This is a genomic window from Bradyrhizobium sp. BR2003, from assembly GCF_009720285.1.
GTDB lineage: Bacteria > Pseudomonadota > Alphaproteobacteria > Rhizobiales > Xanthobacteraceae > Bradyrhizobium > Bradyrhizobium elkanii.
The window spans coordinates 1-56,550 of the sequence record NZ_SMYJ01000032.1 but is presented as its reverse complement, the minus strand read 5'-3'; the positions used below and the strand labels follow the sequence as shown (position 1 = coordinate 56,550).

General features: G+C 64.7%; 52 protein-coding genes, 1 tRNA gene, 1 pseudogene and 1 riboswitch (1 of these 55 only partly in view). Of the genes and pseudogenes, 22 read left to right on the top strand and 32 right to left on the bottom strand.

Annotated features, from left to right (window positions below; genetic code table 11):
• The 3 genes from E2I15_RS26880 to E2I15_RS26870 all read left to right on the top strand — a co-directional run.
• Positions 1–615, top strand: the 3' portion of a protein-coding gene (locus tag E2I15_RS26880; protein WP_137481068.1) for an SDR family NAD(P)-dependent oxidoreductase. It extends 147 nt beyond the left edge of the window; 615 of the gene's 762 nt are visible here — the last part of the coding sequence; its start codon lies beyond the left edge, outside the window; it ends in the stop codon at positions 613–615.
• Positions 616–678: 63 nt separating this feature from the next.
• Entirely contained in the window at positions 679–1,098 is a 420-nt protein-coding gene (locus E2I15_RS26875) for an acyl-CoA thioesterase (protein WP_137481069.1), read from the top strand.
• 143 nt (positions 1,099–1,241) lie between these two features.
• A complete protein-coding gene (locus E2I15_RS26870) occupies positions 1,242–2,393 on the top strand; it encodes an ABC transporter substrate-binding protein (RefSeq protein WP_137481070.1) in 1,152 nt (383 codons plus the stop codon).
• Positions 2,394–2,609: 216 nt separating this feature from the next.
• Here E2I15_RS26870 and E2I15_RS26865 read toward each other — a convergent pair whose 3' ends face one another.
• From E2I15_RS26865 to E2I15_RS26850, 4 genes are all read right to left on the bottom strand, one after another.
• The gene (locus tag E2I15_RS26865; protein ID WP_502707198.1) at positions 2,610–2,900 is read right to left on the bottom strand and encodes a DUF559 domain-containing protein; all 291 of its coding nucleotides are present in this window, start codon (positions 2,898–2,900) and stop codon (positions 2,610–2,612) included.
• 215 nt (positions 2,901–3,115) lie between these two features.
• Entirely contained in the window at positions 3,116–3,847 is a 732-nt protein-coding gene (locus E2I15_RS26860) for an ABC transporter ATP-binding protein (RefSeq protein WP_137481071.1), read from the bottom strand.
• Positions 3,844–5,613, bottom strand: coding sequence for a branched-chain amino acid ABC transporter ATP-binding protein/permease (locus tag E2I15_RS26855; RefSeq protein ID WP_137481072.1), 1,770 nt, complete (start codon positions 5,611–5,613; stop codon positions 3,844–3,846). Before E2I15_RS26855 ends, E2I15_RS26860 begins: the two co-directional genes overlap by 4 nt.
• A 4-nt stretch (positions 5,614–5,617) precedes the next feature.
• Positions 5,618–6,658 carry a branched-chain amino acid ABC transporter permease gene (locus E2I15_RS26850; protein ID WP_170991658.1) on the bottom strand — a complete coding sequence of 347 codons (1,041 nt, stop codon included), beginning with the start codon at positions 6,656–6,658 and terminating at the stop codon, positions 5,618–5,620.
• A gap of 180 nt (positions 6,659–6,838) precedes the next feature.
• Here E2I15_RS26850 and E2I15_RS26845 point away from each other — a divergent pair, with 180 nt between their 5' ends.
• A complete protein-coding gene (locus tag E2I15_RS26845; protein WP_016840940.1) occupies positions 6,839–7,357 on the top strand; it encodes a MarR family winged helix-turn-helix transcriptional regulator in 519 nt (172 codons plus the stop codon).
• 89 nt (positions 7,358–7,446) lie between these two features.
• Here E2I15_RS26845 and E2I15_RS26840 read toward each other — a convergent pair whose 3' ends face one another.
• Positions 7,447–7,932, bottom strand: a complete 486-nt coding sequence (locus tag E2I15_RS26840; protein WP_137481073.1) for an adenosine-specific kinase — start codon at positions 7,930–7,932, stop codon at positions 7,447–7,449.
• Positions 7,933–8,254: 322 nt separating this feature from the next.
• Between E2I15_RS26840 and E2I15_RS26835 the strand changes: the two genes are divergently transcribed.
• Positions 8,255–9,424 (top strand): saccharopine dehydrogenase family protein, encoded by a 1,170-nt coding sequence (locus E2I15_RS26835; RefSeq protein WP_137481074.1) that lies wholly within the window; start codon positions 8,255–8,257, stop codon positions 9,422–9,424.
• Between the two features lie 150 nt (positions 9,425–9,574).
• Here E2I15_RS26835 and E2I15_RS26830 read toward each other — a convergent pair whose 3' ends face one another.
• Entirely contained in the window at positions 9,575–10,288 is a 714-nt protein-coding gene (locus E2I15_RS26830) for a phosphorylase family protein (protein WP_246668218.1), read from the bottom strand.
• Positions 10,289–10,514: 226 nt separating this feature from the next.
• Here E2I15_RS26830 and E2I15_RS26825 point away from each other — a divergent pair, with 226 nt between their 5' ends.
• Complete coding sequence (locus tag E2I15_RS26825) at positions 10,515–11,744, top strand: GNAT family N-acetyltransferase (protein WP_137481148.1); 1,230 nt, start codon at positions 10,515–10,517, stop codon at positions 11,742–11,744.
• Here E2I15_RS26825 and E2I15_RS26820 read toward each other — a convergent pair.
• The 11 genes from E2I15_RS26820 to E2I15_RS26770 form a co-directional block, all read right to left on the bottom strand.
• Complete coding sequence (locus E2I15_RS26820; RefSeq protein ID WP_137481075.1) at positions 11,741–13,024, bottom strand: glycerate kinase type-2 family protein; 1,284 nt, start codon at positions 13,022–13,024, stop codon at positions 11,741–11,743. The two genes, E2I15_RS26825 and E2I15_RS26820, sit on opposite strands and share 4 nt — an antisense overlap.
• Positions 13,025–13,045: 21 nt before the next feature.
• Entirely contained in the window at positions 13,046–14,272 is a 1,227-nt protein-coding gene (locus E2I15_RS26815) for an ABC transporter substrate-binding protein (RefSeq protein ID WP_502707197.1), read from the bottom strand.
• Between the two features lie 271 nt (positions 14,273–14,543).
• Positions 14,544–15,770 (bottom strand): ABC transporter substrate-binding protein, encoded by a 1,227-nt coding sequence (locus tag E2I15_RS26810; RefSeq protein ID WP_137481077.1) that lies wholly within the window; start codon positions 15,768–15,770, stop codon positions 14,544–14,546.
• Between the two features lie 162 nt (positions 15,771–15,932).
• Positions 15,933–17,159, bottom strand: a complete 1,227-nt coding sequence (locus tag E2I15_RS26805) for an ABC transporter substrate-binding protein (RefSeq protein ID WP_137481078.1) — start codon at positions 17,157–17,159, stop codon at positions 15,933–15,935.
• Between the two features lie 278 nt (positions 17,160–17,437).
• On the bottom strand, positions 17,438–18,664 hold the full coding sequence (locus tag E2I15_RS26800; RefSeq protein ID WP_137481079.1) for an ABC transporter substrate-binding protein: 1,227 nt from the start codon (positions 18,662–18,664) through the stop codon (positions 17,438–17,440).
• Positions 18,665–18,782: 118 nt separating this feature from the next.
• Positions 18,783–20,012: an ABC transporter substrate-binding protein gene (locus E2I15_RS26795; RefSeq protein WP_137481080.1), complete on the bottom strand. Its 1,230-nt coding sequence runs from the start codon at positions 20,010–20,012 to the stop codon at positions 18,783–18,785.
• A gap of 29 nt (positions 20,013–20,041) precedes the next feature.
• Entirely contained in the window at positions 20,042–21,064 is a 1,023-nt protein-coding gene (locus tag E2I15_RS26790; RefSeq protein WP_137481081.1) for a branched-chain amino acid ABC transporter permease, read from the bottom strand.
• Positions 21,065–21,066: 2 nt separating this feature from the next.
• Positions 21,067–21,945, bottom strand: a complete 879-nt coding sequence (locus E2I15_RS26785; RefSeq protein ID WP_137481082.1) for a branched-chain amino acid ABC transporter permease — start codon at positions 21,943–21,945, stop codon at positions 21,067–21,069.
• A gap of 13 nt (positions 21,946–21,958) precedes the next feature.
• Complete coding sequence (locus tag E2I15_RS26780; protein ID WP_137481083.1) at positions 21,959–22,672, bottom strand: ABC transporter ATP-binding protein; 714 nt, start codon at positions 22,670–22,672, stop codon at positions 21,959–21,961.
• Positions 22,669–23,466: an ABC transporter ATP-binding protein gene (locus E2I15_RS26775; protein WP_137481084.1), complete on the bottom strand. Its 798-nt coding sequence runs from the start codon at positions 23,464–23,466 to the stop codon at positions 22,669–22,671. The genes E2I15_RS26780 and E2I15_RS26775 overlap by 4 nt, the downstream gene beginning before the upstream one ends.
• Positions 23,467–23,535: 69 nt before the next feature.
• Complete coding sequence (locus E2I15_RS26770) at positions 23,536–24,402, bottom strand: IclR family transcriptional regulator (protein ID WP_137481085.1); 867 nt, start codon at positions 24,400–24,402, stop codon at positions 23,536–23,538.
• 180 nt (positions 24,403–24,582) lie between these two features.
• Between E2I15_RS26770 and E2I15_RS26765 the strand changes: the two genes are divergently transcribed.
• From E2I15_RS26765 to E2I15_RS26740, 6 genes are all read left to right on the top strand, one after another.
• Positions 24,583–26,679, top strand: coding sequence for a 3-hydroxyacyl-CoA dehydrogenase NAD-binding domain-containing protein (locus E2I15_RS26765; protein ID WP_137481086.1), 2,097 nt, complete (start codon positions 24,583–24,585; stop codon positions 26,677–26,679).
• 156 nt (positions 26,680–26,835) lie between these two features.
• A complete protein-coding gene (pimA, locus tag E2I15_RS26760) occupies positions 26,836–28,521 on the top strand; it encodes a dicarboxylate--CoA ligase PimA (protein WP_137481087.1) in 1,686 nt (561 codons plus the stop codon).
• Positions 28,518–29,705: an acetyl-CoA C-acyltransferase gene (locus E2I15_RS26755; protein WP_137481088.1), complete on the top strand. Its 1,188-nt coding sequence runs from the start codon at positions 28,518–28,520 to the stop codon at positions 29,703–29,705. The genes pimA and E2I15_RS26755 overlap by 4 nt, the downstream gene beginning before the upstream one ends.
• A 177-nt stretch (positions 29,706–29,882) precedes the next feature.
• Positions 29,883–31,073: a pimeloyl-CoA dehydrogenase large subunit gene (gene pimC / locus E2I15_RS26750; protein ID WP_057016017.1), complete on the top strand. Its 1,191-nt coding sequence runs from the start codon at positions 29,883–29,885 to the stop codon at positions 31,071–31,073.
• A 186-nt stretch (positions 31,074–31,259) separates the two neighbouring features.
• Entirely contained in the window at positions 31,260–32,405 is a 1,146-nt protein-coding gene (pimD, locus tag E2I15_RS26745) for a pimeloyl-CoA dehydrogenase small subunit (protein ID WP_137481089.1), read from the top strand.
• A 105-nt stretch (positions 32,406–32,510) separates the two neighbouring features.
• Entirely contained in the window at positions 32,511–33,284 is a 774-nt protein-coding gene (locus E2I15_RS26740) for an SDR family NAD(P)-dependent oxidoreductase (RefSeq protein WP_038376643.1), read from the top strand.
• Positions 33,285–33,474: 190 nt separating this feature from the next.
• Here the strand turns inward: E2I15_RS26740 and E2I15_RS26735 are convergent, their stop codons facing one another.
• Positions 33,475–34,668 (bottom strand): O-succinylhomoserine sulfhydrylase, encoded by a 1,194-nt coding sequence (locus E2I15_RS26735; RefSeq protein ID WP_137481090.1) that lies wholly within the window; start codon positions 34,666–34,668, stop codon positions 33,475–33,477.
• A gap of 76 nt (positions 34,669–34,744) precedes the next feature.
• Positions 34,745–34,824, bottom strand: a riboswitch (SAM riboswitch).
• Positions 34,825–34,958: 134 nt separating this feature from the next.
• Between E2I15_RS26735 and E2I15_RS26730 the strand changes: the two genes are divergently transcribed.
• The 3 genes from E2I15_RS26730 to E2I15_RS26720 all read left to right on the top strand — a co-directional run bounded on the left by E2I15_RS26730 (position 34,959) and on the right by E2I15_RS26720 (position 38,846).
• On the top strand, positions 34,959–36,065 hold the full coding sequence (locus E2I15_RS26730) for a 2'-deoxycytidine 5'-triphosphate deaminase (protein WP_137481091.1): 1,107 nt from the start codon (positions 34,959–34,961) through the stop codon (positions 36,063–36,065).
• 161 nt (positions 36,066–36,226) lie between these two features.
• Positions 36,227–37,276 carry a hypothetical protein gene (locus E2I15_RS26725; RefSeq protein WP_137481092.1) on the top strand — a complete coding sequence of 350 codons (1,050 nt, stop codon included), beginning with the start codon at positions 36,227–36,229 and terminating at the stop codon, positions 37,274–37,276.
• 130 nt (positions 37,277–37,406) lie between these two features.
• Positions 37,407–38,846 carry an MATE family efflux transporter gene (locus E2I15_RS26720; RefSeq protein WP_137481093.1) on the top strand — a complete coding sequence of 480 codons (1,440 nt, stop codon included), beginning with the start codon at positions 37,407–37,409 and terminating at the stop codon, positions 38,844–38,846.
• 284 nt (positions 38,847–39,130) lie between these two features.
• Here E2I15_RS26720 and E2I15_RS26715 read toward each other — a convergent pair whose 3' ends face one another.
• The 4 genes from E2I15_RS26715 to E2I15_RS26700 form a co-directional block, all read right to left on the bottom strand.
• On the bottom strand, positions 39,131–39,541 hold the full coding sequence (locus E2I15_RS26715) for an SRPBCC family protein (RefSeq protein WP_137481094.1): 411 nt from the start codon (positions 39,539–39,541) through the stop codon (positions 39,131–39,133).
• A 196-nt stretch (positions 39,542–39,737) separates the two neighbouring features.
• On the bottom strand, positions 39,738–40,097 hold the full coding sequence (locus E2I15_RS26710) for a VOC family protein (protein ID WP_069280342.1): 360 nt from the start codon (positions 40,095–40,097) through the stop codon (positions 39,738–39,740).
• A 56-nt stretch (positions 40,098–40,153) separates the two neighbouring features.
• Positions 40,154–40,993 (bottom strand): helix-turn-helix transcriptional regulator, encoded by an 840-nt coding sequence (locus tag E2I15_RS26705; RefSeq protein ID WP_137481095.1) that lies wholly within the window; start codon positions 40,991–40,993, stop codon positions 40,154–40,156.
• A gap of 9 nt (positions 40,994–41,002) precedes the next feature.
• Entirely contained in the window at positions 41,003–41,581 is a 579-nt protein-coding gene (locus tag E2I15_RS26700) for a methylated-DNA--[protein]-cysteine S-methyltransferase (RefSeq protein ID WP_137481096.1), read from the bottom strand.
• Between the two features lie 157 nt (positions 41,582–41,738).
• Here E2I15_RS26700 and E2I15_RS26695 point away from each other — a divergent pair, with 157 nt between their 5' ends.
• The 3 genes from E2I15_RS26695 to E2I15_RS26685 all read left to right on the top strand — a co-directional run bounded on the left by E2I15_RS26695 (position 41,739) and on the right by E2I15_RS26685 (position 43,809).
• Positions 41,739–43,286: a glycosyltransferase family protein gene (locus E2I15_RS26695; RefSeq protein ID WP_137481097.1), complete on the top strand. Its 1,548-nt coding sequence runs from the start codon at positions 41,739–41,741 to the stop codon at positions 43,284–43,286.
• Between the two features lie 109 nt (positions 43,287–43,395).
• Positions 43,396–43,469: transfer RNA gene (locus E2I15_RS26690), tRNA-Gly, on the top strand.
• 88 nt (positions 43,470–43,557) lie between these two features.
• The gene (locus E2I15_RS26685; RefSeq protein WP_276486894.1) at positions 43,558–43,809 is read left to right on the top strand and encodes a DUF3551 domain-containing protein; all 252 of its coding nucleotides are present in this window, start codon (positions 43,558–43,560) and stop codon (positions 43,807–43,809) included.
• Between the two features lie 509 nt (positions 43,810–44,318).
• Here E2I15_RS26685 and E2I15_RS26680 read toward each other — a convergent pair.
• Positions 44,319–45,338, bottom strand: a complete 1,020-nt coding sequence (locus tag E2I15_RS26680) for an LLM class flavin-dependent oxidoreductase (protein WP_137481098.1) — start codon at positions 45,336–45,338, stop codon at positions 44,319–44,321.
• Between the two features lie 247 nt (positions 45,339–45,585).
• Between E2I15_RS26680 and E2I15_RS26675 the strand changes: the two genes are divergently transcribed.
• Together E2I15_RS26675 and E2I15_RS26670 are read left to right on the top strand one after the other, a co-directional pair.
• Positions 45,586–46,752, top strand: coding sequence for an NADH:flavin oxidoreductase/NADH oxidase (locus E2I15_RS26675; RefSeq protein WP_137481099.1), 1,167 nt, complete (start codon positions 45,586–45,588; stop codon positions 46,750–46,752).
• A gap of 36 nt (positions 46,753–46,788) precedes the next feature.
• Positions 46,789–47,718 carry a dihydrodipicolinate synthase family protein gene (locus tag E2I15_RS26670; RefSeq protein ID WP_137481100.1) on the top strand — a complete coding sequence of 310 codons (930 nt, stop codon included), beginning with the start codon at positions 46,789–46,791 and terminating at the stop codon, positions 47,716–47,718.
• 6 nt (positions 47,719–47,724) lie between these two features.
• Here the strand turns inward: E2I15_RS26670 and E2I15_RS26665 are convergent, their stop codons facing one another.
• The 7 genes from E2I15_RS26665 to E2I15_RS26635 all read right to left on the bottom strand — a co-directional run bounded on the left by E2I15_RS26665 (position 47,725) and on the right by E2I15_RS26635 (position 53,069).
• Positions 47,725–48,894, bottom strand: a complete 1,170-nt coding sequence (locus tag E2I15_RS26665) for a cytochrome P450 (protein ID WP_137481101.1) — start codon at positions 48,892–48,894, stop codon at positions 47,725–47,727.
• Between the two features lie 109 nt (positions 48,895–49,003).
• Positions 49,004–49,801: a helix-turn-helix transcriptional regulator gene (locus tag E2I15_RS26660; protein ID WP_137481102.1), complete on the bottom strand. Its 798-nt coding sequence runs from the start codon at positions 49,799–49,801 to the stop codon at positions 49,004–49,006.
• Positions 49,802–49,971: 170 nt separating this feature from the next.
• Positions 49,972–50,334: a nuclear transport factor 2 family protein gene (locus E2I15_RS26655; RefSeq protein ID WP_137481103.1), complete on the bottom strand. Its 363-nt coding sequence runs from the start codon at positions 50,332–50,334 to the stop codon at positions 49,972–49,974.
• A 94-nt stretch (positions 50,335–50,428) separates the two neighbouring features.
• Entirely contained in the window at positions 50,429–50,749 is a 321-nt protein-coding gene (locus tag E2I15_RS26650) for a cupredoxin domain-containing protein (protein WP_170991659.1), read from the bottom strand.
• An 11-nt stretch (positions 50,750–50,760) separates the two neighbouring features.
• Positions 50,761–51,282, bottom strand: a complete 522-nt coding sequence (locus tag E2I15_RS26645) for a DUF4142 domain-containing protein (RefSeq protein ID WP_137481104.1) — start codon at positions 51,280–51,282, stop codon at positions 50,761–50,763.
• Between the two features lie 95 nt (positions 51,283–51,377).
• Entirely contained in the window at positions 51,378–52,067 is a 690-nt protein-coding gene (locus tag E2I15_RS26640; protein WP_137481105.1) for an RNA polymerase sigma factor, read from the bottom strand.
• A gap of 93 nt (positions 52,068–52,160) precedes the next feature.
• Positions 52,161–53,069 (bottom strand): LysR family transcriptional regulator, encoded by a 909-nt coding sequence (locus E2I15_RS26635; protein ID WP_137481106.1) that lies wholly within the window; start codon positions 53,067–53,069, stop codon positions 52,161–52,163.
• Between the two features lie 105 nt (positions 53,070–53,174).
• Between E2I15_RS26635 and E2I15_RS26630 the strand changes: the two genes are divergently transcribed.
• Positions 53,175–54,239 (top strand): aromatic ring-hydroxylating dioxygenase subunit alpha, encoded by a 1,065-nt coding sequence (locus tag E2I15_RS26630; protein ID WP_137481107.1) that lies wholly within the window; start codon positions 53,175–53,177, stop codon positions 54,237–54,239.
• A 480-nt stretch (positions 54,240–54,719) separates the two neighbouring features.
• Positions 54,720–55,715, top strand: a complete 996-nt coding sequence (locus E2I15_RS26625; protein ID WP_137481155.1) for an alpha/beta fold hydrolase — start codon at positions 54,720–54,722, stop codon at positions 55,713–55,715.
• Positions 55,716–55,790: 75 nt separating this feature from the next.
• Here E2I15_RS26625 and E2I15_RS26620 read toward each other — a convergent pair whose 3' ends face one another.
• Together E2I15_RS26620 and E2I15_RS38880 are read right to left on the bottom strand one after the other, a co-directional pair.
• Entirely contained in the window at positions 55,791–56,141 is a 351-nt protein-coding gene (locus tag E2I15_RS26620; RefSeq protein WP_028339041.1) for a RidA family protein, read from the bottom strand.
• A gap of 221 nt (positions 56,142–56,362) precedes the next feature.
• Positions 56,363–56,550: pseudogene (locus E2I15_RS38880) on the bottom strand (CDGSH iron-sulfur domain-containing protein); the annotation flags it as partial.

Below are 56,550 nucleotides of genomic sequence, written 5' to 3'. Positions count from 1 at the left end.
GGCGGCATTCCGGTGGTCTGCGACGTCGCCGATGCTGCGGCGGCCGAAGCTGCCGTCGCGGCCGCCGCCAAGGCGCACGGCCCGGCGCGCGTGCTGGTGAACTGCGCCGGCATCGGGGTGGCAAAACGCGTGATCGGCCGCGAAGGGCCGATGGCCCTGGCCGACTTCGACAAGGTGATCAAGGTCAATCTGATCGGCTCGTTCAACATGCTGCGGCTTGCCACCGCTGACATGGCCAAGCTCGAGCCGCTCGCAACCGGCGAGCGCGGCGTCGTGATCTCGACTGCGTCGGTCGCGGCCTATGACGGTCAGATCGGGCAGGCGGCCTATTCGGCATCGAAGGGCGGCATCGTCGCGATGACGCTACCGATCGCGCGTGAGCTCGCGCAATTCGGCATCCGCGTACTGACCATCGCGCCCGGCCTGTTCATGACGCCCTTGCTGGCCGGCCTGCCGCAGGAAGCGCAGGATTCGCTCGCCGCCGCGATCCCGTTCCCGCGCCGGCTCGGCCAGGCCGACGAGTTCGCCTCGCTGGCGCTGCACATGATCGACAACCCCTATCTGAATGGCGAAGTGGTGCGGCTCGATGCCGCGCTCCGGATGGCGCCGCGCTGAAGCATGATCCGGAAGAGCATGAACCGCCCTTCCGGATCGCTCATGCTCGATCGAGGGTAAGCCATGTTCGTCAATCGGCGTGACGTGCAGATCCAGTGGGGCGATTGCGACCCCGCCAACATCGTCTACTACCCGCGCTACTTCGCGATGTTCGACGACTCGACCTCGATCATGTTCGAAGCCGCCGGCTATTCGAAGCAGGATCTCGTCCACAAATACGGCCTGGTCGGCATTCCCATGGTCGACACGCGGGCGAAATTCCACATCCCGTCGACCCATGGCGACTGGATTACCATCGAGAGCCGGGTCGAGAGCATCAAGCGCTCGAGCTTCGAGGTGGTGCATCGCGTGTTCAAGGGCGAGGCGTTGGCGATCGAGGCGTTCGAGACAAGGGTGCTGGTCGGCCGCCACCCGGACGATCCCGCCAGGCTGAAATCGGCGCCGTTTCCGCAGGAGATCATTGACCGCTTCATGAAAGGCTGACTCGCCCCCCATGACACGACTTTCGGAGCATGATCCTTTCGGAAAACCGGTTTCCACTTTTCCGGATCATGCTCTAAAGAAGGGGCTGAATTGGCCCGCAAAACCGGTTTAAACCCAAAAAACTTAACTGCAGGGAGGAATGAATGAGGAAGGCCACTCTCGCCGCCGCGGCGCTCGCAGCAGCCATCGCGCTGCCGGGCGCGTCCGCACTGGCGCAGACCAATGAGATCACCATCGGCATCACGATCTCGACCACGGGGCCCGCCGCGGCGCTCGGCATTCCCGAGCGCAACGCGCTCGATTTCGTGCCGAAGGAGATCGGCGGGGTGCCGCTGAAGCTGATCGTGCTCGACGACGGCGGCGACCCGACGGCTGCGACCACCAATACCCGGCGCTTCGTCACGGAGTCCAAGGCCGACATCATCATGGGCTCCTGCATCACGCCGACGACGATCGCGGTGTCGACGGTCGCCAACGAGGCCGGCATCCCGCATCTCGGCCTCGCGCCGTTCCCGATCAACGACGCCCGCGCGAAGTGGTCGGTCGACCTGCCGCAGTCGATTCCGATCATGGGCAAGGTGCTCTACGAGCACATGAAGGCGCACAACATCAAGACCGTCGGCTATATCGGCTATTCGGATTCCTACGGCGACCTCTGGGTCAATGACTTCAAGGCGCAGGCCGTGCCGATGGGCTTGACCATGACCGACGAGGAGCGCTTCGCGCGTCCGGATACGTCGGTCGCGGGACAGGTGCTGAAGCTCGTCGCCGCCAATCCCGACGCCATCCTGGTCGGCGCCTCCGGCACCGCGGCGGCGCTGCCGCAGACCTCGCTGCGCGAGCGCGGCTACAAGGGCCTGATCTACCAGACCCACGGTGCCGCCACCATGGACTTCATCCGCATCGCGGGCGCGTCCGCGGAAGGCGTCATCATGTCGGCCGGTCCGATCATGTCGCCGGAAACCCAGCCCGACAGTGCGCTGACCAAGAAGCCCGGTCTTGCGCTGAACGCGGCCTATGAAGCCAAGTACGGCGCCAACAGCCGCAGCCAGTTCGCCGGCCACTCCTACGACGCCTTCGAGGTGCTGAAGCGCATCATCCCGACCGCGCTGAAGACCGCCAAGCCCGGCACGCCGGAATTCCGCGAGGCGATCCGCCAGGCGTTCGTCTCCGAGAAGGAGATCGTCGCGAGCCAGGGCGTCTACAACTGGACCGAGAAGGACCGCTACGGCCTCGACGACCGCTCGCGTATCCTGCTGACGGTCAAGGGCGGGAAATACGTCCCGGCGATGTAAGCCGCCAATCTCCGGTTTGGAAAAGAACAAGCCGGCCTTCGAAAGGGGGCCGGCTATTCTTCACCCTCCCCTGGAGGGGGAAGGTCGCTTCGCATCGCGTCAGCGATGTGAAGCGGGGTGGGATGACGGTCTATCGTCGCCGGCGGTGCTTCAGCGGCACAGCTTCCGCTTCACGAGCGCCATAGAGTTCGACATAGATCCGTTCGAGCACGGCATTCAAATCCTCACTGACCTCCGAATTCCAGAACCTGACGACGCGATATCCTTCCCGCTCGAGCCACTCTTGTCGCGCACGATCGCGCTTCGCCGCTTCATCGTCGTTGTGGTGTCCACCGTCCAGCTCGACGATGAGTCGCTTGGCCGGGTAGAAGAAATCGACGACGGCCTTCGAAAATGCGTTCCGTCAGTTGGCTGCTCTCTCAGCGCGCGCCACAGGATTCGTTCATGCGGTGTCGTGTTGGTGCGCAGCTTCTTCGCGGCGGCTCTGCGGATTGGTGTTGAGACCATTTGTGTGGCTTCACCCCACCCCGATTGCACCCGCGATCGACCCTCCCCCTCCAGGGGAGGGTAAAGTGGAGCGCAATCTTCGCGCGAATGCAAGCGTGGCAGAAAGTTCATCCGAGACGCACCCGCCTTCATCCTCCCCTGGAGGGGGAGGATCGACGCGCATGTAATGCGCGGCGAGGTGGGGTGCCGGTCTCTCCGCGGAGGAGCTGCGCGTTCTAAATCGCGCTCTCGCCTTCGTGCTGGAAGCCGAGATAGCTCGCTGCGACGCCCTTGTTGGCGGCGATCTCCGTCGCGGGGCCAGCGAGCACGAACTCGCCGAGCTCCATGACATAGGCGCGGTCGGCGATCTGCAAAGCGGCCTGCGCATTCTGCTCGACCAGCAGCACCGAGACGCCGGCGGCGCGGAGCTCGCCGACGATGCGGAAGATGTCGGCGACGATGATCGGGGCGAGGCCGAGGCTCGGCTCGTCCAGCATCAAGAGCTTCGGCGCGCCCATCAGCGCGCGGCCCATCGCCAGCATCTGCTGCTCGCCGCCGGACAGCGTGCCGGCAAGCTGCTTGCGCCGCTCCTTGAGCCGCGGGAACAGCGTGTAGACCCGCTCCAGCGAGGCCGCCGCGACAGCCTTCGCAATCCGGAACGCGCCGAGCTCGAGATTGTCCTCGACATTCATGGTGCCGAACAGTTCGCGATGCTCGGGCACCAGGCTGAGGCCGTTGGCGACGCGATCCTCGATGTCGAGCGGCGCCATGTCGACGCCGGCGAACGTGGTGCGGCCCTTCAGCGGCAGCACGCCCATGATGGCGTTGAGCAGCGTGGTCTTGCCGGCGCCGTTGGCACCGATGATGGTGACGATCTCGTTCTGGGCGACGTCGAGCGAGACGCCGCGCACCGCCTCGACCTTGCCGTAGGATATGTGGACGTCGCTCACCGATAGCAGCGCACTCATGCGGCGGCTCCGAGATAGGCCTTGATCACGTCGGGGTTGCGCTTGATCGCGGCCGGCGTGCCCTCGGCGATCTTGGTGCCGAAATCCAGCACCACGATGCGGTCGGCGAGATCCATCACGAACCCCATGTCGTGTTCGACCAGGAGCACCGACATGCCGCCGTCGCGCAATTGCCGGAGCAGCGCGGCCAGCCGCTGCTTCTCCATGTGGCGCAGGCCGGCGGCCGGCTCGTCGAGCAGCAGCAGCATCGGATCGACGCACAGTGCGCGGGCGATCTCGACGATGCGTTGCTGTCCGAGCGACAGCGAGCCCGCGAGCTGGTCGATCTGGTCGGACAGGCCGACGCGCGCGATCTGACGCGCGGCTTCCGCCAGCAGCTTCGCCTCGTCAGCGCGGTCGAGCCGCAGCATGCTGGAGATCGCGCCGGAATTGCCACGCAGATGCGCGCCGATCGCGACGTTCTCCAGCACGGTCATGTCGGGCACCAGCTTGACGTGCTGGAAAGTCCTGGAAACGCCGAGCTTGACCACCTCCTGCGGCGGGGCGTTCTCGACTTCCTTGCCGAGCACGGAAATCTTGCCGCTGGTTGCGGTCAGGACGCCGGTGATCAAATTGAAGGTGGTGCTCTTGCCGGCGCCGTTCGGGCCGATCAGCGCGACGATCTCGCGGGCGTTGACGTCGAACGAGACGTCGTTGACCGCGAGCACGCCGCCGAACTGCTTGCGCGCCTTGTCGATGTGCAGAAGGATCGGCGACGTTCCGGGCGCCCGTTCGCGGTGCTCCAGCTTCACGGACGTGTCCGGAATCTTGCGGGCGGGCTTGAACGGCAGCCGCGACGTCAGCCAGGGCCAGACGCCCTGAGGCGCGAGCTGCAACAGCAGCACCAGCATGATGCCGAACACGATGGTCTCGAGCTGACTCTGGCCGCCGAAGATGTAGGGCAGGTAGCTCTGCAGCACCTCCTTGAGGATCACGACGATGCCGGCGCCGAGCACGCCGCCCCAGACGTAGCCGGCGCCGCCGACCACGGCGATGAACAGATACTCGATGCCGGCCTGCGCGCCGAACGGCGTCGGGTTGGCGGCGCGCTGGAAATGGGCATAGAGCCAGCCGGACAGGCCGGCCAGCACCGCGGCATAGATGAACACCAACAGCTTCGCGCGCGGCGTCTCCACGCCGAACGCTTCGGCCGCGACATGGCCGCGCCGCAAGGCGCGGATCGCGCGCCCGGTGCGGGAGTCCAGGAGGTTCATGGTGAGCAGCGCGGAGAGCAGTACCGCGACCCAGATCGCGTAGTAGATCGCATCCGGGCTCAGCATCCTGAACGAGCCGATCGACAGCGGCGGAATGCCGGAGATGCCGTCGTTGCGGCCGAGGAATTCGAGCTTGCTGAACAGATAGAACAGCCCGATGCCCCAGGCGATGGTGCCGAGCGGCAGATAATGACCCGACAACCGCACCGTGACGATGCCGAGCAGCACGGCCGCGATGCCGCTGACCAGGAGCGAAGCCGGCAGCGTCAGCCAGGGCGAAACGTCGTAGGCGGTGGTCAGCACCGCCGTGGTGTAGGCGCCGAAGCCGCAGAACGCGGCCTGGCCGAACGAGGTCAGGCCGCCGACGCCGGTGAGCAGCACGAGGCCCATCGCGACCAGCGCGGCGAGGCCGATATTGTCGAGCAGCACGATCCAGAACGGCGGGATGCCCGGGACAAGCGGAATCACCGCCATCACGAGCGCGAAGATGATGAGGGGGAGGCGCTGTGTCACGCGCTCAATCCTTCTCTTCTTCGACCTCTGGCGCCGCGAGCGAGCGCAACACGAGCACGGGGAGGATCAGCGTGAACACGATGACTTCCTTGAAATTGCTGGCGTAGAACGACGAGAAGGCCTCGACGATGCCAACCACGATGGCGGCGACCGCGGTCAGGGGATAGCTGACCAGGCCGCCGATGATGGCGGCGATGAAACCCTTCAGGCCGATCAGGAAGCCGGTGTCGTAATAGAGCGTGGTGATCGGCACGATCAGGATGCCGGAGATCGCGCCGATGACGGAGGCGAGCAGGAACGCGATCTGGCCGGACAGCGTGGTGCGGATGCCGACCAAGCGGGCGCCGAGGCGGTTGACCGCGGTGGCGCGCAGTGCCTTGCCGGTCTTGGTGTAGCCGAAGAACAGCCACAGGGCGACGATGAAGCCGATCGTCAGGCCGTAGACCGCAAGGCTCTGCCCGGTGAAGCGCAGCGGGCCGGCGGTCACCGCGGCATTCGATAGCGCAGGCGCGCGCAGGCCTTCGGCGCCGAAGAACACCAGGCCGAGGCCCTGCAGTGCCAGATGGCAGCCGACCGAGGCGATCAGCAACACCAGCACGGAGGTGTGCGCGATCGGCTGGAACGCGATGCGGTAGAGGAACAACCCGATCGCCGCCACGATCAGGAGCGCGAGCGCGATGTTGACGGCGATCGGCGTGCCGGGACCGACCAGCGCGTAAACCAGACCGAGCAGCGCGACGGGAAAGGCGATGTTGAGCGCGACCGAGCGGATCACCAGCCGCGCATGCAGCGCGTTGCGGGCGAAAAACAGGTCGAGGGCGAAGGCGACGAGGCCCATCGCGACGGCAAGGCGCGCCGTGCCGGGCACCTGGCCGGTCGCCAGCATGGCGTAGCTCAGCGCGCCGTAGGTGACGAATTCGCCCTGCGGGATCAGGATCACCCGCGTGACCGCGAACACCAGCACCAGGGCCAGCCCGAGCAGTGCGTAGATCGCGCCATTGGTGATGCCGTCCTGCAGCAGGAACAGCATGATCGTTGTGTTCAAGGCCGAGCGCTCCCCCTCAAGCGTCGGACCGTCGCAACCGGCTGTGCCGGTCAGGTCGGCCGATATCGGCTGTTGAAAGCTGCCGATATTTGATATAGTCCATAACAATTATCGGATATAATCTCAAGGTCCCCGCGCGTCGTGCGGGGATTCTTGTACCGGGATTGCGAGCCTGGAGCGATGACTGTTTCCAAGACCGCCACCGATGCCCTCCGTTCGTCGCGGGCCCTGCGCAGGGAACCGGCCGATCCTGCCGGGGACGACGGCATGCTGCAACTGGGCGAACTGTCCGGATTGCTCGGCTATTCGCTGAAGCGCGCGCAGCTCAGGGTATTCGAGGACTTCCTGCGCTGCGTCGCGCCGCTGCAGCTGACGCCGGCGCAGTTCTCGGTGCTGCTTCTGCTCGACAAGAATCCGGGCCGCAACCAGACCGAGATCGCCAACACGCTCGGCATCCTCAGGCCGAATTTCGTCGCGATGCTCGACGCGCTGGAGAGCCGCGACCTTTGCGCGCGGATGCGCTCCACCAACGACCGCCGTTCCCACATCCTGGTCTTGACCGACAAGGGCCGCGCCGTGCTGGCGCGCGCCAAGAAGCTGGTCGCCAACAAGCACGAGGCGCGGCTGATCGAGGTGCTCGGCCCCGCCAACCACGCCGCGCTGCTGGAGATGTTGGCGAAGCTCGCGCAGGAGTTTTGAGGCGGCGCGACGGCCCCTCCGCTCGCAATGACGCGTTGGGTTGATACATGTCCGGCATGCGGCGCCGCCAGGCGGCGAACCATCGCGGTCTAAAGCTTGTAGCCGATGTTCCGCAGCAGATCCTTCCGCCACGCAATGTCGGCGTCGGTTTCGACACCCAGCGGCGAGGCGCCATCCACCACGCCGAGCACGCCGCGCCCGAGCTCCGTCTGCGCGACGATCACCTGTGTTGGGTTGGCCGTCGAGCAATAGATGCGGCAGACCTCCGGCACTGCGCGCACCGCCGGCAGCACGTTGACGGGGAAGAACCCGTCGCCGAGGAAAATCAGGAAGGTGTGACCGGCGCCGATCGCCAATGCGTTGTCGCGTGCCAGGGCGAGCGAGGCGTCGTCGTTACCGGAGCAGCGCACCAACCGCTTGCCGGAGGCCTCGCAGAAAGCCACCCCGAAGCGGATGCGCGGAACCGCGCCCACCAGCGCTTCGTGAAGGTCTTCCACGGTCTTGATGAAATGCGACTGGCCGAAGATGAAGTTGGTCTCATCCGGCTTGACGATGGGCACCACGGTGAGTTCCATGGCTTCGCTCCTGCACGCGAACTCCCCAATCCATGGTAGGCCGTCGGAGGGCGTTTGCAAGCGGCCACAGGCGCTCAAATGTGCCGGCTGTCTGCTTCGGCTCACGCCGACCAGACCCAGCGTCTGTACTCACGACGGCTCTCAAGGGGGGACCGGAAATCGCCGGGAGCTTGCGCGCCGAAGGGCGGGCAATTGTGGTATCCTCCGTCAAGCGCGATGGCCCGTATGTTGCACGGCCCCTCGCAAAAGGCCGCGAAGCGTACCGAGCGTTGCTAACGAATCTGAAGGGAGCGCTTCCGGGGGCTCGAGGAGGATCAACGCCGTGAAGCGGGACTTCGACCTCATCGTCTATGGCGCGACGGGTTACACCGGGGGTCTCATCGCCGAATATTTGGCGACATCCTATCGCGGCGACGATGCTCCGTCCTGGGCAATTGCGGGACGCTCGACCGACAAACTCCAGAAAGTGCGTGCCGACATCGGCGCACCGGACGATTTGCCGTTGGTGAAGGCGGATGCCGCCGAGCCGGCCAGCCTGCGTTCGATGTGCGAGCGCGCGGCCGTGGTCGTCACCACGGTCGGGCCCTATCAGCTTCACGGTTCCGAGCTAGTGGCGGCATGCGCGGCCACCGGCACGGCCTATGTTGATCTTTGCGGCGAACCGGGCTGGATGCGGGGTATGATCGACGCCCATCACGAAGAGGCAAAACGGACCGGCGCGCGCATCGTCTTCTCCTGTGGCTTCGATTCCATCCCGTTCGATCTCGGTGTGCTCACGTTGCAGGAGAAGGCGCGCGAGAAATTCGGACGCCCGGCGCGGCGGGTGAAGGCCCGTCTACGCAAGGTGAGGGGTGGCATGTCTGGCGGCACCGCGGCGAGCGCTCAGGCGACGCTGGCGGCCGCGGCGCGCGACCCGGCCCTGATCCGGCTGCTGACCGATCCCTTCGCGTTGACGCCGGGCTTCACTGGGCCGTCTCAGCCGTCGGGCCTCGTCCCCGAATATGACACGAGCATGCACGCGTGGCTCGTGCCGTTCCCGATGGCGCCGATCAACACCAAGAACGTGCACCGCACGAACTTCCTGTTGGGCCATCCCTACGGCAGGGACTTCGTTTATGACGAGATGATGGTGGCGCCGGGACTTGGGGACATCGCGAGCGTGACGACGGAGACGTTCGCCACGGTGGTGTCCTTGTTCGGGACCGGCGGTCTCAAACGCGGCGCAGGCCCGACCCGGGAAGCGCGCGAGAGGGGCTTCTACGACATCTTCTTTCTGGGCGAGGTGCCGGATGGCGGACGGGTCGAAGCCGTTGTCACCGGCGACCGTGATCCGGGCTATGGCTCGACCAGCAAGATGATCGCCGAAAGCGCTCTCTGCGTCGTGCGCGACGTGCAGGGCGAGGGCGGCATCTGGACGCCGGGCGCGCTGATGGGGCCGGCCTTGCGCAACCGTCTAAAGGAGCGCGCCGGCCTCACCTTCAGTGCGCGTTGAGGTCGCGCAGTCGGCAGGTATAGCAGCCCGTTCGGCTAAAGAAGCGACTAGAGCATTTTCGGTTCTGATTGAATCAGAACCGAAGCTCTAGATTCTTGTTTTGACGCGTTTTCTTCACGCGAACCGGTGCCCACTTCGCTCGAAAACGCTCTAGACGGCGATCATACGATCTTCCGCTACGATACTTGAGCTTGGCTCCGGTTCATCTGCTTGCAAGGAAGGCAGCCCTAACCCAGGGCCAAGCAATTGACGGCAGCGAAGCAGCGCCGCAAATCCGAACAGTGCGTCGAGACCGGTCCGAAGCAGCATCGGTAACTCGCCCGGCTGTTTCATTGTCGCGCGGACCAGCGCGGCGAGATCGATCGTCCCGTTTGCACGCACTGCGGCCAGGGCGGCGGCAGGAAGCTGCCGACCGGCCGGATCCATGATCACGCGGACGGCAGTCATAGGGAGGCCGCGCGCTGCAGCGACACTCGCCGCCACATGGGATTCGTTATCGACCGCCAGCGCGCCTGTACTCATATGCAGCGAGCGCTTCGCTTCTGGATGCATGGCGACGGTGGTCACACCAGCAATAGGGCCATAAATCGAACCGGGGATGAGTCGAAGCAAGGCTTGCGACCAGTCCCGATCAGTGAAGAGCTGAATCGTTTCCGAAACGATCGTCGATGCTACGACGCATGCGCCTGCCGGGAGGTCGGGCGAAAGGCCGCCCGCGACGCCAAAGCTGATGAGACCGTAGCAATCCTCAGCAATTGCCGACGCGAGAGACTCCGCGAGCGTACTGCCATCGCCACTGCAGATCGCCTGCGTATGCAGGTCTGCAGCGATCCGCGCCTCAAATACAAGTCCCCGTGGCTCCAATCACCGCTGCCATGAGTCCGCTCCCCGGATGCCGCGCTGGACGGCGGGTGTCCGCACATGCGGGTCGTATCAGGAGTGTTCTGCTCCAACGCCAAATCGCAAATGACTAGCGAGTTAGTTTCTGACGGATATGTTAGCTGCTTTGTTTGGGCGCCGTGATAAATGCTGCCCTAGGGCCGGGATCCGTGGCGGGCGTGAGATCGTGCCGGAAGCTGCAACAGCGCACTTGACGAGCCAACTCGGCGACCTCACGGGACGCGAGCCGATGCAATGTCCGCCGCATCTCCAAGTCATTGTGCGGAGCGATTTGCAGCATTGTCCGCGCTGGCAGTTCGCCTTCGCGAGCGAGCGCAAGGATCATCGATACTATGAGTTGGTCGAGGATACCCTGCATCCCGAGTTCGATTACCGGTATTTCCTCATCAAGGATGCGGTTGACCAGGTTTGTGCTGTACAGCCATTCTTCCTGATGGACCTGGATTTGCTGGCCGGAGCGAGCCCGCGGTTTGGCGTACTCATCGACGCCATTCGCCGGATGTGGCCAGGTTTGATGCGCGCCCGTGCGCTCATGGTGGGGTGCGTCGCCGGGGAAGGTCATCTTGACGGGAACGAGGCCTGCCATCGGGGCTGCGCGGAACTGCTAGCCTCTACGATTGCAATACATGCTCGCAGGCTCGGGGCGCGGTGGATCGTGCTCAAGGAGTTTCCGGCGCGATACCGACCAATCCTCGACTGCCTGATCGCTCACGGCTTCACTCGCATCCCCAGCCTGCCCATGACCAGGCTTTGCATCGATTACGCCAATTTCGATGACTATACGAATCATGCGCTCAACAGCGCAACCCGTAAGAAACTTCGCAAGAAGTTTGAGGCGACGGCGCGGGCCTCCCCATCCGTCGAGATGAACGTCGTCAACGACGCGACGCCGGTGATCGCGCAGATCTATCCATTGTATTTCCAAGTCTATCAGCGTTCGAAACTGCACTTCGAGAGGCTGACGGAACAATACTTCTGCGACTTGGGGCGGCGGATGGGGGACAAGGTCCGCTTCTTCCTCTGGCGTCAGAACGAGCGGAGCGTCGCGTTTGCCGCATGCATGGTATACGGTGACGCGATTTATGCGGAGTACATAGGTCTCGACTACGATGTCGCCTTAGACCTGCACCTCTATCATTATGTGTTTCGCGACATGGTGAGCTGGGCAATCGCCAACGGGTGCAAATGGTTTCGCAGCAGCGGGCTGAACTATGATCCAAAGCTGCACCTGAGGCACTTGCTTGATCCGATCGACTTATACGTTCGGCACACCTCCGCGCCGATCAACTTAGTGTTGAAGCGCATTTTGCCGGTGCTCGAGCCGACGCGATATGACGAGACGCTTGCGAAGTTTCGTAACTATCAGGAGCTTTGGGCGCAGCCCGAGACTGGCCTTGGGTTCGTCGAGGACACGGCCTAATCCACCAGAATCACCCGCACGTCATTGACGTTGGTCAGTGTCGGCCCGGTCAGCAGCAAGTCCCCGGTCTGCGCGAAGAACCCTGTCGCATCGTTGTTCTCGAGATAGGCCTTCGGATCGAGGCCGATCGATTTCATCTTCGCGAATGTCGCCTGGTCGATCACGGCGCCGGCCGGGTCGGTGGCGCTGCCGGCGCCGCCGTCGGCACCGTCGGTATCGGCGGCCAGCGCCGAGACGTCGGGCGTATCCTTCAGCAGGCCGGCCAGCGCCAGCGCGTATTCCTGGTTGGGGCCGCCGCGACCATTGCCGCGCACCGTCACCGTGAGCTCGCCGCCGGAGATGATCGCAACCCGCTTGCCTTCGCTGCGCGCCTTCAGCGCAAGCCGCGCATGCTCGGCCGCGATCTCGCGGGCCTCGCCTTCGAGATCGGCGCCGAGCGCGATGGTCTCGTAGCCGGCGTCCTGCGCGACCTTCACGGCGGCGTCGATCGAGGCCTTCGGCTTTGCCAGCAGTTCGAATGTCGCCCGCGCGAAGGCGGCATCGCCGGGCTTGCAGCTTTCGTTCGCGGGGTCGTCGAGCGCGCGACGGACCGCGTCGTCGATCGAGAGATTGTATCTGGCGACCAGCGCGCGGGCATCCGCCAGCGTGGTCGGATCCGGCACCGTCGGCCCCGAGGCGATCGCGGATGGATCGTCATGCGGCACGTCCGATATCGCCAGCGTCACGATCTCGGCGGCGTGCTGGCCCGCGCGCGCCAGCCGTCCGCCCTTGATGCGCGAGAGATGCTTGCGCACGGTATTCATTTCGCCGATCGGCGCGCCGGAGCGCAGCAGCGCGCGGTTGACCTGCTGCTTCTGCGCGAAGGTCACGCCCTCGACCGGCGCGATCCAGTTCGCCGAACCGCCGCCGGTCAGCAGCACCAGCAGGAGATCGTCCGGGGTCGCTGTCGCGGCGAGCTGCAGCGTGTCGTCCGCCGCCCTGAGCCCGGCCTCGTCGGGCACGGGATGACCGGCCTCGACGACCTTGATGCGGCGGGTCGGCACGCCGTGGCCGTGGCGGGTGGTGGCGATGCCGACCAGCCGCGCCGGATCAAGCTCCAACGCGTCGAGATAATGCCGCTCGGCCGCCGCGGCCATCGCCGCGGCGCCCTTGCCTGCGCAGAGGCAGATCACGCGGCCCTTCGGCACCGGCCGCAGCCGCGACGCCAGCACGACGTCGGGATGCGCAGCCGCCACCGCGGCATCGAAGATCGAACGCAGGAAGGGACGACGGTCGGTCATGGCTGTGCCTTTGTAAGACGGTTAGTGTCCGCCGACTTCGCCGCTGATGACGTCGCCGAACAATTGCCAGCGCTCGCCCTTGAACTGCATCAGCTGCAATTGCTCGATCGGCTGGAAGTCGGCAGGCCCGGTCGACAGCGTCACGCCGGGCAGCAGGCCGCCCTGCGCGAATTGCTTCAGGCTCGCCGCCTGCTTCATCACATTGGCGCGGGTGAGGTCGTCGCCGCAGCGGCGCAGCACCTCGACCATCGTGGTCGCCATGTTGTAGCCGGTCATCGCCGAGGCATCGACGCGGTTGGTGTCGGGCATGTATTTGGCGAGCAGTTCGTCGAACGCCTTCATACCGGCGTCATCCTTCCATTGCGGATCGCTGGCGTCCTTGGCGTAGGCGGCCGAGATCACGCCCTGCGCATTGTCGAGGCCGGCCGGACGCATCACGGTCGCGGTGGAGGCCGAGACGTTGGAGACGATGGTCACCGGTTTCCAGTTCATCTCGCCGAGTTTCTTGATCGCCTGCGCGCCGAATTTCGGCGTGGTGAAGAAGACGATGACGTCGGGATTGGAGGATTTCAGCCGCACCACATGGGAATCGATCGTCGGCTCGGCGACCTCATAGCTCTCCTTGGCGACGACGCGCGCCGGATCGCTGGCGAAGCCGTCTTCCAGGCCCTTGAGGTAGTCCTTGCCCATGTCGTCGTTCTGGTAGAGCACCGCGACCTTGGCGGCGGGTTTTTCCTTGAGCAGATATTTCGCGTAGATCCGCGACTCGCTCTGGTAGCTGGGCAGCCAGCCCATGGTCCACGGGAAGGCCTTCGGATCGTTCCACTTGGTCGCGCCGGTGGCGACGAACAGCTGCGGCACCTTCTTGGCGTTGAGATATTTCTGGATCGCGGTGTTGGAGGCGGTGCCGAGCGTGCCGAACAGGAACAGCACCTCGTCGCTCTCGACCAGCTTGCGAGCCTGCTCGACGGCCTTCGGCGGCGAGTAGGCGTCGTCATAGGAGACGAAAGCGATCTTGCGCCCGTTGATGCCGCCGTCGTCGTTGACCTTCCTGAACACCGCGGCCATCGCCTTGCCGACCACGCCATAGGCCGACGCCGGGCCGCTATAGGGCACGATGTTGCCGATCTTGATCTCGGTGTCGCTCGCACCGGTGTCGTACTTCTTCTGCGCCCATGCGGCATTGCCGGTCGCGGCGGCGACGGCGAGGCCGAGCAGGGCGGTTGCGACACGGCGTCGGATCGGCATCGGCATTTCCCGAAATCTCCTTGTTGTTGCCGCCGCGCAAGGGCGCCGGTTTCTTGTCGGGGTCATGTCGGTTTACCTAGCGTATTGCCGGGCAAAGTGTAAGCAGGCATTGCCCGGGCCGGCCTGCGAGCAGGGCCGTGGCTTTAAATTCCGGTTTCTGACGCGTTTTCTTCGCACGAACCGATACCCGCTTCGCCCGAAAACGCGCCAACAAAAAGCCCCCTGCGACGGTATCGCAGGGGGCCATTCCCGGTCGAGGGGCGGCGGGAAATCAGCCGCCGACGTCGGCGCTGATGACGTCGCCGAACAGTTCCCATTTTTCGCCCTTGAACTTCATCAGCTGCAGCTGGCTGATCGGCGCGAAATCGTTTGCCGCGGTGTTGATCTTGACGCCAGGCAGCAGCACCTCGGTGCGGAAGTCCTTCAGACTTGCGGCCTGCTTCATGATGTTCTCGCGGGTCAGGTTGTCGCCGCACTGCTTCAGCACCTGGACCAGCGTCTGCGCCACGCCGAAGCCGACCACGGTGCCGCCGTCGAGCCTATCGCCTTCAGGGAAGTCCTTGGCCATGAAGGCGTAGAACTCCTTCATGCCGGGGTCATTGTCCCATTGCTTGTCGGAAGCGTCCTTCAGGTAGGCGGCGGAGATGATGTCCTGCGCGTTCTCGAAGCCGGCCGGCTTGATCACGCTGCCGACCGAGGCCGACACGTTGTTGAGGAAGTGGGTCGGCTTCCAGCCGATCTCGGCGACCTTCTTGATCGCCTGGGCCGCGAATTTCGGCGTCGCGATGTCGATGAAGACGTCGGCGTTGCTCGCCTTCAGCTTGACGATGTTGCTGTCGATGGTCGGCTGCGAAGTCTCGAAGCTTTCTTCGGCGACGATCATGCCGGCGGCCTTCTGGCCGAGCCCGTCTTTCAGGCCCTTCAGATAGTCCTTGCCGTAATCGTCATTCTGGTAGAGCACGGCGATCTTGGCGTTCGGCATGTTCTTCAGGATGTACTTGGCGTAGATCTGAGTCTCGCTCTGGTAGTTGGGCTGCCAGCCCATGGTCCAGGGAAAGTCCTTCGGGTCGTTCCACTTGGTGGCGCCGGTGGCGACGAACAGCTGCGGCACCTTCTTGGAGTTCATGTATTTCTGGATCGCCGAGTTCGACGGCGTGCCGAGCGAGTTGAAGATCAGCAGCACTTCGTCGCTCTCGACCAGCTTGCGGGCCTGTTCGACGGCCTTCGGCGGCGAGTAGGCGTCATCGTAGGAGATGAAGTTGATCTTGCGGCCATTGATGCCGCCGGCGTCGTTGATCTTCTTGAAATAGGCGGCCTCGGTGCGGCCGATGATGCCATAGGCGGACGCGGGGCCGCTGTAGGGCATGATGTTGCCGATCTTGATCTCGGTGTCGCTGGCGCCGCTGTCGTACTTCTTCTGGGCAAGCGCAGCGCTGCCGGATGTCGCGACGAGCGCGAGCGCGGCCCCGAGGACCGCAAGTTTTCTTGTAGCGGACATCTATGTCTCTCTCCCTGTTTGTCAGACGCATGTGTCTCGGCCCTCTTGCTCGGAGAGCTCTTTTGTTTGGCTGCAGTGATTATCATCTTAGGCGGTTCGCCTCAATGAGAAGCCCCTGCGGCAAACGCCGCAGGGGCCGTATCTTTGGTCGGTCTTTCCGGCCTAACCGCCGACGTCGGCGCTCAGGACCTCGCCGAAGCGCTCCCAGGTCTCGCCCTTGAAGCGGATCAATTGCAGTTGCGAGAGCGGCGCGAAATCGGTCGGCGAGGTGTTGACCTTGACGCCGGGCAGCAGGCCGCCGGGCTCGTAATCGCGAATGCTGGCCGCCTGCTTCATGATGTTCTCGCGGGTCAGATTGTCGCCGCAGGCCTTGAGCACATGGACCAGGCCCTGCGAGACGATATAGGCGTACATCACGGAGGCATCGGCCCGGTTCGCTTCCGGATAGTACTTATCGAGGAATTCGTTCCAGGCGATCATCGCCTTGTCGGTCTTCCACTGCGCGTCGGTCGGATCCTTGAAATATTGCGACGAAATGATGTCCTGGGCGTTCTCGAAGCCTGCGGGCTTGATCACGCTGCCGATCGATCCGGACACGTTGTTGAGGAAGTGCAGCGGCTTCCAGCCGAGCTCGGCGTTCTTCTTGATCGCTTGTGCAGCGAATTTCGGCGTGGTGATGTTGAAGAACACGTCGGCGCCGGAGGCCTTCAGCCTGACGATGTGGGAGTCGATGGTCGGCTCCGTTACCTCGTAGCTGTCCTCGGCGACGATCATCGACGCTGTCTTGCTGCCGAGCCCGTCCTTGAATCCCTTCAGATAGTCCTTGCCGTAATCGTCGTTCTGGTAGAGCACGGCGATCTTGGCGTCCGGCTTGTTCTTCAGGATGTACTTCGCATAGATGATGGACTCGCTCTGGTAGTTGGGCTGCCAGCCCATGGTCCAGGGAAAGTCCTTCGGGTCGTTCCACTTGGTGGCGCCGGTGGCAACGAACAGTTGCGGCACCTTCTTCTGATTCATGTATTTCTGGATCGCCGAATTCGGCGGTGTGCCGAGCGAATTGAAGATCAGCAGCACCTCGTCGCTCTCGACCAGCTTGCGCGCCTGCTCGACGGTTTTCGGCGGCGTATAGGCGTCGTCGTAGCTGATGAAGGTGATCTTGCGGCCGTTGATGCCGCCCTCGGCGTTGATCTTGCGGAAATAAGCCTCCTCGGTCTTGCCGATCACGCCATAGGCGGACGCAGCTCCGCTATAGGGCATGATGTTGCCGATCCTGATCTCGGTGTCGCTGGCGCCGGTGTCGTATTTCTTCTGGGCAAACGCAGCGCTGCCGGATGCGGCGACGAGCGCAAGCGCAGCAGCAAATGCCGTCAATTGTCGTATTCCAGACATGCCGTTTCTCTCCCTGATTGCAGATGATGTGTCGCGGCCCCCTGTTTCGAGGGCTCATTATTGATCGTAAAAACTATCATCTTACCTGGGGTGTCTCAATGAAAAGCCCCTGCGGCATTGCCGCAGGGGCTGCGTCTTTAGTCGATCACCCTCAAGGCGGGCCGCTGCTCAAAAATCCGCCAACGCGTTCGCTTGTGCGCCGCGCCAACCGCAGAGATTGCGGTCGGGTAGAGCGGCGCCGTTGAGTTGAGCGCGGATCGAACAGACCGGCGTGCCGATCAGTTGCTCAGATTGCTTGAGATGATGTCGCCGAACAGCTCCCACTTTTCGCCCTTGAACCGCATCAAGCGCAGTTGCTTGATCGGTGCGAAATCGGTGGCCGACGTGTTGATGCTGATACCCGGCAGCAGCGTATCGGGGACATAATCCTTCAGGCTTGCGGCCTGCTTCATGACATTGGCGCGGGTGAGGTCGTCGCCGCACATCTCCAGCACCTTCACCATGGTCTGCGCGGCGGCGTAACCGAAGGCGGTGGCGCCGTCGAGCTTGTTGGCGTCCGGATAATTCTTCTTGAGGAAGGCGAGGAATTTCTCCATGCCGGGATCCTTGGCCCACTGCGGATCGGCGCCGTCCTTGAGATAGGACGCCGACAGGATACCCTGCGAATTCTCGAAGCCCGCCGGCTGCATCACCCCGCCGACGGAGGCCGAGACATTGGCGACGATCTGCAACGGCGTCCACGCGATCTCGGCGGCCTTCTTGATCGCCTGTGCCGCGAATTTCGGCGTCGTGATGCTGACGAAGGTGTCGGCACCGGCGGCCTTCAGCTTGACGATGTGACTGTCGATCGTGGGCTCGGACGTCTCATAGGCCTCCTCGGCGACGATCATCGATGCCTTGTCGCCGAAGGCGTCCTTCAGGCCCTTGAGGTAGTCCTTGCCGAAATCGTCGTTCTGGTAGAGCACGGCGACCTTGGCGTCGGGCTTGTGCTTCATGATGTATTTTGCGTAGACCCGCGCTTCGTCCTGGTAGGACGGCTGCCAGCCCATGGTCCACGGATAATCTTTCGGGTCGTTCCACTTCGAGGCGCCGGAAGCGATGAACAGCTGCGGCACCTGCTTCTCGTTCATGTATTTCCTGATCGCCGCGTTGCTCGCGGTGCCGACCGATCCGAACAGCAGCAGCACCTCGTCGTTCTCGACCAGCTTGCGTGCCTGCTCCACCGTCTTGGGCGGCGAGTAGCCATCATCGTAGGAGATGAACTTGATCTTGCGGCCGTGGATGCCGCCGGCATCGTTGATCATCCTGAAGTAGGCCGCCTCGGTCTTGCCGATCACCCCATAGGCCGACGCGGGACCGCTGTAGGGCATGGTGTTGCCGATCTTGATCTCGGTGTCGCTGGCCCCGGTGTCGTATCTCTTCTGAGCCTGCGCGACATTGCAGCTCGTCAGGATCAGAGCGAATGCGGACAACAGCGCCGTCAGGGACGGACGTGCGGCAGTCATGGTTTCCCCACCTCGGGTTCTTTGTTTGGAGTATTCAATACCATCGGCGCGGGGCGTCAACAAAAAGCCCCCGCGACGGATATCGCGGAGGCTGTTGTTTTATTCCCGCAGTGCAACCTCACTCGGAGGGGACGTCGCCGGAAATGATCTCACCGAACAGTTCCCATTTCTGACCCTTGAAACGCTGCATCTGCAGCTGGGCGATCGGGGCGAAGTCGGTGGCCGAGGTGTTGATCTTGACGCCGGGCAGCAGAGTGTCGGGCGTAAAGTCCTTCAGGCTCGCCGCCTGCTTCATGACGTTGGCGCGGGTGAGATCGTCGCCGCACATTTCGAGCACCTTGGCGAGCGTCTGTGCGGCGCCATAGCCGTACACATAGCCGCCGTCGGTCTTGTCGGCGCCCGGCATGTACTTGTCGAGAAACTCGGCCCACTTCTTCATGCCGGGGTCGTTGGCCCACTGTGTGTCGGCGCCGTCCTTGGCATAGGCCGCCGACAACACGCCTTGCGCGTTGTCGAAGCCGGCCGGCTGCATCACGCTGCCGACCGAGGCCGACACGTTGGTGATGATCTGCAGCGGCTTCCAGCCGAGCTCGGCGGTCTTCTTGATGGTCTGCGCGCCGAACTTCGGCGTGGTGTAGATCAGCAGGACGTCGGGATTGGCGGCCTTGATCTTGACGATGTGGCCGTCGATCGACGGCTCCGAAATCTCATAGCTCTCCTCCATGATGATGCTGGAGGCCGCCTTGGCGCCAAAGCCGTCCTTGGTGCCCTTGAGGTAGTCTTTGCCGAAATCGTCGTTCTGATAGAGGATCGCGATCTTCGCGTCGGGCTTCTCCTTCATCAGCCACTTGGCGTAGATCTGCGCTTCGCTCTGGTAGCTCGGCTGCCAGCCCATGGTCCACGGGAAGTTCTTCGGGTCGTTCCACTTGGTGGCGCCGGTCGCGACGAACAGCTGCGGGATCTTCTTGGAATTCAGGTATTTCTGGATCGCGGTGTTGGACGGGGTGCCGAGCGGGTTGAAGACGAGCAACACCTCGTCGCTCTCGACCAGCTTGCGCACCTGCTCAACCGCCTTCGGCGGCGAATAGGCATCGTCATAGCTGACGAAGTTGACCTTGCGGCCGTTGATGCCGCCGCGATCGTTGATCATCTTGAAGTAGGCTTCTTCGGTCTTGCCGATCACGCCGTAGGCGGAGGCTGGTCCCGAATAGGGGATGATGTTGCCGACCTTGATCTCGGTATCGCTCGCGCCGGTGTCGTATTTCTTTTGGGCGAATGCGGTCGTGGACGTCGCGGCAACAGCGACGATCGCCGCGGAAATCGCGGCGATCCGAACGGTAGAAAGCATAATATCTCCTGGTTTGCTTCTATAGGCTGTCAGTTTTTCTTGAACCTTGCGACCAGTTGCTGGGCAACGATCGCAACCTGCCTGGCGCCGTGCGGCACGAGGAAGATGACGAGGAACAGCAGCACGCCGAACACCGCGCCCGAAAGGCCCTTCGAAATGCCCTCGGCGATGTTGGGCACGAAGATGATGAAGGCGCTTCCCACGATCGAGCCGGGCAGCCAGCCGACGCCGCCGACCACCATGCCGAGGAACAGCGAGATCGCGAGCTGGATGGTGTAGCCGTCGGGCGCCACGAACTGCACCGCGATGGCGCCGAGACCGCCGGCAACGCCGGTGATGCCGGCCGAGACGCCGAATGCCAGCGTCTTGTACAGGGCGACGTCGACACCCATCGCGGAGGCCGCGATCTCGTTGTCGCGGATCGCCATGAAGGCGCGGCCGGAGCGCGAGCGCAGCAGGTTCACCGAGGCGACGTAGATCGCGATGGTGACGACCAGCGTGAAGTAATACAGCCACATGTCCTGCGACAGCGGCAGGCCGAACGGGGCGTCCGGCTTGGTCACCACGAGACCCTGCACGCCGCCGGTCCAGTGCTCGAAATAGCCCAGCTTGAGCAGCTGTGGCATCGCGGTGGCGAGCGCGAAGGTCGCGAGCGCCAGATAGACGCCGGAAAGCCGCAGCGCCGGCTGGCCGAACAGGAAGCCGAAGCCGAAGCAGATGATGCCGGCGATCGGCAGCGTGAGGGCATAGTTCATGCCCGCATGCTCCATCAGGATCGCCGAGGTATAGGCGCCGACGGCATAGAACGCGCTCTGGCCGAGCGAGAACTGGCCGCTTCCGCCGGTCAGGATGTTGAGCGCCAGCACCGCAAGGCCGTAGATCAGAAGCATCGTCATCTGGAAGATGATGAAGTTCTTCACGAACAGCGGGATCAGAACCAGCGCGGCAAGCACCACAAGCGACGTGCCGTAGCCGAGCGTCATGGCACGCTTCGGAACCGCCTCTACGGCCTGACCTTCGGTGGGGACTTCGACTTCTTCAGCGGCGCTCATGATCAAACTCGCTTCACGATGGCGCGGCCGAACAGGCCTGCCGGTTTCACGACCAGGACGACGATGATCAGCGCAAGCGCGATCGGAAGTTTCAGCTCATTGCCGACGCCGGGGATGTAGGTGCCGACGAGGTTCTCGAAGACGCCGACCAGGAAGCCGCCCATGACGGCGCCGAACGGGCTCGACAGGCCGCCGAGCACGGCCGCGGCAAACCCGTAGATCAGTACGCCGAGCATCATGTTCGGCTCGAGGAACACCACAGGTGCGATCATCATGCCGGCGATCGAGCCGATCGCGGATGCCATGCCCCAGCCCAGCGCGATCATCCACGAGGTGTTGATGCCGACGAGGCGCGCCGATTCCGGCAGCGAGGCTGCCGCGCGCATCGCCAGACCCACCCGGGTGAAGCGGAAGAAGAAGAACAGCAGGAGCAGCATCAACAGCGTGATGCCGATCATGCCGGCCTGGTGGGTCGAGATCAGCTGGCTGCCGAGGAACGGCGAGGAGCCGAACGGCGTCGGATACTGCTTGATGGTAAAGTCCCAGATCAGGCCGGCGACCGAGTTGATGATCGCATAGAGCGCGATGAAGCCGGCGACGTTGGTCAGGATCGGCGCCTTCGCCAGCGGCTTGAACAGCAGCCGCTCGATGACGATGCCGGCGACGAACGAGAACGCGACGGTGAGCACGAAGGCGCCCCAGTACGGCACGCCCCATTGCATCAGTTGCCAGGACACGAAGGTCGAGAACATCGCCATTTCGCCCTGGGCGAAATTCAGATGGTCGATGGCCTGGTAGATCATGACCACCGCGAGCGCCATGCAGGCATAGATCGCGCCGGTGGCGATGCCGGCCAGGACCTGGTTGGCAAAAAGCTCCATTGTGCCAGCTCCCTCAGTAGCCGAGATAGGATTTGCGGACGTCTTCGTTGTTCGCGATGTCCTTGGCATTGCCCGACATCACGATCCGTCCGGTTTCGATCACATAGGCCTGGTCGGCGAGCTCGAGCGCGAGCTGCGCATTCTGCTCGACCACCAGGATGGTCACCTTTTCCTCGCGATTGATCTTGCCGAGGATGCGGAACAGGTCGCGTACGATCAGCGGCGCAAGACCGAACGACGGCTCGTCCAGCAGCATCAGGCGCGGCCGCAGCATCAGCGCGCGCGCCACCGCGAGCATCTGCTGCTCGCCGCCGGACAGCGTGCCGGCCTGCTGGGTGTAGCGCTGCTTCAGCACCGGGAAATGCTCGTACATCCGCTCGATGTCGCCGCCGATCGCCTTCTTGTCGGCACGGCTGATGGCCCCTAACTGCAGGTTCTCCTCCACCGTCATGTTGGTGAAGGTGCCGCGGCCCTGCGGCACGTGGGCAATGCCGAGGCGGACCACGTTTTCGGTTGAGCGCGTGCCGATCGGCTTGCCCTCGAACTCGATCGCGCCGGTCGAGCGCACCATGTTGCAGATCGCCCGCAGCGTCGTGGTCTTGCCGGCGCCGTTGGCGCCGAGCAGGGTGGTCAGCGAGCCCTCGTTGAGCGAGAAGGTGAGGCCGTGCAGGGCCTGGACCTGGCCGTAATAGGCGCGCAGGTCCTTGACGTTGAGCATCGCTGTCATTGGTCCTTGCTCCCCAGATAGGCCTTGATGACATCAGGGTCGGCCTGGACCTGGGCCGGCGTGCCTTCGGCAAGCTTGCGGCCGAAATTGAGCGCGACGACGTGGTCGGCGATCGACATCACGAGACCCATGTGATGCTCGACCAGCAGCACGGTGATGTGGCGGTCGTCCCGGATTTTGCGGATCAGGTCGCCGAGCACATAGACTTCCTCGTGATTGAGGCCGCCGGCCGGCTCGTCGAGCAGCAGGATCTTCGGGTCCGCGGCCAGGGCACGCGCCAGCTCGACGCGCTTCTGGGTGCCGAACGGAAGTCCCGAGACCACGGTGTGGGCGACGTCCTCGAGGTCGAGATAGCCGAGGATGTCGTGCACCTTCCTGTTCATGTCGGTCTCGCCGCGGCGGACCCAGGCGAGGCGCAGCGAGTCGCTGACGATGTCGCTCGAGGTGCGCGCATGGGCGCCGACGCGCACATTGTCGATCACGGACAGGTTGGGAAACAGCGCGACGTTCTGGAAGGTGCGGCCGATGCCGATCTCGGCGATCCGGTGCGGCGGCCGCGACAGGATGCTCTTGCCTTCCATCAGGATGTCGCCGGACGACGGCTGATAGAGCCGCGACAGGCAATTGAACAGCGTCGTCTTGCCGGCGCCGTTCGGCCCGATCAGTCCGAGGATATTGCCCTTGCGCATGTCGAACGACACGCCGTTGAGAGCGATGATGCCGCCGAACACGACGCTGACGTCGCGAACCGCGAGCAGGGGATCATTCCCCTGCGCGAGTTGTGCCTGCGTCATCTCGTCTCGCCCGCCATCGTCGAGCGGTGCGAGCGGCCCTGCGACGTGCTTCGCAGGACGTGATGGATGCTATCTGATCCCCTCGGCCAAACGTGCAACTTTCCCTCCTACTCTGGTCTTTTTGCTTTGTTCTTTTTTGGATTGCGGCGCCATTCCACCGAGCGCCTGCTCGATGTTCCTTACCATCGCCACAAGACGAGGTCCAATGTCGTTGAGCAATCTGTCTTCCGTGAAGCGGAATGCCGGTGCGCCGCAATTGAAGGCATAGGGACCGGTTCCGTCGTTCAATCTCAATGCAACGCCGACTGCGGCGACGTCGTTCTGCCAGTCGCCTGCGGACATCGTGAAGCCGTGCTTCGCGACCGTCTCGCCGGAGCGCTCGATGCCGTCGCGCATCTTGGCCCAGCGGCTGCCGTAGTGATCGCGCAGCTCACGCAGTAAAGCCGCGCGTTCGTCGGGCGGCAATGCCCAAATATAGGCACGTCCCATCGCCGTGGTTGCGATCGGCACCCGCGAGCCGACGTCGAGTTGCACGCCGAGCGCCAGGCCGTTCCGGCTCTGGCCGAAATAGATCATGCTGTGGCGGTCGCGGCCGCCGACGGCGACCGCGCCGCCGGTCGCGCGCATCACTTCTTCTCGATAGGGCTCGGACAAATGCCGAACGCCGAGATTGGCGAGCGCGGCGTAGCCGAGTGCCATCGCCGACGGTGCGAGCTGGTACTTCTCGAACTTCGGTACAGGTGTAAGGTATCCCAGCTTGGTGAGCGTGTAGGTCAGTCGGGAAATGGTTGGCTTCGGTAACTTGGTGCGGGCTGCAATCTCCTGATTGCCGAGCAGCCCGTCATTGGGTTGGAATGCGCGCAGGACGTCCAGTCCGCGGGAAAGCGCGACGACGAAATTGCGATCGGTCGCGGCTTTCTTGCTAGCGCGCTTCATTCCTCTCCTTGCCCTGCCCTTGTCATGCTCGTTGACAAGGCACGTGCTTCAAAATAACCCTCCATGTCAAGATGTGGAATTAAATTTCGCAGTGCGAAATTGGTCTAATCGTAGCGGCTCAACGCAAGTCGTGCAGCTACTCAACACAAGTTCAAGAACAAGCATCCAGGGAGAGTCCCGGTGAGTGAAGTCGTCAAGCTCGAACGTCATGACAATATTGCCGTCGTCACGGTTAACAGTCCGCCTGTGAATGCGCTGAGCGCCGCGGTGCGCGGCGGCATCTTCGAATGCATCAAGAGCGCGATCGATGACGCGCAGGTTCAGGGCATCGTGCTGACCTGCGCCGGCCGCACCTTCATCGCCGGCGCCGACATCACCGAATTCGGCAAGCCGCCGAAGCCGCCCGGGCTCGCCGAAGTGCTGAGCCTGATGGAGAGTTCGCCGAAGCCGATCGTTGCCGCGATCCACGGCACCGCGCTCGGCGGCGGCCTCGAGGTCGCGCTGGCCTGTCATTACCGTGTCGCCACCAAGGACGCCAAGCTCGGTCTGCCCGAGGTGAAGCTCGGCCTGCTGCCGGGCGCCGGCGGCACCCAGCGCCTGCCGCGCGCGGTCGGTCCCGAGCTCGCGGTCAAGATGATCGTCGGCGGCGATCCGATCGGCGCGGACGCGGCGCTGAAGGCCGGGCTGATCGAAGAGATCGTCGAGGGACCGGCCTCGGGCGGTGAGGCATTTGCGCGCAAGGTGGTCGCCGAGAAGCGTCCGCTGCGCAAGCTGCGCGATGACGACAGCAAGCTCGCCGCGGCCAAGGCCGACCGTTCGATCTTCACCAATGCCGTCGCTGCGCTGACCAAGAAGTCGCGCGGCCTCGAGGCGCCGTTCGCCGCGGCCGACGCCGTCGGCGCCGCGATCGACCTGCCCTTCGATGAGGGCCTGAAGAAGGAGCGCGAGGGCTTCCTCAAGCTGATGAACGGCGACCAGTCCAAGGCGCAGCGCTACGCCTTCTTCGCCGAGCGCGAAGCCGCCAAGATCTCCGGTGTCCCCGAGGGCACCAAGGGCCGGAACGTGGCGCGCGTCGCCATCCTCGGCGCCGGCACCATGGGCGGCGGCATCGCGATGTCGTTCGCCAATGCCGGCATCCCGGTCACCTTGATCGAGACCGGCGAGGAGCAGCTCAAGCGCGGCATGGGCATCATGCAGAAGAACTACGAGGCGACCGCCGCGCGCGGTGGCATCCCGGCGGACGCGCCCGCCAAGCGCATGGCGCTGATCAACGGCGTCGTCGGCATCGAGAACGTCGGCGATGCCGATCTCGTGATCGAGGCGGTGTTCGAGACCATGGCGGTCAAGAAGGAAGTGTTCGGCAAGCTCGACCAGTATGCCAAGCCGGGCGCGGTGCTGGCCTCCAACACCTCCTATCTCAACATCGACGAGATCGCGAAGTCGACCAAGCGTCCGCAGGACGTGCTCGGCATGCACTTCTTCTCGCCGGCCAACGTCATGAAGCTGTGCGAGATCGTGCGCGCCGACAAGACCGCGCCGGATGCGCTGGTCACCGCCGTCTCGATCGCCCGCAAGATCGCCAAGGTGCCGGCAGTGGTCGGCGTCTGCGACGGCTTCGTCGGCAACCGCATGCTGGCGCAGCGCGGCAAGCAGTCCGAGAAACTGTTGTTCGAAGGCGCCCTGCCGCAGCAGGTCGACGCCGTGGTGACGAAGTTCGGCATGCCGATGGGCCCGTTCGCGATGGGCGATCTCGCCGGTCTCGATATCGGCTGGCGCTCGCGCAAGGACCGCGGCATCAAGTCGGAGATCGCCGACGCGCTCTGCGAAGCCGGCCGCTTCGGCCAGAAGACCGGCAAGGGCTACTACAAGTACGAGCCGGGCTCGCGCGCGGCGCTGCCCGATCCGGAGGTCGAGAAGCTGATCGACGAGACGCTGGCGCGCCTCGGCCGCAAGAAGCGCGTCGTCAGCGACGACGAGATCCTCGAGCGCATGATGTACCCGATGATCAACGAAGGCGCGAAGATCCTCGCCGAGGGCATCGCGGCGCGTCCGTCGGATATCGACGTGGTCTGGCTCTATGGCTATGGCTGGCCGATCTATCGCGGCGGTCCGATGTTCTGGGCCGACACCGTCGGCCTCAAGCACATCGCTGATCGCCTGGCTTTCTACGCCAAGGAGACCAACGATCCCTCGCTCGAGCCGGCGCCGCTGCTCAAGAAGCTCGCCGACGAGGGCAAGACCTTCGCCTCGCTCGCCGCGCCGTCGAAGGCGGCGTGATCGAGCGACGGCCCAACCATGTGTCGTTCCGGGGCATCGCAAAGCGATGAACCCGGAACCCATGGCGCCGTCGAACGAGTGGATTGATGGATTTTCGGGCCTGGCCCTTCGGGCCATCCCGGAATGACGATCTTTAGAGTCCCTGCGAAGGCATCCATGACCTATCCCGGCGAACAATATTATCCCAACGGCGTGCGGTGGAGCGACGAGATCACGCGCGGCACGCTGCCGGACCTGCTCTCGAGCGCCGCCGCCGAGTTCGGCGCGCGCCCGGTGCTCGAATTCCGCGACCGGCCGATCAGCTACGCCGAGCTGGAGGCCCTGGTCGAGACCGCCGCTGCCGCCTTCATGCGGGCCGGCTACGGCAAGGGCACGTCGGTCGCGCTGTTCCTCGGCAATTCGCCTGACCATCCGATCAATTTCTTCGGGGCGCTGAAGGCCGGCGCCCGCGTCGTGCACCTGTCGCCGCTCGACGGCGAGATTGCGCTGTCGCACAAGCTCTCCGACTCCGGCGCGCGGGTGCTGGTCACCAGCAATCTGTCGGCGCTGTTGCCGACCGCGCTGAAATTCCTCGCCAAGGGTCTGCTCGACCGCCTCATCGTCTGCGAGGACGACCATTGGGGCAAGGTCGGCACGCCGCAAGCCGCGCTGCCCGACAATCCCGCTGTGATCACGCATCGCCAGTTCATCGACGGCGCGATCAGGCCGTCGCAATGGCCGGCGGTCGACGTCGAGGACGTCGCGCTGCTGCAATATACCGGCGGCACCACCGGCCTGCCCAAGGGCGCCATGCTCAGCCATGGCAATCTCAGCGCGGCGGTGTCGATCTACGACGTCTGGGGCAGGCCGGGGCGGCTCGAACGCAATGCGATCGAGCGCGTGATCTGCGTGCTGCCGCTGTTTCACATCTACGCGCTGACCGTCGTGCTGCTGTCGGCGATCCGGCGCGGCCATCTGATCTCGCTGCACCAGCGCTTCGACGTCGAGGCCGTGATGCGCGACATCGAGGTCAAGCGCGCGACGGTGTTTCCCGGCGTGCCGACGATGTGGATCGCGATCGCCTCGCTGCCCGATCTCGACAAGCGCGATCTCTCTTCGCTGGTGGTCGCCGGCTCCGGCGGCGCGCCGCTGCCGGTCGAGGTGGCGAAGATCTTCGAGCGCCGCGTCGGCATGAAGCTGAAGAGCGGCTGGGGCATGACCGAGACCTGCTCGCCCGGCACCGGCCATCCCAAGGAGGGGCCGGAGAAACCGGGCTCGATCGGCTTGATGCTGCCCGGCATCGAGATGGACGTGGTGTCGCTGGAGGATTCCACCAGGGTGATGCCGGTCGGCGAGGTCGGTGAAATCCGCATCCGCGGCCCGAACGTCACCAAGGGCTACTGGAACAGGCCCGCGGAGACCGCGGAGGCCTTCGTCGGCGACCGCTTCCTCACCGGCGACATCGGCTATATGGACGCCGACGGCTATTTCTACCTGGTCGACCGCAAGAAGGACATGATCATCTCCGGCGGCTTCAACGTCTATCCGCAGATGATCGAGCAGGCGATCTACACCCATCCTGCCGTGCAGGAGGTGATCGTGATCGGGATTCCCGACGATTACCGCGGCGAGGCGGCCAAGGCCTTCATCAAGCTGCGCGACGGCGAGAGGCCGTTCTCGATCGACGAATTGCGCGCCTTCCTCACCGGCAAGGTCGGCAAGCACGAATTGCCGGCCGCGGTCGAATTCGTCGACGAGCTCCCGCGCACCCCGGTCGGCAAGCTGTCGCGTCACGAATTGCGCCAGCAACAGCCGAAAACATCCCAAGCCACTCAACAACAGACTGCAGGATCCCGTTCATGACCGACGCCGTAATCGTCTCCACCGCCCGCACGCCGATCGGCAAGGCCTATCGCGGCGCGCTCAACGCCACCGAAGGCGCGACGCTGCTCGGTCACGCGATCGGCGAAGCGGTGGTGCGGGCCAAGGTCGATCCGAAGGAAATCGAGGACGTCGTGATGGGTGCGGCGATGCAGCAGGGTGCGACCGGTGGCAACATCGCGCGCAAGGCGCTGCTCCGCGCCGGGCTGCCGGTGACGGTGGCCGGCACCACCATCGACCGCCAGTGCGCCTCCGGTTTGCAGGCGATCGCGCTCGCCGCGCGCTCGGTGATCTTCGACGGTGTCGAGATCGCGGTCGGCGGCGGCGGTGAATCGATCTCGCTGGTGCAGAACGACAAGATGAATTCGTTCCACGCCCAGGATCCGGCGCTGCTCAAGATCAAGGGCGAGGTCTACATGCCCATGATCGACACCGCCGAGATCGTCGCCAAGCGCTACAACATCTCGCGCGAGAAGCAGGACGAGTATGGGCTGGAAAGCCAGCGCCGCACCGCGGCCGCGCAGCAGGGCGGCAAGTTCAAGGAAGAGCTCGCGCCGATCACCACCATGATGGCGGTCACCGACAAGGCGACCGGTGCCGTCACGATGAAGGAGGTGACGTTGTCGCAGGACGAAGGTCCGAGGCCGGAGACCACGGCCGAAGGCCTTGCCAGCCTCAAGCCGGTGCGCGGCGAAGGTTTCACCATCACCGCCGGCAATGCCAGCCAGCTCTCGGACGGCGCCAGCGCCTCCGTGATCATGAGCGACAAGGAAGCCGCCAAGCGCGGGCTGAAGCCGCTCGGCATCTTCCGCGGCTTCGTCTCCGCCGGCTGCGAGCCGGACGAGATGGGCATCGGCCCGGTGTTCGCGGTGCCGCGGCTGCTGAAGCGCCACGGCCTCAAGGTCGACGACATCGATCTCTGGGAGCTCAACGAGGCGTTCGCGGTGCAGGTGCTCTATTGCCGCGACAAGCTCGGCATCGATCCGGAGAAGATCAACGTCAATGGCGGCGCGATCTCGGTCGGCCATCCCTACGGCATGTCGGGTGCGCGGCTCACCGGCCACGCGCTGATCGAGGGCCGCCGCCGCAACGCCAAATACGCCGTCGTCACCATGTGCGTCGGTGGCGGCATGGGCGCGGCCGGCCTGTTCGAGGTGCTGCAGTGACGATGTCGTCCCGGCCAAGCGAAGCGCGAGCCGGGACCCATACGCTGCGGCCCTGGTAAGGGGCAGAGTGGCGGCCGGCTTTGCCAGTTGCGATGGCCGGTGGTTATGGGTCCCTGCTTTCGCAGGGACGACAGCGAGAGAGTTAGAAGGGTAATTGAATTTCAAAAGGAGGATCCGATGGATCTCGCTTTCACCAAGGAAGAGATAGCGTTTCGCGAGGAGGTGCGGGAGTTCTTCAAGAACAACGTGCCGCCGGAGACCCGGCGCAAGCTGCAGGAAGGCCGCCATCTGTCGAAGGACGAGATGGTCACCTGGTGGCGCATCCTCAACAAGAAGGGCTGGGGCGTCACCCACTGGCCGAAGGAATATGGCGGCACCGGCTGGAGCACCGTGCAGCACTACATCTTCAACGAGGAGCTGCAGTCCTATCCCGCGCCGCAGCCGCTCGCCTTCGGCGTCAGCATGGTCGGCCCGGTCATCTACACCTTCGGCAACGAGAAGCAGAAGAAGGAATATCTGCCGCGGATCGCCAATGTCGACGACTGGTGGTGCCAGGGCTTCTCGGAGCCGGGTTCGGGTTCGGACCTCGCGTCGCTGAAGACCAAGGCCGAGCGCCGTGGCGACAAGTGGATCATCAACGGCCAGAAGACCTGGACCACGCTCGCCCAGCACGCCGATATGATCTTCTGCCTCTGCCGCACCGATCCGGCCGCGAAGAAGCAGATGGGCATCTCGTTCATCGTGTTCAGCATGAAGTCGAAGGGCGTCACCGTGCGCCCGATCCAGACCATCGACGGCGGCCACGAGGTCAACGAGGTGTTCTTCGACGACGTCGAGGTGCCCTACGAGAACCTGATCGGCGAAGAGAACAAGGGCTGGGATTACGCCAAATTCCTGCTCGGCAATGAGCGCACCGGCATCGCCCGGGTCGGCGTGTCGAAGGAGCGGCTGCGCCGCATCCGCGCGCTGGCCTCCAAGGTCGAGGCCGGCGGCCGTCCGGTGATCGAGGATCCGGCGTTCCGCGAGAAGCTCACAGCCTGCGAGATCGAGCTGAAGGCGCTCGAGCTGACCCAGCTCCGCGTCGTCGCCGACGAGGGCAAGCACGGCAAGGGCAAGCCCAATCCGGCCTCCTCGGTGCTCAAGATCAAGGGCTCGGAGATCCAGCAGACCACCACCGAGCTGCTGATGGAGATCATCGGCCCGTTTGCCGCGCCCTATGACGAGCACGGCGATGCCGGCTCGAACGAGAGCATGGATTGGACCGCGCAGATCGCGCCGAGCTACTTCAACAACCGCAAGGTTTCGATCTACGGCGGCTCCAACGAGATCCAGCGCAACATCATCAGCAAGGCCGTGCTGGGGCTGTAGTTTCCTCTCTCTTTCCCCGCGCTTGCGGGGAGAGGGTTGGGGTGAGGGGCATCTCTCCAAGCAACGACTGCCGAGAGACCTGTACCCCTCACCCGGATCGCTTCGCGATCCGACCTCTCCCCGCAAGCGGGGCGAGGTGAAGAGGGCCCCGGCTTGAACAACGATCAGTTAGTTAAGGGAACGAACATGGATTTTGATCTGTCCGAGGAGCAGCGCCTTCTCAAGGAGAGCGTCGACGGGTTGCTGGCGGATGCCTACGACTTCGATGCGCGCAAGAAGTACATGAAGGAGAAGGGCGGTTGGAGCAAAGCGCTCTGGGGCAAGCTCGCCGAGCAGGGCCTGCTTGGCCTGCCCTTCGCGGAGACCGACGGCGGCTTCGGCGCCGGCGCGGTCGAGACCATGATCGTGATGGAAGCGCTCGGCAAGGCGCTGGTGGTCGAGCCTTATCTGGCCACCGTCGTGGTCGCCGGCGGTTTCCTGCGCCATGGCGGCTCGGCCGAGCAGAAGGCCAAGTACATTCCCGGCATCATCGACGGCAGCAGGACCTTCGGCTTTGCCCAGCTCGAGAAGAACTCGCGCTACGATCTCTTCGACGTCGTGACCACGGCCAAGAAGAAGGGGGCCGGCTGGGTGATCGACGGCGAGAAGTTCGTCGTGCTCAACGGCGAGAACGCCGACACGCTGATCGTGACCGCGCGCACCAAGGGCGGCCAGCGCGACAAGACCGGCATCGGCGTGTTCCTGGTTCCGGCGGATGCCAAGGGCGTCACCAGGAAGGGCTATCCCACCCAGGACGGCCTGCACGCGGCCGACATCACCTTCACCAATGTCGAGGTCGGCGCTGACGCGGCGATCGGCGATCCCGAGAACGGCCTGCCCCTGATCGAGCGCGTCGCCGACGAAGCCCGCACCGCGCTGTGCGCGGAAGCGGTCGGCGCGATGGACGAGTCGCTGAAGGAGACCGTCGAGTACATCAAGACCCGCAAGCAGTTCGGCGTTGCGATCGGCTCGTTCCAGAGCCTGCAGCACCGTGCCGCCGACATGTTCGTGGCGCTGGAGCAGGCCCGCAGCATGTCGATGTTCGCCACCATGGCGTCGGACTTCGACGATGCCAAGGAGCGTTCGTCAGCGGTCGCCGCCGCCAAGGTGCAGGTCGGCAAGTCCCTGAAGTTCGTCGGCCAGCAGTCGATCCAGCTTCATGGCGGCATCGGCATGACCATGGAGGCCAAGATCGGCCACTACTTCAAGCGGCTGACCATGATCGAGAACACGCTCGGCGACACCGACTACCACCTCCGTCGCGTCAGCGAGGGCGGCGGGCTGCTGGCGTGAGATGTCGTTGCCGGGCTTGACCCGGCAATCCATCGCTTTTCAAAAGATGGATGCGCGGGTCAAGCCCGCGCATGACGGGTCTTCGTAGAACTCAGGGAAACAACAATGAAAAACACCCCGTTCGATCTCACCGGCCAGGTCGCGGTCATCACCGGCTCGAGCCGCGGCATCGGCCGCGCCTCGGCGGAGCTTCTGGCAAAACTCGGCGCCAAGGTCGTCATCTCCTCGCGCAAGGCGGATGCCTGCCAGGAAGTCGCCGACGGCATCAAGCAGGCGGGCGGCGATGCGCTCGTCATCCCCTGCAACATCGCGCGCCGCAACGAGGTCGAGGCGCTGGTCTCGGGCACGATCAAGCACTACGGCAAGATCGACATCCTGGTCTGCAATGCCGCGGTGAACCCGTATTACGGCCCGCTGCTCGACATCACGGACGAGGCCTTCGACAAGATCATGGGCTCGAACGTCAAGAGCAACATCTGGCTGTCCGCGCTGGCGATCCCGCAGATGGCCGAGCGCGGCAAGGGCTCGGTCGTGATCATCTCCTCGATCGGCGGCCTGCGCGGCTCGACCGTGATCGGCGCCTACGGCATCTCCAAGGCCGCTGACTTCGCGCTGTGCCGCAGCCTCGCCGGCGAGTGGGGCCCGAAGGGTGTGCGCGTCAACTGCGTGGCGCCGGGCCTGGTGAAAACCGATTTCGCCCGCGCGCTGTGGGAGGACCCGGATAATCTGAAGCGCCGCACCGCATCGACGCCGCTCCGCCGCATCGGCGAGCCCGACGAGATCGCCGGCGCCGTGGCCTATCTCGCTTCCGACGCCTCGACCTTCATGACCGGCCAGACCATCGTGGTCGACGGCGGCGTCACGACGGCGGCGACGTAAGGGCCGGTCTACTCGCTTCGCCTCTCCCGCTTGCGGGGTCGAGACGAGCGAAGCTCGCTCTTAGGCCGACGCGCATAGCGCGGCGGGTGGGGGCTCTTTCCAAGATGTGACTCGTGGAGAGAGCCCCACCCCAGCCCTCCCCCGCAAGCGGGAGAGGGGGCGCAGTCTCGTTGGGGCTTCTATCCTCGCCTCAGACCCGCTCCAGCGCCCGCTCGAAATCCTCGATCAGGTCGTCGGGATGCTCGAGCCCGGCCGAGAAGCGAATGAAACCTTCGCTGATGCCGAGCTCGGCGCGCGCCTCCGGCGCCAGGCGCTGATGCGTCGTGGTCGCGGGATGCGTCACCAGGCTCTTGGCGTCGCCGAGATTGTTGGAGATGCGCGAGATCTTCAGCGCGTTGAGGCAGCGGAAGGCGCCGGCCTTGCCGTCCTTCACCTCAAAGCCGACCAGCGTCGAGCCGGCACCCATCTGCTTCTTCACCGTCGCGGCCTGCGGATGGTCGGGACGGCCGGGATAGACCAGCCGCGTGACCTTCGGATGCCTGGCCAGCGCCTCGGCGATCTTCGCCGCGTTCTCGGTCTGGGCGCGAACGCGGACGCCGAGCGTCTCCAGCCCCTTCAGCAGCACCCAGGCGTTGAACGGCGACAGCGACGGCCCGGTCTGGCGCATGAAATTATGGATGTGCTCGGCGATGAAGGCTTCCGACGACAGGATGATGCCGCCGAGGCAGCGGCCCTGGCCGTCGATGTGCTTGGTCGCGGAATAGACCACGACGTCGGCGCCGAGCGACAGCGGGCTCTGCCAGATCGGCGTGGCGAACACATTGTCGACGATCAGCCGGGCGCCGCCGCTATGCGCGATCTCTGCGATCGCGCCGATGTCGAGCACGTCGAGCGTCGGATTGGTCGGGCTCTCCAGGAAGAAGGTCTTGGTGTTCGGCCGCAATGCGCGCTGCCACTGGTCGAGATCGAGGCCGTCGACCAGGGTCGTCTCGATGCCGTAGCGCGGCAACAGGTCCTGCACCACGTAGAGGCAGGAGCCGAACAGCGCCTTCGAGGCCACCACGTGATCGCCGGCCTTCAGCGGCGCGAGGATCGCCGTGGTCACCGCGGCCATGCCGGTCGCGGTCGAGCGTGCGGCTTCCGCGCCCTCGAGCTCGATCATGCGGCGCTCGAACATCGCAATCGTCGGGTTGGAATAGCGCGAATAGATGAAGCCGGGATCCTGGCCCTTGAAGCGCGCCTCGCATTGCTCGGCGCTGTCGTAGACGTAGCCCTGGGTGAGAAACAGCCCTTCCGACGTCTCCCCGAATTGCGAGCGCAGCGTGCCGCCATGGACGAGGCGGGTTTCGGGGCGAAAGCGGGCGGTACCTTCAGATTCAGACATGTGACCTCCGAAGTGGCCACTTCTCCTGGAGAATGGCCACAAAAAAACCGGCCTGGAGCAACCTCCACAAGCCGGGATCACACTGTCCCCGGCCTGTTTAGCGACTTATTTAACGTGGCTGCAAGCCGGCCGGCTCAAATCACCACGGGATAAGTGCAGCTGATATTCCCTCGCGCCCTTTCCGTCAAGACGGTCATCGGATAACCCGTAAAAGCCCATATTTTGGGGCTTGATGGCCGCCTGGAGTATGATTTCTGGGCCATCTCGAGGGATCGCCGAGGGACCGCGCCGTGTCGTTCACGCTGGAAGAAGAATCCAACGGAATCCTGCCCGACCGCATGATCGCGGAGATGGCGGAGGCCGGCCTCATTCTGCCCGCCTACGACTTCGTCGAGAGCCAGATCCAGCCGGCGAGCCTCGATCTGCGCCTTGGCGACATCGCCTACCGGGTCCGCGCCAGCTTCCTGCCGGGGCCCGATGCCACCGTCGCCGAGCGGATCGACGAGCTGAAGCTGCACGAGATCGATCTGTCCGACGGCGCGGTGCTGGAGACCAACTGCGTCTACATCGTGCCGCTGCTGGAGAGCCTGGCGCTGCCGCCGGAGATCGTGGCCGCGGCCAACCCGAAGAGCTCGACCGGACGGCTCGACGTCTTCACCCGTGTGATCGCCGACGGCACCCGCCGCTTCGACATGATCGGCGCCGGCTATCACGGCCCGCTCTACGCCGAGATCAGCCCGAAGACGTTTCCCGTGCTGCTGCGCGAGGGTTCACGGCTCAGCCAGGTCCGCTTCCGGATCGGCGAGGCGACGCTCTCCGCCGACGAGCTCGATGCGCTGCATGCCGCCGAGCGGCTGGTCGACGCCGCGAATGCCGATCTCACCCATGGGGTCGCGCTCTCGGTCGATCTCTCCGGCGAGAGCTCAGGCGGCTTCGTCGGCTATCGCGCCAAGCGCCACACCGGCGTGGTCGATGTCGATCGCCGCGGCGGCTACGCGGTCGACGATTTCTGGGAGCCGATCAAGGCGCGGCCCGACGGCAGCCTCATTCTCGATCCCGGCGAGTTCTACATCCTGGCTTCGAAGGAGGCGGTGCAGGTGCCGCCGGACTACGCCGCGGAGATGGTGCCGTTCGATCCGCTGGTCGGCGAATTCCGCGTCCACTATGCCGGCTTCTTCGATCCAGGCTTCGGCTATGCCGGCGCCGGCGGCAAGGGCGCGCGCGCCGTGCTGGAGGTGCGCTCGCGCGAGGTGCCGTTCATTCTCGAGCATGGCCAGATCGTCGGCCGCCTCGTCTATGAACGCATGCTCGAGCGCCCCGACGCGCTGTACGGCCAGCGCATCGGCTCGAACTATCAGGCGCAGGGCCTGAAGCTCTCCAAGCATTTTCGCGTGTAATTCCGTTTCGCGCGCGTGTAATTCCGTAGCCCGGATGAAGCGTTAGCGAAATCCGGGACGCTGCATACGCGGATCGAGCTGCCCCGGATTGCGCTTCGCTGCATCCGGGCTACGATTGCGCATGCGAGCTCGACCTCGCCAACAAGAGCCAGGGAGCGAACATGACTGCAGGCGAAAGCTCACAAGAAGCCCAGTGGCGGAAGTGGCGCAGCGTCGCCGATCTCTATCATGCCTTCTTCACCGGGCTGATCCTCACCGTGGTCACGCGGCGCGGCACGACTGACGCCGCGGAGTTCGTCTTCCGCGTGTTTCGCCGCCAGCAGCAGGAACGCTTTCTCCCCGGCTTGAAGAAGCTCGGCCTCGACGGTCTGCCGCCGGCGGTCGCGGCCGCGCAGTATCATTATCTCTCCAACTGGATCGGCGGCGTGCATGTCGAATACATGTACGAGAATGACCGTAAGGCCTGGATCCGTTATCCGCCGCCGCGCTGGATCTGGAAGGGCACGGCGATCTGCGGCGTCCCCGGCAAGGTCTCGCGCGCGATGCTGCGCGGCTGGCACGCCAACAATGGCGTCGCCCTTGGGAACTTGCGGCTCGGCTTCGTCTGCACCAAGCAGAGTGTCGACGGCCAGGACGGGCTCGAAGGCTATTACTGCGAGTACGATCATCCGCTCGAGCTCGATCAGCGCCTGGTGTTCGCGCGCCATCTCGAGGCGCCGCCATTCGATCCCAAGACCGCGCCGGCACTGCCGGTCGACAGCTGGCCGAAGCCGCGGCTGGAAAAGGCCTATCGCAACTACGCGATGGAATATGTGAAGACGGCCGCGCCGGTCATCGTGCAGGTGTTCGGCCCGGAGGATGCGAGCTATCTGCTGCATCTCACCGGCAGGCTGATCGGCATGCAGTATTACGACGAGGTCGCGCAGGCGCTTGGCGGCAGCCGCGGCCGTGCCGCGGAATTTGCCGCATTCCTGCGCACTCTCTTCGAGTCGCAGGACGATATCGCTGACATCACCGAGTCCGAGGGCCAGTTCGAGATCCGCCAGCAGGGCTGGAAGCTGATGGCCGATGTCGCCGACTATCACCCGGCCTGCGCCAGCGTGCTGACGGGCCTGTTCGAAGGGCTGGCCGCCGGCTGCGGGCGGCGCATTCCGGTGCATCTGAAGCCGAATGTCACTGCCGGCGCACCGTTCGTCTGGTCGATCGGCTAGATCAGAGGTTCATCCGGGTTCACCTGCAATCGCGCAGGCCCCCCTTGCGCCCTGCGCACGTGGATTCCGCCGCCGCCATGGTAGGGAAACACCATGGCGCGGCTCCCGAACGACGCGCTCGGGAGCAGAAATGTCCGATCTCGGCCTCGCCGAAATACCTGTCGACGAACAAGAGCGGCCGCCGCCGCCGGTGACCAAGCCGGCGCGCAATGCGCTGCTCGACGGGCCGATCCTGCGCACGCTGCTGTGGCTTGCATGGCCGAACGTGATCGCGCTCTCCGCCGGCACCTGCGTCGTCATCGCGGAGACTTCGTATATCGGCCGGCTCGGCGTCGAGTCGCTGGCGGCGATGGCGCTGGTGTTTCCCTGCGTGATCCTCACCATGACGATGTCCGGCGGCGCGATGGGCGGCGGCGTGGCATCCGCGATCGCGCGCGCGCTCGGCGCCGGCGAGATCGAGCGCGCCTCGACGCTGGCGATGCATGCGCTGCTGATCGGCCTGACCTTTGGTTTGACGTTCATGCTGGGCATGCTGATCTTCGGTCCGCGCCTGCTCGAACTGCTCGGCGGGCGCGGCAATGTGCTGGCGCAGGCGATCGCCTATTCCCAGGTGTTCTTCGGCGGCGCGATCCTGCCCTGGCTGATGAACACGATGGCCGGCATCCTGCGCGGCACCGGCAACATGAAGCTGCCTTCGACCATGATTCTGTCGTCGGCGGTGTGGCAGATCATTTTGGGCGGCACGCTCGGGCTCGGTCTCGGTCCGGTACCGCAATTCGGCATGCGCGGCGTCGCCGCGGGTTCGCTGATCGCCTATTCGATCAGCATCAGCGTGATGGGCTGGTATCTGTTCTCGGGCCGCGCCCGCGTGAAGCCGAAGTTCAAGGGACTGCGCGTGCAGTGGGCGATGTTCATCGACATCCTCAAGGTCGGCGCGGTGTCCTGCTTCTCGCCGCTGCAATCGGTTCTGACGATCTCGATCTTCACCCACATGCTGGCGCAGTTCGGCACCGCGGTGCTCGCCGGCTACGGCATCGGCGCGCGGCTCGAATTCATGCTGACCTCGGTCGCCTTCGCGGTCGGCATCGCCTCGGTGCCGATGATCGGCATGGCGGTCGGCGCGGAGCGCGTCGCGCGGGCCCGGCGCATCGCCTGGACCGCAGGCACGGTGTCGTTCCTTGCGGTCGGCGTGGTCGGCAGCTTCATCGCGGTCTTTCCCGACCTCTGGGTCAATCTGTTCACCAGTGATCCGCACGTGCGGGCGACCAGCCATCAATATCTTTCGACCGCCGCGCCGATGTACGCGTTCATCGGCCTTGCGATGTCGATGTATTTTTCCTCGCAGGGTGCCGCGAAAGTGCTGGGTCCGGTGCTGGCGCAGACCGCGCGGCTGATCTTCATCGGCGCCGGCGGCTGGTGGCTGTCGACGCATGAGGCGAGCGCGCAGAACTTCTTCGCACTCGCCGCCGCCTCGATGGGCGTGCTCGGCGTGCTGTCCTGCCTCAGCGTGATCCTGACGCGCTGGGGCAAATCAGCGCCGGTCGCCGAGGCGCAGCCGGCGCTGTCTTGAACCGCTGAAGATGCCGTCTCGGCTCTCGCACCGTCGTCCTGAGAGAATGTGCATATATTCGGCGTCGTCTTGGCGAAAGCCAGGATCCATTACCCCAACCGCTTGTCGTTGTGCGAGGCTGGGGCCACTATCGCACTCTCAATCGAATTCGGTGGTTATGGCTTTCGCCAGGACGACGGCGTGGGGAGGCCGCTCGCTACCAATCCTCACACCGTCATCCCAGCGACAAAGGCGAAGCCTTTGCGCGGGGTGACGGTGATAAGGTTTTCCGGCCGCCAGCCTCGCTACGCTGCGTTCTTCGCCGATTTGGCCATCGCCGCCTGCATCGCCGCCGCACCGAGGTCCATCTGCGCGTCCATATAGGGCGCGACCTCGTGCGGCAGCACGTCGGCGATCCACACCACGCGGCAGCGCACGTCGCCCTCGGCGAACACCTGCACCGAGGCGGAATGCTGCTTCAACCGTTCGCTGGTGATCGCATAGACCAGCCGCTTTCGGTTGTCGTCGCAATCGACCAGCGTCTCGCGCGCCACGGTGCCGTTGGCGAAAGTGACGGTGCGGACGTCGCCGTCGAGTTGCGTGTCGGTCACGAAGCCCGGCACCAGCCGCGTATGCAGCGCGCCGAAATCGCGCAAGGCGTCCCAGACATGATCTGCCGGCGCGTCGATCGGGATATCCTTGTGAATGGAAGCCATGATTGTAACCTTTCGGGTGGTTGTCATTCCCGCGCAAAGGCTTCGCCTTTGTCGCTGGAGGTGCGAGCGACGCGATGCCCCGGCATCGCGTTCCTGAGCGAGCCTCGAAGGATGACCGGATCTCGCTCGGGCCATCCTTCGAGACGCCGCGCGTTGCGCGGCTCCTCAGGATGACGTTGGAATGCGCGGCTTTTTGTCAGGTCGACACCGCCTCGACATTGTTGCCGTCGGGGTCAAGCAGGAACGCCGCGTAATAGGTCGGGCTGTAATCCTTGCGATGGCCCGCCGCGCCATTGTCCTTGCCGCCGGCTTTCAGGCCTTCGGTGTGGAATGTCTTGATCGCGTCATGGCTCGGCGCGCGGAACGCAACGTGCGCGCCGCCTTGGGCCTTGCCCTTGTGCGAATGCAGCCAGAGCGCGGGCTCGCCCTTCGGGCCGAAGCCGGCGCCGCTGTCGTCGCGCGAGCAGAGCACGAAGCCGAGTGGTGCCAGCACCGCGGTGTAGAAGCGCACGCTGGCGTCGAGGTCGGCAACGCGCAGTCCGATATGGTCGTACATGAGGAAATCTCCAGTCGCTGGGCGCATCGAAAGACGCGCGGACTGGAGCAGCCTAGCTATTGCAGCGCGAGACGTTCTTGGAAAATCTTGCGGTCGCCGCGCGAGGCTTGGCGGAACTTCAGCGGCGAGGCGCCGGCGGCGCGGTGGAAACTGCGCACGAAATTGGACAGGTCGCCGAAGCCGACGTCATAGGCGATGTCGGTGATCGGGCTGTCGTCGTCCGCGAGCCGCCGCGCCGCATGGCGCAGCCGCGAGCGCACGAGATATTGATGCGGGGTGACGCCGAGCACCGCGGAAAACAGCCGCAGGAAATGGAAGGTGCTCAAGCCGGCGTGTTCCGCGGTATCGTCGAGGTCGATCTGACGATGTGAATTGGCGTCGATCCACAACGCGGCCTCGACGGCGCGGCGGCGATCGCGCAAGCCCGCGGTGAGAGGCCTTGCCTTGCGGTCGGACACCAGTTCGACAAGGCGGCTGGTGAGGAGGTAGCCGATCTCGTCGAGGCCGACGTCGCTGTTGCCACCTGCCGCCGTTTGGGCGAGCTCGCCGATCACCATCAGTTCCGGCAGCGGCGGCACCGAGCCGATCTGCCAGACCGCCGCGCGGTCGCCGATGGTCTCGACCAGCTCCGGGTCCAGGAAGAACGACAGGCATTCGTCGCCGACCACATGATCGTGCGTGCAGGTGTATTCATCGCCGGGATGGCCGACCAGGATCGAGCCTGCCACCAGCTCATGGAAGCGGCCGCGGCAATGGCAGCCGAAGCTGCCGCTGCGCACATAGGACACAGAGTGGCAGGCGAACTGCTCGGCGAACGGCTTGTCGCCGGGTTCCGCTGTGCAGCGAAACTCGTTCACTGTGATGCGATCGCGCTGCAGCAGCGTGGTTCGGACCATACCCGGGATTTAAGCCTGCGGCCGCAGTCGCGCAACGGGCAGCAGCACATCAAAAAGGGTCTTGCTGGTGGTCGGCTGGGCGCCCTCGATCGAGAGCAGCCGCCGCTTCGAGATGCTGCCGCCGTTCGGCGAGATCCGGTCGGCATAATTGGCCGTCTCGAGCACGCGGTGGCACGGCACCATGACCATGAAGGGATTGCGGCCGAGCGCCTGTGCCACCGAATAGACCGCGCCGGACGCGCGCAAGGCGCTCGCCACATCGTCATAGGTCCGGGTTTCGCCGCGGGGAATGGTGCGGACAAACTGGTAGACGCGCGCGCTGAAGGTCGGGATGCCGCTCATGTCGAGCGCAACGCCGGCAAGGTCACCATTGCCGCCGCGCAAGGTCGCGGCGATGCCCTCGATCGCGACAGCGACCTCCTCGGGAGGCCGCATCTCGCGCGCATCCGGATAAAGCTTGAATAGCCGCTTGCGGGTCTCGATCTCGCGCAGCTCGGGAAGCTGCACGCCGGCCACGCCGAGCTCACCCCACGCGATACCGCATCGGCCGATCGCCGTGTCGAAAATAGTGTACCCACGCCCCGCCATGACGCCACCAGCCCCCAACGCGCGATCTTAACATCGTCGCCGGCGTGCGCATCTTGAATCTTGACGTTTAGCTAACCATGTCGCGGCCCGTTCTGTGTGATCTCGCCAATGACCAGTCACGCATCTTAAAGGCTTTGCCCGCTATCTGGTCGTCAGCATGCTGCTCCACGGTACGATCGGCGGAACGATGACCAGCACCGGCGCGGGCATCGCGCGCGGCGGCACAGCCGCGGCCGGGACATCGGCCGGGCGTCGTCATCCGCTGTTCGCATTGTTGTTGCTGGCGTTGGTCCTGCGCCTTGCGGCCGCGCTCTGGCCCAACGTGATGTATCCCGACGAGATCTTTCAGTATCTCGAGCCGGCGTGGCGAATGCTCGGCCATGACGGCATCCTGACGTGGGAGTGGCGCGAAGGCATTCGCGGCTGGTTCCTGCCGACATTGCTGGCCGGGCCGGTCGCGGTGGGCGGCTTGATTGCGCCGGGCGGCGAGGGCGCTTTCCTGGTGCCGCGCCTGGTCGCCGCAACTGCGTCGCTGTCGATCGTGGTCAGCGCCTGGTTCTTCGGTGCACGCATCTCGCGAACCCATGCCATCGTCGCGGCGTTCGCGGCTGCGGTCTGGTTCGAGTTGATCCTCCTCGCGCCGCACACATTGGGCGAGCCGTTGGCGACGGCGCTGATCGTGCCGGCGGCGCTGCTGGTGACCGGTCGTCCGTCGCCGCGGCGTCTCGCGATCGGCGGCGCGTTGCTCGCGTTCGCCTTTGTCTGCCGCTTTCAGTATGCGCCGGCCATCGCCGTGCTTGCGCTCGGCGCCTGCTGGATGCGTTGGCGAAACTTGATCCCGTTGGTCGCGGGCGGTCTCGCCGCGCTCGTGCTCTCCGCCGCGATCGAGCTTGCGCATGGCGCCGTGCCGTTCGCCTGGCTGATCGGCAACATCAGGGAAAACCTGCTGCACGATCGCGCGACCGAGTTCGGCGTGACGCCGGCTTCGGCCTATCTCGTCAACTTCCTGATCGTGTGGTCGGCGGCAATCGTATTGCCGCTCGCTGCAATCTGGCGCGGCTCGCGCCATGCGCCGCTGCTGCTGGCCGTGGCGCTGGTCAACCTCGTCTTCCACAGCCTGATCGCGCACAAGGAATACCGCTTCGTCTTCCTGTCGGCTGTGCTGTTCATCATCGTTGCGGCGCTGGGATCGGCCGATTGGGTGCAATGGCTACGCGCAAGACCAGGTTGGCGCCGCTGGGCATTGCCGATCGTCACCGGTAGCTGGGCGCTGCTCTCGATGACGCTCGCCGGCGCCAGCGAAGGGATGCGCGACTACTGGACGCGTGGTGTCGGCGCGGCGCGGCTCGCCGCCGAACTGCGCAGCGATCCGCAGATGTGCGGCCTCGCACTTTACAATGTCCGTTTCCAGCTGTTGCCAGGGCGGGAACGATTGGTCGGCCCGGTGCCGCTCTATGCGCTCGAGCCCGCCGATCCGCTCGCCGAGCTGATCCTGCCGCCGCTGTTGCAGGCGACCAGGCCGGCCTTCAACCGCATCCTGGCGCGGCCCGCGGCGGCCGGTGATCTGCCGGCGGATTATTCAAGGCAAAGCTGTGCCCGCGTCGGCATCGCCGATGCCTGCATCTATGCACGAAGCGGCAGCTGCGATGCGGCTGCCGCCGCGACTTTTGTCATCAATGACGTGCTGGTGAGGATGGGCCACTAGCGAGGGCGGTGCGGCGATCGGCTCCAATGCGCGCTTGATCCGCTGCCTCCGCCCGGGCTATGGTCCGGCCGGTCGCACCCGTGAGGTGCGACCTCAAGCAATTGAGATCGCGGGCGTAGTTCAATGGTAGAACGGCAGCTTCCCAAGCTGCATACGAGGGTTCGATTCCCTTCGCCCGCTCCAGCCTTCAGGCAAATGTCGCGGGACAGTTTGTCGGCAAGGCACCGTTTGTCGGCAAGGCAATGTATTTCGCGACAGCAGGAGATGTGACGTGAGGTTGCTTGGAGCGCTGCTGCTTGCGCTGGGCGTGCTTTGGATGACGAGGCCGGCATCCGCGCAAATGTATGATCCGCGCTATCCCGTCTGCATGCATGTTTACGGTGAGTTGGTCGGCGAACGCATGGACTGCGTCTTCACGTCGCTGGATCAGTGCCAGGCCGGCGCTGTGGGGCTGCCGGCGACCTGTCTGGTCAACCCCTATCATGCGCCGAGGTCGGCGCGTCCTTACCGGCCCGAACGATGACCTTTCCGCTCGTACTGGCGGGCGTTCATTTGAGATCAGTGCATGGCATGGTGGTACTACGCGCTCTTCGCGATCGTTCTGCTCGGATGTTGTGCATTGGTGGTTCGCGCCCGTCGCGGCAGTAACACGCGAGAAGACGAGGAGCTGAACCGTCGGATCAATGAGCGCGTCGATCGGCTCGATCTCCCCCGGCGCAATCGCGACAGGGATTCCTGACCCGCGATGATCCCGGGATATTACGGCGATCTGTTCACGCAACGTGCGCGCCTAACGAACCGTACTCGACCTGTTCTTCTCACAAGGCGCAGTTATGTTTCCGTAGTTCTCCGCGTTTGAGAACGAAGTTCCACCGGAACGATGTCGCGGGTTCCGGCATTGGTCGAACAGAGCCGACCGACCTCCGGCGAGAACGGTCGGTTCAAGCCCGCGCCCGGCCGTTCCCTCTCAACAGCCCCCTAGAAGACGGCCGGCGCGGGTCCTGATCCCGGCTCTGCTCGATGTGACGAGGTTCAGCGCCAGCCCAAAGCGGGCGCGATCTGGGTCAGGATCGTCTCGATCACATGCGCGTTGTAGGCGACCCCGAGCTGATTGGGGACGGTCAGAAGCAACGTGTCGGCCTCCGCGATCGCCTCATCCGTCTTGAGCTGCTCGATCAGCCTGTCCGGCTCGGCGGCGTAGCCGCGGCCGAAGATCGCGCGCGTCCTCTCGTCGATGAAGCCGATCTGGTCTTCCTCCTGCCCGTTGCCGAAATAGGCGCTGTCGCGATCGTCGACCAGCGCGAAGATGCTGCGGCTCACCGAGACCCGCGGCTCGCGCGTGTGCCCAGCCTCCTTCCAGGCGGCGCGATAGGCCCGGATCTGGGCGGCCTGCTGGATGTGGAAAGCCTCTCCGGTCTCGTCGCTCTTCAGTGTGGAGCTCTGCAGGTTCATCCCGAGCTTCGCCGCCCACACCGCGGTGGCGTTCGAGCCGGCGCCCCACCAGATGCGCTCGCGCAGGCCTTCCGAGAGCGGTTCGAGCCGAAGCAGGCCGGGAGGATTGGGAAACATCGGCCGCGGATTGGGCTGCGCAAATCCCTGGCCGCGCAGCATGTCGAGGAAGATCTCGGCATGACGCCGGCCCATGTCGGCGTCGGTTTCGCCCTCGCCGGGCTGATAGCCGAAATAGCGCCAGCCATCGATCACCTGCTCGGGCGAGCCGCGGCTGATGCCGAGTTGCAGGCGTCCCCTCGCGATCAGGTCGGCCGCGCCGGCGTCCTCCACCATGTAGAGCGGATTTTCGTAGCGCATGTCGATCACGGCGGTGCCGATTTCGATCCGGCTGGTTCTGGCGCCGACCGCCGCCAGCAGCGGGAACGGCGAGGCCAGTTGGCGGGCGAAGTGATGGACGCGAAAATACGCGCCGTCCGCGCCGAGCTCTTCGGCTGCGACCGCGAGGTCGATGGATTGCAGCAGCACATCCGCAGCTGAGCGGGCCTGCGACTGCGGCGAGGGCGTCCAGTGCCCGAACGAAAGGAATCCGATTTTCTTCATGCCGGCAATGTAGGGATGTCCGCGACGAATTGCGATCCGCGATGTGATCCGGGGATGACCGAAACTGTTTACCAGCCGGGAGATCTTTCTGCGGCAGATGTTGCGGGTTTTGCAGATCGCGCCGTTGCGCAAGTGCTGCATGCGTGCAGGTCTTGCCGCCTGCGCCGCGGCATGACTTGCGATCTCGGGGCGCGCCGCCTAGCTTTCCGCCACGATTTCTCCCGCCAACACCTTCCCGCAGGTCCCGATGTCGCAGCCGTTTCTGTTTCAGCCGATCACGCTTCGCGGCGTGACCTCCCGAAACCGCATCCTGATCTCGCCGATGTGCCAGTATTCGGCGACCGACGGCTTGGCCAATGACTGGCATCTCGTGCATCTCGGCAAGTTCGCCCAGGGCGGCGCCGGGCTCGTGATGGTCGAGGCCGCGGCGGTGACCGCGGAGGGCCGCATCACCCATGGCGATGTCGGCATCTGGAACGACGAGCAGATCGCGCCGCTCGAGCGGATCGCCGCCTTCCTCAAGGACAATGGCGCGGTGCCTTCGATCCAGCTCGCGCATGCCGGCCGCAAGGCCAGCATGCAGCGTCCCTGGTACGGCAATGCCGCTCTCGATGAGGCCGATCGCGCCCGCGGCGATCTGCCGTGGCGGACGGTGGCGCCGAGCGCGATCCCGATGGAGGAAGGCTGGTTGATGCCGCACGCGCTCGACGCGGCCGAACTCGCCGCGCTGCGCGAGCAATGGCGCCGCGCCACCTTGCGCGCGGTGGAGGCCGGCTTTGAATTCGTCGAGGTGCATTGCGCGCATGGCTATCTGCTGCACGAATTCCTCTCGCCATTGTCGAACCGCCGCACCGACGCCTATGGCGGCGATCGCGCCGGGCGGATGCGCTATCCGCTCGAGATCATCGAGACCGTGCGCGCGGCCTGGCCGGCGGAGCGGCCGCTGTCGGTGCGGATCTCCTCGGTCGACGGTATCGACGGCGGCCTGACGCTCGAGGACCAGGTCGCGTTCGCCCGCGAAGCCAGGGCGCGCGGCGTCGATTTGATCGATTGCTCGTCGGGCGGCCTGCTCGGCTCGGCGACCGCGGCGCGGATTCCGCGCGGCTACGGCTTTCAGGTGCCCTATGCCGACGAGATCCGCCGCGCCGCCGACATTGCGACCATCGCGGTCGGCCTCATCCTGCATCCGCAGCAGGCAGAAGACGTCCTGGCCAAAGGCCATGCCGATCTGGTCGCGATCGGCCGCGAGGCGCTGTTCGATCCGAACTGGCCGTTGCATGCCGAGCTTGCGCTTGGCGGTGGAGGCGGCGAGGTGTTCGCGTCCTGGCCGAAGCAGTATGGTTGGTGGCTGGAACGCCGCGAACCGGGCCTGCGCCGGCTCGATGGCCCGCCGCTGCCGTTCCGCCAGAGCTGACAAGAAAATCCGACAAAAACCCGGGAGGTCGTTATCATGACGTCAGTCGCAAAGCGCCCCTATCGCGGTGTCTTCCCCGTGGCGCCGACCATCTTCGACGCCAACGGCAATCTCGACCTCGACGGACAACGGCGCTGCGTCGACTTCATGATCGACGCCGGCTCCCACGGCATCTGCATCCTCGCCAATTTCTCCGAACAGTTCGTGCTGACCGACGCCGAGCGCGAGACCGTGATGCATGCGGTGCTCGAGCATGTCGCCGGCCGCATTCCCGTCATCGTCACCACGACGCATTTCTCCTCGGCGGTGTGCGCTGAGCGCAGCCGCCAGGCGGAGGCCGCCGGCGCCGCGATGGTGATGGTGATGCCGCCCTATCACGGCGCGACCTTCCGCGTCGGCGAGCCAGGCATCTACGAGTTTTATCGGGTCGTGTCGGATGCCATCAACATCCCGATCATGATCCAGGACGCGCCGGTCGCGGGTACGCCGCTCTCGGTCGACTTCCTGGCACGGATGGCGAAGGAGCTCGCCAATGTCAGGTACTTCAAGATCGAGGTGCCGATGGCCGCAAACAAGCTGCGCGGCCTGATCGAGAAGGGCGGCGCCGAGATCGAGGGGCCGTGGGACGGCGAGGAGGCGATCACGCTGATGGCCGATCTCGATGCCGGCGCCACCGGTGCGATGACCGGCGGCGGCTATCCCGACGGCATCCGCCAGATCATGGTTCCGTTCTTCGCAGGCCGGCGTGACGAAGCGGTGCGGGCCTATGCGCGCTGGCTGCCGCTGATCAACTACGAGAACCGGCAATGCGGGCTGCAGGCCTGCAAGGTGCTGATGCGCGAGGGCGGCGTCATCAAGTCCGATGCGGTGCGCCACCCGCTGCAACCGCTGCATCCCGCGACCCGCGCCGGGCTGATCGAGATCGCGCGGACACTCGATCCGGTCGTGCTGCGCTGGGGGCGGTAACGGGGGCTACGCGTCCCACGTCAACGGCAAATCCAGGAGGCCGCGGAACGCCCAGCCGCCGATCCGCGCCGGCCTGTGCTCGATCAGGCGCAAATTCTTCAGCCGGTTGAAGATCGCGGGCAGCGCGACGTCGGCGACCATGGCGCGCGAGGCCCAGGCGCCGGCGCAGAAATGCGGGCCGGCACCGAACGCGATGCTCTTGCCGGCGTCGCGGCGCACGTCGAACGCGTCGGGCCGGTCGAAATGCTTCTCGTCGCGGTTCGCCGAGCCGAACATCAGGAACACGCGCTCATTGGTCTCGAATGCGACGTCCCGGATCGTCCAGGGCTTTGCGATCCGCCGCGGCGACATCCCGATCGGCGAGATCCAGCGCGCATATTCCTCGAACACCTGCAGCCACGGGATCGTGCCGCTCGTCGCCAGCGCCAGCTGGTCGGGATGGGTCAGCAGCGCCCATACCGTGCCGGCGATCGCGTCGCGCGGCTCGTTCTGGCCGCCCGAGATCGCAAGCTTGATATTGGCGCGCACGCTCTCCATCGGCATGTCGGTCTGCAGCATCACACCGAGCAGGCTGAGGTCGGGCGTCTTGCGCAGCCTGAGGACCATGTCGTCGATCGCGGCATCGATCCCGGAGGTCGCCGCATGGCAGCGCGCCTCGATCGCGGGATCGCCGACATAATTGGCGATGCCGTCGATCATGCCCTGCGACCACGCGTTCATGTCCTGGAAGCGCATGTTGGTGAGGCCGGTGATCGACTTCAGGCATTCGGCCGAGAACGGCAGCGCGAAGGCCTGCACGAAATCGACCACGCCGTCCGGTTTCAGTTCGTCGAGGATGCGCGTCGCGTGTGCTGCGAACTGCGCGGTCCAGTGCGATCTGACGGTTTTGGGCGAGATCGCCGGAAAGATCGCCTTGCGCTCGTTCATGTGCGCATCGCCGTCCTTGCGCATCATGTTGTGGCCCATCAGTTTGTTCATCAGCCCCTCGGGCTGGTGCGACGAGAACACGTCGATCTGCTTCTCCGAGATGAAGATGTCGTCGCGGCTGCACAGCAGCGTGCTGCCGAGCTGCGGCACGAAGGCGATCGGCGCCTCCTTGCGCATGCGCGCCAGCGCCGGATAGGGATCCTGCCAGAAGGCGGGGACGTCGATGTCGAAATGGGGCGCGGTGCTCACGACGTGATCTCGGTTTGGCCTCAGGTTTTCGGGCCGAGCATAGGCCGGCGGGCGCGGCCCGTCTGTCCCCACCGCTGGGGACAGAGTGAAGCCACACCGCCTGGAGCGCTCAGTTCAGCTGGCGCGCCGAGGCCATCAGGCGCAGCGCGATCGCGAACAGCTCGTTCTGCGAGGAGATGCCGAGCTTGTCATAGGCACGCTTGCGATAGGTGAGGGCGGAGTGCAGCCCGATGCCGAGCTCGGCGGCGATCGCTTCCGAGCTGAGACCGGAGAGGATGCGCAGGCAGACCTCCTTCTCGCGCCCGGTCAGCCTGGCGAGCGGCTCGGCGGTTGCAAACAGGATCTTCAACCGCTCGATCGGATCAACATCCGGTGCCGGGTCGCGCTGGAAGTGCCGCGCCACCGCCGCCGTCAACGCCGGCGCGACCGCGGCCAGGCGCGCGATCTGCTCGCGGCTGAAGCGGCCTTGCGCGGTGATCTGGTAGAAGTTGACATAGAAGCAGGTGTCGCCGGTCCAGATCGCGGAAGCGAACTTGTCGACGATGTCGGAGTCGTCGAAGAAGATCTTTCGGTAGCCGTCGCTGTACATGCGGCGGGCGAAGGTCGGCAGCACGATCGGCGCGGCCTGCGTTCGTCCCTCGAACACCGCATCGCGGTTCGGGTCGGCCTGATGGAAATGTTCGGAATAGGCGATCCCGAGATCGCGCCCGGTCGGGATGTTGCCGACATCGAGCAGGCACGCGGCGGTCCGCGGGCCGGTGAACGAGAACACCATGCAATGACCGACACCGGCGACGCGGCGGAGCGCGCCGATCAGGACCTCTGGAAAGGTGTCGCGGCCGATCGCCAGCAGCGCCGGCGTGATGTCGCTGACGACAGAAGTCTTGAAGGCGAAATCTGCCTTCATGGCGTCCTCCCTGTGTTTCGGAAAGACTAGCAGCGACATCGCCGGGGTGGAAGTTCCCTCGACATGCCGGGGCTCGCGAAGCGAGAACCCGGAATCCATTCATCTCAAGATTCGCGGCCCGATAGATTCCGGGCTCAGGCCTTCGGGCTGCCCCGGAATGACGGAATTCATCAAGCGCCCGGCACCTGGTCGAGGAAGCCGGTGATGCTCCTGATCCGGCCGTCCTTCAGCATGGCGAAGTCGGTGCCCTTGATCGGGCTGTCGACGCCATCGGGACCAAGGCCCCAGGAGAACCGGACATGGTCGCCGAAGCCGTTCGCCTCCCCGATCAGCTTGAAGCGGAAGTCCGGAAACTTCTGCTGCACGCCCGCGATCAGCGCGTCGACGCCCTCATGGCCGTCGCCGCTCATCAGCGGATCGACGTAGCGTGCATCGGCGGTCCAGTTCTCGCTCAGCATCTCGCGACGCCGGCTCGGCGTCCGCTCGTTCCAGAGATCGATATAGCGGCGGGCGATGGTGGCGTGGTCGGTCATGGTGCTCTCCTTCGATAGTGCCGGACTGTGCGGCGGTCCGGACTATCGAAGGTTCGCGTGCGCCGATCGATTACCTCGGAGGTCATCGCGCGGGCTATGGTGCGATCGTCAGCACCGCCTTCATGTTGGGATGGTAGCGGCAGTAATAGTCGACCGTGCCGGCCTTGGTCAGAACCGACTTGACCGTCTTCTTCGGCGCGATCGTCATGTCGAATTCGCCGTTCTTCGCGGTGGCGGTGTGGGCGAACACGTCCTTGTTGACCCATTCGATGGTGTCGCCGACCTTGGCCGACACCTCGGCCGGCGAGATCACCAGATTTTCCATCACGATCTGGATGGTGGCCGCATGCGCCGGGACGGCCATCGCGCCGAGCGCGAGCAAGGCCAGCGTTGCGAGACAGCGTCCTGACAACATCACGCGTCTCCTCACTTCAGGCTGGCCGCGACGTGTTCGGCATGCTGCTGGTGGCCCTGGAAGATCTTCAGGCCGGTCTGCAGCAGGCTCTTCAGTTCGGGATTGCTGGCCGAGGGGATCAGCTGCGTTTCCAGCGCGGTCTTGACGGCCTTGTGGTAGGCGACCTCGTTGTCGATATAGGCCTTGTCGTAGGCGGCGCCCTTCAGCTTGCCGAGTTCGGCGAGCTTGTCGGCCGCCTGCTTCGACAGCGCCTTGCTGGTGTCGTTGTCCTCCGGCGTCACTTTCAGCTTCTTGACGAGGTCTAGCGCCTGCTTGTTCACCGCCTCGTGGTCGCGCGCCATGTCCTTGGCGAACGCCTTGACCTCCTTGTTGGAAGCCGTCTCTTCCGCCTGCTTGGCGGCATTGATGTCGATCACACCTGCCGTATAGGCGATATGTGCGATCTGCGGATCGGTCGGCTTTGCGCCCTGCGCCAGCGCAGCGCAGTTGAGAAGGCTGAGCGCGGCGACCGCGATACCCAATCGAACGAACATGGTTTGAAACTCCTGTTGAGCCGGGCGTAGCGCGCGGCGCGTCGTTGCTTGCACAGGAGTTGGATGGCGCGGACGCGCAGAGGTTCCCGAAAAATTCAGGCCGTGACGCGGAGCCGTTTCAGAACCGCTTCGGTCAATCGCTCGCAGCGCTTGCCCGCGAAAGGAAAGGCCTCCATGACGACGGGGCCGATCTTCCGCTCGACATTGTCGCGCAGCATGGTGCGGGCGCGATGCAGGCGGGTCTTCACGGTTTCCGGCTTGAGGCCGAGGATCTCAGCGGTCTCCTCGACATTCATGCCCTCGATCACGCGAGTGATGAAGACGAGGCGGAACGCCTCGGGCAGTTCGTCGATCGCGTGCTCGACGACCTGCTGGATCTCACGCTGGGCCATGGATCTTTCCGGATCGTCCGTTGACGACAGGGGGAACTGGATGATCTGGGCTTCGGGAGCACCTTTCGGCCGATCGGACCATTCGACGCTGCGGTGCTTGCGGCGCAGGCGGCCGAGCGCCTCGTTCATTGCGATCCGCGACAGCCAGGTCGAAAGGCTGGACTCGCCGCGGAACTGGTCGAGATGGGTGAAGGCGCGCACATAGGCGTCCTGAACCACGTCCTCGGCCTCGTGGTCGTTGCGCAGGATGCCGCGCGCCAGCCGGAACAGCCGGCGATTATTCGCCTGCATGATGGCGCGGATTGCGGCCTCGTCGCGGGCGCGCGCGCGTTGCACGAGCTCGGCATCGCCCGAGTTGATTGGCGGCAGAGACGTTACATGGGCCTGGCGCATGGCGGGTCGCCCTCATTGTTGGCGGAATCATACCGTTGGATGCCGACCGGCCGCATAGGTTCCCGGGAAAATGCTGATCGGCCAAAAAGACCCCTACGGCCTGATATAGGCCTCCGGATCGCCGCGCGCATGCGCCTCCATCGCGTCGAGGAAGCAGCGCACCTTCGCCGGGACAAATTGCCGCGCCGGCAACAGCGCGTGCACGTTGAGCGGTTCGCAGGCATGTTCGGGCAGCAATCGCCGCAACTGCCCGGCCGCGACGGCGGCGCGGGTGTAGCTGGCGGTGACCCGCAGCACGCCATGGCCGGCGAGCGCCGCCTGCAGGCGGACATGGGCATTCGAACTGGTCAGGCGCGCGCGATCGACCGCGAGATGCTCGACTGCGCCGCCGGGGGCGGTGATCGCCCATGGCGGGTCGCTGGGACCGGTCAACAGCGGCAGCCTTCGCAGATCATCCAGCGTGCGCGGCTCGCCGAATTTCTCCAGCAGTGCGGGTGCCGCGAACAGGCCGCGCTCGAGCGTGAAGACGCGGCGGATCACGATGCCGGCCGACGGCAGCGGCGCCTCCAGCATCGCAAACACGATGTCGTAGTTCTCGGCGATCGGGTTGACGATGTCATGCTCGACATCGATCCGGATCGCGAGTTCGGGGTAGCGGCCCATCACCGCGCAGGCGACCGGCCCTGCATGATGCGCGCCGAATTCATAAGGCGCCTTGATGCGCAGCGTGCCCGCGACCGCGCTCGACATCGCCAGCGCCTCGCTGTGGGTGTCGTGTAGCGCGGCGAACAGCGGGCGCACCTTGCGATAGATGGTCTCCCCGGAATCGGTCAGCCGCAGGTGGCGCGTGGTGCGCTCGATCAGCCGCAGCCCGAGATTGGCTTCGAGACGCTGCACCGCAGCACTGAGGCTCGATTTGGGGTGGCCGAGCACACGCGCGGCCGCGGTGAAGCCGCCATGCTCGACAACCTCGCAAAACAGCTCCCAGTCGCGCCACTCCATGGCCGATTGTCCATCCACCGGTACAGTGTGTCCAGCCGAATCGGATTATCCCGGTGACTGCAATCACCTAACCTCCTCGCAACCAAATTGCATCGGGAGGGTGAGATGGCTGACGACGGAATTTTCCTGCGCAACACCTGGTACGTGGCGGCGTGGAATCACGAACTGATCGACGGCAAGATGGTCGCACGCACCATCCTGGAGCGGCCGATCGTGCTCTATCGCGGCTCGAGCGGGAAAGTCGTCGCGCTGGACGACCGTTGCTGCCATCGCGCCGCACCGCTCTCGATGGGGCGCATCGAGGGCGACGACATCAGGTGCATGTATCACGGCATGAAGTTCGCGGCCAACGGCAAATGCATCCAGATCCCCGGCCAGGACACGATCCCCGCCAAGCTCGGCGTGCGCAGCTATCCCGTGGTCGAGCGCTACAATCTGATCTTTATCTGGACCGGCGATCCCGAGAAGGCCGATCCGAAACTGATCCTCGACTATCCGCCGCTGCAGGATCCCAAATGGCGGGGCCTGCCCGGTTACATGCACTACAAGGCCAACTGGCTCCTGATCGTCGACAATCTCAGCGACTTCGCCCATCTCGCCTTCGTGCACACCAACACGCTCGGCGGATCCGAGGAATATGCCTACAAGACCAAACCGGTCACGATCGAGAAGCTGGACGACGGCTTCCGCGTCGAGCGTTGGCACATGGGCGCCGAGCCGCCGCCCTACCACAAGAAGGTGATCCCGAACAAAACCGACAAGATCGATCGCCGCAATATCGGCCGCATGATCGTGCCCGGCATCTTCACGCTCGACACCACGTTCGCGCCGGCGGGGCAGGGCGTCGAGAAAGGCGTCCAGGTTCCGGGCACGCGGTCCTATCGCAACGCGCAGTTCATGACGCCGGAAACGCGCTCGACCACGCACTTCTTCTGGAACTACCTGCACGATTTCGACATCGACAACCCGAACATCGCACTGTCGCTGCGGCACAGCCTCGAGGAAGGGTTCAACGAGGACAAGGACATCATCGAGGCGCAGCAGCGCGTGTTCGACGCCGATCCGGACTATCAGCTGCTCGCGATCGGCGCCGATGCCCCGCTGACCTATTTCCGCTGGCTGTTCGCGCGCAAGCTCGAGGCCGAGAAGGGCACGGCGCGCGCCGCCTAGAGCATGATCCGGAAAAGTGTGAAGCGGTTTTCCCTCGCGACAAACGCGGAACGCGTTTGCGCGGAGATCATGCTCAACAAGGAGCTAAAGCGCGATGATGATTCAACCCAATCTCATCGCGCTTTAGTCTGCTGAAACGACGGCTTTTGCTGCTTGGCAGCAAGCCGCGCCGGGGTCGCGAGATCGTGACGTCCCGGCGTGGCTGCCGTTCTAGCCGGTTTGGCGTAAACTGACCCAACCTGAATTTGTCGGTTCTTGATCAGCGTCAAGGTTTTGGCCCGCGTTGGCCAGACCATCCCGGTAGCGATCAATCGGTGAATGAGCTTGCCTGAACAGACGGATCCATCCGATCGAAGTGCGAGCACCAGCTGGGCGCAGGACGCGTGGCTATGGCCGTTTGAAGCCGCGCGATTGGCGCTGGACATCTACTCGCAGTGGTACCCCAATCGTGCGCCCGAGCCCACAGATTCGCCGGGCGAAGTGGCGGCGCTGCCCTGGACGACAGCCCATTCGGTCGCGCTTCAGCTGCCGTCGATGTGCCTGCTGGATTTCTCACGAGCGGCCGAAGGCCGGCCGCTGCTGGTCTGCGCGCCCTATGCGCTGCATCGCGCGCAGATTGCGGATCTCGCCCCCGGCCACAGCCTGATGGAGGCGTTGCAGAAGGCTGGCTTTGCGCGTCTCTATCTCACGGATTGGCACTCGGCGGCACCGGAGATGCGATATTTCTCGGTCGACACCTTTCTGTCCGATCTCAACGTGGCCGTCGACACGATCGGGCCGCCGGTCGACCTTGCAGGTCTCTGTCAGGGCGGCTGGCTGTCGTTGCTCTATGCGGCGCGCTTTCCCGGCAAGGTACGGCGGCTTGTGCTTGCCGGCAGCCCGGTGGATGTTTCTGTGCCGTCAGAGCTTTCCAGGATGGTCGCCTCGCTGCCGCAGCAAGGCTTCGAGGCGCTGGTGCGTCAGGGGGATGGGACTGTCAGTGGCAAGCAGATGCTGAAGGTCTGGAGTATCCCGTTCAGTCTGCTTGACGTGGAAGCGGCGCTGCAGCGACGGCTCGACCGTGAGTCCGAGGATGCACGGGCGCTGCTCGACCGTTTCAGGCACTGGGACAGCGATCCCCTTGATCTGCCGGGTACCTACTACCTTGAAGTGACCGACTGGATCTTTCGCCAGAACCGGATTGCCGCCGGACACTTCGTCGCGCTTGGCCGCAAAATCGATCTTGCTGCGGTGAAGCTGCCGGTCTTCCTGCTCGCTGCGGAGAACGACATCGTCGTTCCGCCCGACCAGGCGTTTGCGACGATGCGGCTGTTGGGCACGCGGCCCGCGTGGCTGCAACGAGAGACCGAGCCGTGTAGTCACCTCGGCCTGTTCATGGGCCGCAGGGCTCTGGCCGGTTCGTGGCGTCGGATTGCACGCTGGCTTCAGTCCGATCTCGGCGAGACCGCGAGCGAGCGATCGCCGATCAGCGCGTGAGTGCAAGATGAAAATGCCCCGAATTGCGCTTTGCAATCCGGGGCATCCGGTATCCTTTGATGACGTGCGTCGCGTCTATTTCGCCGCGACGACCATGATCTCGACATTGTACTGCGGCGCGGCCAGCTTGGCCTCGACGGTGGCGCGGGCCGGGGTGTTACCCTCCGAGACCCAGCCGTCCCACACCGCGTTCATTTCCGGGAAGGTCTTCATGTCGGTGATGTAGATCGTCGCGCTGAGCAGCTTCGACTTGTCGGTGCCGGCCTTGGCGAGGTGGCCGTCGATGATCGACAGGATGTCCTTGGTCTGGTCGGTGACGCTGCCGCCCGCGGCCTTGCCGGCGACGACGCCGGCGAGATAGACGGTGTTGCCGTGCACGACGGCCTGGCTCATGCGCGGGCCGGTTTCGAAACGCTGAATGCTCATTTGGGTCTCCACTGAATGGCGGGCACTGTCTATCGCGTTTTCAAGCGAAGTGGCTACCGCTTCGCGTGAAGAAAACGCGTCAAAACAAGAGATCGAGAGGTTTGGTTCTGATTTGATCAGAACCAAACCTCTAACCTGTCAGAGCGAGCGCCGCCACTGCACAATTTGCAGCGCCGTTCACCGAAATCGCCCGAAATTGCTCCGAGATCGGCTCGGCGCAATCAGGTCGGCGGATTCTGCCCATTCGCCCAGCGCGCGAACAGCGCCACTCGCTCGGTCGGCCAGGCGCCGTCGCAGGGCATGGTCCCGGCCTCGAGCCGTGCCAGGATTTGTTGGCCGTGCCTGGCGACATCCTCCTCCTTCCAGAGATCGAAGGCGAACAGCATCGAACTGCGATCCATCGGCCGGA

Excerpts from the sequence above, each read along its gene's own strand:
- E2I15_RS26720 (WP_137481093.1), top strand. The coding sequence starts at position 37,407 with ATGTCCGATCTCGGCCTCGCCGAAATACCTGTCGACGAACAAGAGCGG.
- E2I15_RS26715 (WP_137481094.1), bottom strand. The coding sequence starts at position 39,541 with ATGGCTTCCATTCACAAGGATATCCCGATCGACGCGCCGGCAGATCAT.
- pimC (WP_057016017.1), top strand. The coding sequence starts at position 29,883 with ATGGATCTCGCTTTCACCAAGGAAGAGATAGCGTTTCGCGAGGAGGTG.
- E2I15_RS26800 (WP_137481079.1), bottom strand. The coding sequence starts at position 18,664 with ATGACTGCCGCACGTCCGTCCCTGACGGCGCTGTTGTCCGCATTCGCT.
- E2I15_RS26810 (WP_137481077.1), bottom strand. The coding sequence starts at position 15,770 with ATGTCCGCTACAAGAAAACTTGCGGTCCTCGGGGCCGCGCTCGCGCTC.
- E2I15_RS26645 (WP_137481104.1), bottom strand. The coding sequence starts at position 51,282 with ATGTTCGTTCGATTGGGTATCGCGGTCGCCGCGCTCAGCCTTCTCAAC.
- E2I15_RS26655 (WP_137481103.1), bottom strand. The coding sequence starts at position 50,334 with ATGACCGACCACGCCACCATCGCCCGCCGCTATATCGATCTCTGGAAC.
- E2I15_RS26860 (WP_137481071.1), bottom strand. The coding sequence starts at position 3,847 with ATGAGTGCGCTGCTATCGGTGAGCGACGTCCACATATCCTACGGCAAG.
- E2I15_RS26695 (WP_137481097.1), top strand. The coding sequence starts at position 41,739 with ATGCTGCTCCACGGTACGATCGGCGGAACGATGACCAGCACCGGCGCG.
- E2I15_RS26820 (WP_137481075.1), bottom strand. The coding sequence starts at position 13,024 with ATGACCGACCGTCGTCCCTTCCTGCGTTCGATCTTCGATGCCGCGGTG.
- E2I15_RS26660 (WP_137481102.1), bottom strand. The coding sequence starts at position 49,801 with ATGAAGGCAGATTTCGCCTTCAAGACTTCTGTCGTCAGCGACATCACG.
- E2I15_RS26705 (WP_137481095.1), bottom strand. The coding sequence starts at position 40,993 with ATGGTCCGAACCACGCTGCTGCAGCGCGATCGCATCACAGTGAACGAG.
- E2I15_RS26775 (WP_137481084.1), bottom strand. The coding sequence starts at position 23,466 with ATGACGCAGGCACAACTCGCGCAGGGGAATGATCCCCTGCTCGCGGTT.
- E2I15_RS26865 (WP_502707198.1), bottom strand. The coding sequence starts at position 2,900 with ATGGTCTCAACACCAATCCGCAGAGCCGCCGCGAAGAAGCTGCGCACC.
- E2I15_RS26790 (WP_137481081.1), bottom strand. The coding sequence starts at position 21,064 with ATGAGCGCCGCTGAAGAAGTCGAAGTCCCCACCGAAGGTCAGGCCGTA.
- pimA (WP_137481087.1), top strand. The coding sequence starts at position 26,836 with ATGACCTATCCCGGCGAACAATATTATCCCAACGGCGTGCGGTGGAGC.
- E2I15_RS26670 (WP_137481100.1), top strand. The coding sequence starts at position 46,789 with ATGACGTCAGTCGCAAAGCGCCCCTATCGCGGTGTCTTCCCCGTGGCG.
- E2I15_RS26735 (WP_137481090.1), bottom strand. The coding sequence starts at position 34,668 with ATGTCTGAATCTGAAGGTACCGCCCGCTTTCGCCCCGAAACCCGCCTC.
- E2I15_RS26675 (WP_137481099.1), top strand. The coding sequence starts at position 45,586 with ATGTCGCAGCCGTTTCTGTTTCAGCCGATCACGCTTCGCGGCGTGACC.
- E2I15_RS26710 (WP_069280342.1), bottom strand. The coding sequence starts at position 40,097 with ATGTACGACCATATCGGACTGCGCGTTGCCGACCTCGACGCCAGCGTG.
- E2I15_RS26640 (WP_137481105.1), bottom strand. The coding sequence starts at position 52,067 with ATGCGCCAGGCCCATGTAACGTCTCTGCCGCCAATCAACTCGGGCGAT.
- E2I15_RS26635 (WP_137481106.1), bottom strand. The coding sequence starts at position 53,069 with ATGGAGTGGCGCGACTGGGAGCTGTTTTGCGAGGTTGTCGAGCATGGC.
- E2I15_RS26755 (WP_137481088.1), top strand. The coding sequence starts at position 28,518 with ATGACCGACGCCGTAATCGTCTCCACCGCCCGCACGCCGATCGGCAAG.
- E2I15_RS26785 (WP_137481082.1), bottom strand. The coding sequence starts at position 21,945 with ATGGAGCTTTTTGCCAACCAGGTCCTGGCCGGCATCGCCACCGGCGCG.
- E2I15_RS26680 (WP_137481098.1), bottom strand. The coding sequence starts at position 45,338 with ATGAAGAAAATCGGATTCCTTTCGTTCGGGCACTGGACGCCCTCGCCG.
- E2I15_RS26725 (WP_137481092.1), top strand. The coding sequence starts at position 36,227 with ATGACTGCAGGCGAAAGCTCACAAGAAGCCCAGTGGCGGAAGTGGCGC.
- E2I15_RS26805 (WP_137481078.1), bottom strand. The coding sequence starts at position 17,159 with ATGTCTGGAATACGACAATTGACGGCATTTGCTGCTGCGCTTGCGCTC.
- E2I15_RS26875 (WP_137481069.1), top strand. The coding sequence starts at position 679 with ATGTTCGTCAATCGGCGTGACGTGCAGATCCAGTGGGGCGATTGCGAC.
- E2I15_RS26620 (WP_028339041.1), bottom strand. The coding sequence starts at position 56,141 with ATGAGCATTCAGCGTTTCGAAACCGGCCCGCGCATGAGCCAGGCCGTC.
- E2I15_RS26630 (WP_137481107.1), top strand. The coding sequence starts at position 53,175 with ATGGCTGACGACGGAATTTTCCTGCGCAACACCTGGTACGTGGCGGCG.
- E2I15_RS26770 (WP_137481085.1), bottom strand. The coding sequence starts at position 24,402 with ATGAAGCGCGCTAGCAAGAAAGCCGCGACCGATCGCAATTTCGTCGTC.
- E2I15_RS26870 (WP_137481070.1), top strand. The coding sequence starts at position 1,242 with ATGAGGAAGGCCACTCTCGCCGCCGCGGCGCTCGCAGCAGCCATCGCG.
- E2I15_RS26700 (WP_137481096.1), bottom strand. The coding sequence starts at position 41,581 with ATGGCGGGGCGTGGGTACACTATTTTCGACACGGCGATCGGCCGATGC.
- pimD (WP_137481089.1), top strand. The coding sequence starts at position 31,260 with ATGGATTTTGATCTGTCCGAGGAGCAGCGCCTTCTCAAGGAGAGCGTC.
- E2I15_RS26780 (WP_137481083.1), bottom strand. The coding sequence starts at position 22,672 with ATGACAGCGATGCTCAACGTCAAGGACCTGCGCGCCTATTACGGCCAG.
- E2I15_RS26740 (WP_038376643.1), top strand. The coding sequence starts at position 32,511 with ATGAAAAACACCCCGTTCGATCTCACCGGCCAGGTCGCGGTCATCACC.
- E2I15_RS26650 (WP_170991659.1), bottom strand. The coding sequence starts at position 50,749 with ATGTTGTCAGGACGCTGTCTCGCAACGCTGGCCTTGCTCGCGCTCGGC.
- E2I15_RS26815 (WP_502707197.1), bottom strand. The coding sequence starts at position 14,272 with ATGCCGATCCGACGCCGTGTCGCAACCGCCCTGCTCGGCCTCGCCGTC.
- E2I15_RS26840 (WP_137481073.1), bottom strand. The coding sequence starts at position 7,932 with ATGGAACTCACCGTGGTGCCCATCGTCAAGCCGGATGAGACCAACTTC.
- E2I15_RS26845 (WP_016840940.1), top strand. The coding sequence starts at position 6,839 with ATGACTGTTTCCAAGACCGCCACCGATGCCCTCCGTTCGTCGCGGGCC.
- E2I15_RS26795 (WP_137481080.1), bottom strand. The coding sequence starts at position 20,012 with ATGCTTTCTACCGTTCGGATCGCCGCGATTTCCGCGGCGATCGTCGCT.